The organism is Hallella mizrahii, assembly GCF_009695775.1.
Lineage (GTDB): Bacteria > Bacteroidota > Bacteroidia > Bacteroidales > Bacteroidaceae > Prevotella > Prevotella mizrahii.
In genome coordinates, this window is sequence record NZ_VUNG01000001.1 from 173,015 (window position 1) to 230,685 (window position 57,671).

47 protein-coding genes, 1 tRNA gene and 1 pseudogene (2 of these 49 running past the window's edge) are annotated in these 57,671 nt (G+C 48.4%); 16 read left to right on the plus strand and 33 right to left on the minus strand.

Annotated features, from left to right (window positions below; all coding sequences use genetic code 11):
- The 3 genes and pseudogenes from ppdK to FYJ73_RS16110 all read left to right on the plus strand — a co-directional run.
- Nucleotides 1-867, plus strand: the 3' portion of a protein-coding gene (ppdK, locus tag FYJ73_RS00655; RefSeq protein WP_154532578.1) for a pyruvate, phosphate dikinase. It extends 1,869 nt beyond the left edge of the window; only the last 867 of its 2,736 coding nucleotides appear in the window; its start codon lies beyond the left edge, outside the window; its stop codon occupies nucleotides 865-867.
- Nucleotides 868-1,469: 602 nt separating this feature from the next.
- Nucleotides 1,470-3,389 (plus strand): annotated as a pseudogene (locus FYJ73_RS16105) (UvrD-helicase domain-containing protein); the annotation flags it as partial.
- 204 nt (nucleotides 3,390-3,593) lie between these two features.
- The gene (locus FYJ73_RS16110; RefSeq protein WP_262885109.1) at nucleotides 3,594-4,814 is read left to right on the plus strand and encodes a 3'-5' exonuclease; all 1,221 of its coding nucleotides are present in this window, start codon (nucleotides 3,594-3,596) and stop codon (nucleotides 4,812-4,814) included.
- Nucleotides 4,815-4,938: 124 nt separating this feature from the next.
- On the opposite strand, the gene FYJ73_RS00665 is transcribed toward FYJ73_RS16110, so the two are convergent.
- On the minus strand, nucleotides 4,939-6,000 hold the full coding sequence (locus tag FYJ73_RS00665; protein WP_154532582.1) for a DUF4831 family protein: 1,062 nt from the start codon (nucleotides 5,998-6,000) through the stop codon (nucleotides 4,939-4,941).
- A 106-nt stretch (nucleotides 6,001-6,106) separates the two neighbouring features.
- On the minus strand, nucleotides 6,107-7,624 hold the full coding sequence (locus tag FYJ73_RS00670; protein WP_154532584.1) for an NAD(P)H-hydrate dehydratase: 1,518 nt from the start codon (nucleotides 7,622-7,624) through the stop codon (nucleotides 6,107-6,109).
- 167 nt (nucleotides 7,625-7,791) lie between these two features.
- Here FYJ73_RS00670 and hpt point away from each other — a divergent pair, with 167 nt between their 5' ends.
- The 5 genes from hpt (at nucleotide 7,792) to FYJ73_RS00695 (ending at nucleotide 12,286) form a co-directional block, all read left to right on the plus strand.
- Nucleotides 7,792-8,328 (plus strand): hypoxanthine phosphoribosyltransferase, encoded by a 537-nt coding sequence (gene hpt, locus FYJ73_RS00675; protein ID WP_154532586.1) that lies wholly within the window; start codon nucleotides 7,792-7,794, stop codon nucleotides 8,326-8,328.
- Between the two features lie 99 nt (nucleotides 8,329-8,427).
- Entirely contained in the window at nucleotides 8,428-9,000 is a 573-nt protein-coding gene (locus tag FYJ73_RS00680; protein ID WP_154532588.1) for an adenylate kinase, read from the plus strand.
- A 67-nt stretch (nucleotides 9,001-9,067) separates the two neighbouring features.
- Entirely contained in the window at nucleotides 9,068-10,252 is a 1,185-nt protein-coding gene (gene obgE / locus FYJ73_RS00685; protein WP_154532590.1) for a GTPase ObgE, read from the plus strand.
- A gap of 13 nt (nucleotides 10,253-10,265) precedes the next feature.
- On the plus strand, nucleotides 10,266-11,057 hold the full coding sequence (gene pgeF, locus FYJ73_RS00690; protein ID WP_154532592.1) for a peptidoglycan editing factor PgeF: 792 nt from the start codon (nucleotides 10,266-10,268) through the stop codon (nucleotides 11,055-11,057).
- A 62-nt stretch (nucleotides 11,058-11,119) separates the two neighbouring features.
- Nucleotides 11,120-12,286: a M23 family metallopeptidase gene (locus FYJ73_RS00695; RefSeq protein WP_206081652.1), complete on the plus strand. Its 1,167-nt coding sequence runs from the start codon at nucleotides 11,120-11,122 to the stop codon at nucleotides 12,284-12,286.
- A gap of 177 nt (nucleotides 12,287-12,463) precedes the next feature.
- Here the strand turns inward: FYJ73_RS00695 and FYJ73_RS00700 are convergent, their stop codons facing one another.
- Nucleotides 12,464-12,634 (minus strand): DUF362 domain-containing protein, encoded by a 171-nt coding sequence (locus FYJ73_RS00700; protein ID WP_154532596.1) that lies wholly within the window; start codon nucleotides 12,632-12,634, stop codon nucleotides 12,464-12,466.
- Nucleotides 12,635-12,937: 303 nt separating this feature from the next.
- Between FYJ73_RS00700 and porT the strand changes: the two genes are divergently transcribed.
- The gene (porT, locus tag FYJ73_RS00705; RefSeq protein WP_154532717.1) at nucleotides 12,938-13,681 is read left to right on the plus strand and encodes a type IX secretion/gliding motility protein PorT/SprT; all 744 of its coding nucleotides are present in this window, start codon (nucleotides 12,938-12,940) and stop codon (nucleotides 13,679-13,681) included.
- A gap of 336 nt (nucleotides 13,682-14,017) precedes the next feature.
- Here porT and FYJ73_RS00710 read toward each other — a convergent pair whose 3' ends face one another.
- The 5 genes from FYJ73_RS00710 to FYJ73_RS00730 all read right to left on the minus strand — a co-directional run bounded on the left by FYJ73_RS00710 (nucleotide 14,018) and on the right by FYJ73_RS00730 (nucleotide 19,354).
- Nucleotides 14,018-15,583: an alpha-N-arabinofuranosidase gene (locus FYJ73_RS00710; RefSeq protein ID WP_154532598.1), complete on the minus strand. Its 1,566-nt coding sequence runs from the start codon at nucleotides 15,581-15,583 to the stop codon at nucleotides 14,018-14,020.
- 37 nt (nucleotides 15,584-15,620) lie between these two features.
- Nucleotides 15,621-16,328, minus strand: a complete 708-nt coding sequence (locus FYJ73_RS00715) for a porin family protein (protein ID WP_206081653.1) — start codon at nucleotides 16,326-16,328, stop codon at nucleotides 15,621-15,623.
- A gap of 4 nt (nucleotides 16,329-16,332) precedes the next feature.
- Nucleotides 16,333-17,517, minus strand: a complete 1,185-nt coding sequence (locus FYJ73_RS00720) for a hypothetical protein (RefSeq protein ID WP_154532602.1) — start codon at nucleotides 17,515-17,517, stop codon at nucleotides 16,333-16,335.
- A gap of 181 nt (nucleotides 17,518-17,698) precedes the next feature.
- Nucleotides 17,699-17,902: a hypothetical protein gene (locus FYJ73_RS00725; protein WP_154532604.1), complete on the minus strand. Its 204-nt coding sequence runs from the start codon at nucleotides 17,900-17,902 to the stop codon at nucleotides 17,699-17,701.
- A 270-nt stretch (nucleotides 17,903-18,172) separates the two neighbouring features.
- Nucleotides 18,173-19,354 (minus strand): phosphoribosylaminoimidazolecarboxamide formyltransferase, encoded by a 1,182-nt coding sequence (locus tag FYJ73_RS00730; RefSeq protein ID WP_154532606.1) that lies wholly within the window; start codon nucleotides 19,352-19,354, stop codon nucleotides 18,173-18,175.
- Between the two features lie 350 nt (nucleotides 19,355-19,704).
- On the opposite strand from FYJ73_RS00730, the gene FYJ73_RS00735 reads away from it, so the two are divergent.
- Nucleotides 19,705-19,992, plus strand: a complete 288-nt coding sequence (locus FYJ73_RS00735) for a hypothetical protein (protein WP_154532608.1) — start codon at nucleotides 19,705-19,707, stop codon at nucleotides 19,990-19,992.
- Nucleotides 19,993-20,152: 160 nt separating this feature from the next.
- Here the strand turns inward: FYJ73_RS00735 and rplS are convergent, their stop codons facing one another.
- Nucleotides 20,153-20,521 carry a 50S ribosomal protein L19 gene (rplS, locus tag FYJ73_RS00740; RefSeq protein WP_154532610.1) on the minus strand — a complete coding sequence of 123 codons (369 nt, stop codon included), beginning with the start codon at nucleotides 20,519-20,521 and terminating at the stop codon, nucleotides 20,153-20,155.
- Nucleotides 20,522-20,769: 248 nt separating this feature from the next.
- On the opposite strand from rplS, the gene FYJ73_RS00745 reads away from it, so the two are divergent.
- Nucleotides 20,770-21,540 (plus strand): 5'-nucleotidase C-terminal domain-containing protein, encoded by a 771-nt coding sequence (locus tag FYJ73_RS00745; protein ID WP_154532612.1) that lies wholly within the window; start codon nucleotides 20,770-20,772, stop codon nucleotides 21,538-21,540.
- Between the two features lie 111 nt (nucleotides 21,541-21,651).
- On the plus strand, nucleotides 21,652-22,470 hold the full coding sequence (locus FYJ73_RS00750; RefSeq protein WP_235899166.1) for a bifunctional metallophosphatase/5'-nucleotidase: 819 nt from the start codon (nucleotides 21,652-21,654) through the stop codon (nucleotides 22,468-22,470).
- A 242-nt stretch (nucleotides 22,471-22,712) separates the two neighbouring features.
- Here the strand turns inward: FYJ73_RS00750 and FYJ73_RS00755 are convergent, their stop codons facing one another.
- From FYJ73_RS00755 to FYJ73_RS00820, 14 genes are all read right to left on the minus strand, one after another.
- Nucleotides 22,713-23,729, minus strand: coding sequence for a family 43 glycosylhydrolase (locus FYJ73_RS00755; protein WP_419471118.1), 1,017 nt, complete (start codon nucleotides 23,727-23,729; stop codon nucleotides 22,713-22,715).
- 312 nt (nucleotides 23,730-24,041) lie between these two features.
- On the minus strand, nucleotides 24,042-25,895 hold the full coding sequence (locus FYJ73_RS00760; RefSeq protein ID WP_154532616.1) for a glycoside hydrolase family 43 protein: 1,854 nt from the start codon (nucleotides 25,893-25,895) through the stop codon (nucleotides 24,042-24,044).
- An 82-nt stretch (nucleotides 25,896-25,977) separates the two neighbouring features.
- A complete protein-coding gene (locus FYJ73_RS00765) occupies nucleotides 25,978-27,795 on the minus strand; it encodes a bacterial Ig-like domain-containing protein (protein WP_154532618.1) in 1,818 nt (605 codons plus the stop codon).
- A 30-nt stretch (nucleotides 27,796-27,825) separates the two neighbouring features.
- Complete coding sequence (locus tag FYJ73_RS00770; protein WP_154532620.1) at nucleotides 27,826-29,583, minus strand: RagB/SusD family nutrient uptake outer membrane protein; 1,758 nt, start codon at nucleotides 29,581-29,583, stop codon at nucleotides 27,826-27,828.
- Between the two features lie 39 nt (nucleotides 29,584-29,622).
- Nucleotides 29,623-32,820 (minus strand): SusC/RagA family TonB-linked outer membrane protein, encoded by a 3,198-nt coding sequence (locus FYJ73_RS00775; protein ID WP_154532632.1) that lies wholly within the window; start codon nucleotides 32,818-32,820, stop codon nucleotides 29,623-29,625.
- 521 nt (nucleotides 32,821-33,341) lie between these two features.
- A complete protein-coding gene (locus FYJ73_RS00780; RefSeq protein ID WP_154532635.1) occupies nucleotides 33,342-34,796 on the minus strand; it encodes a tetratricopeptide repeat protein in 1,455 nt (484 codons plus the stop codon).
- A 79-nt stretch (nucleotides 34,797-34,875) separates the two neighbouring features.
- Nucleotides 34,876-35,838, minus strand: coding sequence for a PstS family phosphate ABC transporter substrate-binding protein (locus FYJ73_RS00785; protein ID WP_154532637.1), 963 nt, complete (start codon nucleotides 35,836-35,838; stop codon nucleotides 34,876-34,878).
- Between the two features lie 8 nt (nucleotides 35,839-35,846).
- Nucleotides 35,847-36,698 (minus strand): energy transducer TonB, encoded by an 852-nt coding sequence (locus FYJ73_RS00790; RefSeq protein ID WP_154532639.1) that lies wholly within the window; start codon nucleotides 36,696-36,698, stop codon nucleotides 35,847-35,849.
- 31 nt (nucleotides 36,699-36,729) lie between these two features.
- Nucleotides 36,730-37,389 carry an ExbD/TolR family protein gene (locus FYJ73_RS00795; protein WP_154532641.1) on the minus strand — a complete coding sequence of 220 codons (660 nt, stop codon included), beginning with the start codon at nucleotides 37,387-37,389 and terminating at the stop codon, nucleotides 36,730-36,732.
- A gap of 3 nt (nucleotides 37,390-37,392) precedes the next feature.
- The gene (locus FYJ73_RS00800; RefSeq protein ID WP_154532643.1) at nucleotides 37,393-38,019 is read right to left on the minus strand and encodes an ExbD/TolR family protein; all 627 of its coding nucleotides are present in this window, start codon (nucleotides 38,017-38,019) and stop codon (nucleotides 37,393-37,395) included.
- A gap of 29 nt (nucleotides 38,020-38,048) precedes the next feature.
- The gene (locus FYJ73_RS00805; RefSeq protein ID WP_154532645.1) at nucleotides 38,049-38,894 is read right to left on the minus strand and encodes a MotA/TolQ/ExbB proton channel family protein; all 846 of its coding nucleotides are present in this window, start codon (nucleotides 38,892-38,894) and stop codon (nucleotides 38,049-38,051) included.
- Nucleotides 38,895-39,064: 170 nt separating this feature from the next.
- A complete protein-coding gene (locus tag FYJ73_RS00810; RefSeq protein ID WP_154532647.1) occupies nucleotides 39,065-40,258 on the minus strand; it encodes a pyridoxal phosphate-dependent aminotransferase in 1,194 nt (397 codons plus the stop codon).
- Nucleotides 40,259-40,377: 119 nt separating this feature from the next.
- Entirely contained in the window at nucleotides 40,378-41,589 is a 1,212-nt protein-coding gene (locus FYJ73_RS00815) for a bifunctional 3,4-dihydroxy-2-butanone-4-phosphate synthase/GTP cyclohydrolase II (protein ID WP_154532649.1), read from the minus strand.
- A gap of 23 nt (nucleotides 41,590-41,612) precedes the next feature.
- Nucleotides 41,613-43,574: an LptF/LptG family permease gene (locus FYJ73_RS00820; RefSeq protein ID WP_154532651.1), complete on the minus strand. Its 1,962-nt coding sequence runs from the start codon at nucleotides 43,572-43,574 to the stop codon at nucleotides 41,613-41,615.
- A gap of 275 nt (nucleotides 43,575-43,849) precedes the next feature.
- Here FYJ73_RS00820 and FYJ73_RS00825 point away from each other — a divergent pair.
- A tRNA-Met gene (locus FYJ73_RS00825) sits at nucleotides 43,850-43,923 on the plus strand.
- A 330-nt stretch (nucleotides 43,924-44,253) separates the two neighbouring features.
- Here the strand turns inward: FYJ73_RS00825 and FYJ73_RS00830 are convergent.
- The 10 genes from FYJ73_RS00830 to FYJ73_RS00875 form a co-directional block, all read right to left on the minus strand.
- Complete coding sequence (locus tag FYJ73_RS00830; RefSeq protein WP_206081654.1) at nucleotides 44,254-44,691, minus strand: glycoside hydrolase family 25 protein; 438 nt, start codon at nucleotides 44,689-44,691, stop codon at nucleotides 44,254-44,256.
- An 88-nt stretch (nucleotides 44,692-44,779) separates the two neighbouring features.
- Nucleotides 44,780-47,035 (minus strand): hypothetical protein, encoded by a 2,256-nt coding sequence (locus FYJ73_RS00835; protein WP_154532655.1) that lies wholly within the window; start codon nucleotides 47,033-47,035, stop codon nucleotides 44,780-44,782.
- 91 nt (nucleotides 47,036-47,126) lie between these two features.
- On the minus strand, nucleotides 47,127-47,837 hold the full coding sequence (locus tag FYJ73_RS00840) for a hypothetical protein (RefSeq protein WP_206081655.1): 711 nt from the start codon (nucleotides 47,835-47,837) through the stop codon (nucleotides 47,127-47,129).
- Nucleotides 47,838-47,858: 21 nt separating this feature from the next.
- The gene (locus tag FYJ73_RS00845) at nucleotides 47,859-48,860 is read right to left on the minus strand and encodes a BACON domain-containing protein (protein ID WP_154532659.1); all 1,002 of its coding nucleotides are present in this window, start codon (nucleotides 48,858-48,860) and stop codon (nucleotides 47,859-47,861) included.
- On the minus strand, nucleotides 48,853-49,941 hold the full coding sequence (locus FYJ73_RS00850) for an MORN repeat-containing protein (protein WP_154532661.1): 1,089 nt from the start codon (nucleotides 49,939-49,941) through the stop codon (nucleotides 48,853-48,855). Before FYJ73_RS00850 ends, FYJ73_RS00845 begins: the two co-directional genes overlap by 8 nt.
- A 2-nt stretch (nucleotides 49,942-49,943) precedes the next feature.
- Complete coding sequence (locus FYJ73_RS00855) at nucleotides 49,944-50,528, minus strand: retropepsin-like aspartic protease (RefSeq protein ID WP_154532663.1); 585 nt, start codon at nucleotides 50,526-50,528, stop codon at nucleotides 49,944-49,946.
- Between the two features lies 1 nt (nucleotide 50,529).
- On the minus strand, nucleotides 50,530-51,957 hold the full coding sequence (locus FYJ73_RS00860) for an intermediate filament family protein (protein ID WP_154532665.1): 1,428 nt from the start codon (nucleotides 51,955-51,957) through the stop codon (nucleotides 50,530-50,532).
- A gap of 3 nt (nucleotides 51,958-51,960) precedes the next feature.
- Entirely contained in the window at nucleotides 51,961-52,911 is a 951-nt protein-coding gene (locus FYJ73_RS00865) for a hypothetical protein (RefSeq protein WP_154532667.1), read from the minus strand.
- Between the two features lie 22 nt (nucleotides 52,912-52,933).
- Nucleotides 52,934-53,989, minus strand: coding sequence for a hypothetical protein (locus FYJ73_RS00870; RefSeq protein ID WP_154532669.1), 1,056 nt, complete (start codon nucleotides 53,987-53,989; stop codon nucleotides 52,934-52,936).
- Nucleotides 53,990-54,004: 15 nt separating this feature from the next.
- A complete protein-coding gene (locus FYJ73_RS00875) occupies nucleotides 54,005-54,703 on the minus strand; it encodes a UpxY family transcription antiterminator (protein ID WP_154532671.1) in 699 nt (232 codons plus the stop codon).
- Nucleotides 54,704-55,462: 759 nt separating this feature from the next.
- On the opposite strand from FYJ73_RS00875, the gene FYJ73_RS00880 reads away from it, so the two are divergent.
- From FYJ73_RS00880 to FYJ73_RS00890, 3 genes are all read left to right on the plus strand, one after another.
- The gene (locus FYJ73_RS00880; RefSeq protein WP_154532673.1) at nucleotides 55,463-56,704 is read left to right on the plus strand and encodes a DUF6043 family protein; all 1,242 of its coding nucleotides are present in this window, start codon (nucleotides 55,463-55,465) and stop codon (nucleotides 56,702-56,704) included.
- Between the two features lie 200 nt (nucleotides 56,705-56,904).
- A complete protein-coding gene (locus FYJ73_RS00885; RefSeq protein WP_154532675.1) occupies nucleotides 56,905-57,246 on the plus strand; it encodes a DUF3853 family protein in 342 nt (113 codons plus the stop codon).
- Between the two features lie 113 nt (nucleotides 57,247-57,359).
- On the plus strand, nucleotides 57,360-57,671 hold the 5' end (the start) of the coding sequence (locus FYJ73_RS00890; RefSeq protein ID WP_419471119.1) for a primase-helicase family protein. Its footprint extends 915 nt past the window's final position; 312 of the gene's 1,227 nt are visible here — the first part of the coding sequence; the start codon lies at nucleotides 57,360-57,362; its stop codon lies off the right edge, out of view.

The window sequence follows — 57,671 nt, forward strand, 5'->3', positions numbered from 1 at the left end:
GGTCGCGAGAAAGCCCTCGCCAAACTGCTGCCCTATCAGAAACAGGACTTCTACGGTATTCTGAAATGCATGGACGGCATGCCGGTGAACATCCGTCTGCTCGACCCGCCTCTCCACGAGTTCGTGCCCCACGACCTGAAAGGCCAGGAAGCTATGGCCAAGGAGATGGGTGTCAGCGTGAAGGTGATCCAGGACCGCGTGCAGAGTCTGAGTGAGCACAACCCAATGCTTGGACTCCGTGGGTGCCGTCTGGGTAACACGTTCCCTGAGATCACGGCCATGCAGACACGTGCCATCCTCGGTGCTGCCATCCAGTTGAAGAAGGAAGGCCTCGATCCCCGTCCTGAGATCATGGTGCCGTTGGTAGGTATCGTCAATGAACTCGATGCCCAAGAAAAGGTCATCCGCGAGACGGCACAGAAGCTCTTCGCCGAGGAAGGCGTAGAGATACCGTTCAAGATCGGTACGATGATCGAGGTGCCGCGTGCAGCCCTGACCGCTGATCTCATCGCCCAGAAAGCCGAGTACTTCAGCTTCGGTACCAACGACCTGACACAGATGACGTTTGGCTACAGCCGCGACGACATCGCCAGCTTCCTGCCCTCTTACCTTGAGAAGAAGATCCTCGACGTTGATCCGTTCCAGGTTCTCGACCAGCGCGGCGTAGGACAGCTCATCCGCATGGCTGTGGAGAAGGGCCGCTCGACACGTCCTGACCTGAAGTGCGGCATCTGCGGTGAGCATGGTGGAGAGCCTTCATCGGTGAAGTTCTGCCATCGTGTGGGTCTCGACTACGTGAGCTGCTCACCGTTCCGTGTGCCTATCGCCCGTCTGGCTGCCGCTCAGGCTGCCGTGGAAGAGGCATAACTCTGAAACATTCTGTTTCCTCTTATACAAGGCAAATGCTTGGCTGTCCAGGCATTTGCCTTTTTTGTTTGTCATAGAAGGGGAAAAACTCACGAAAAGATTATTGACAAAAGCACACCAACAAGAGCAGGCAATCTAGAGAAAAGTAAAGTCTCATCTGAACATCTTTTCGAGATAAAAACATGAAAATACGCACGTGAAATCATCAAAAGGCCTTGTTGACCTTATCAAACAACTGAGATGACAAGATCAAACAACCGAGATGATGAGATCAAACAACCGAGATGATGAGGTCAAACAACCGAGATGACAGCGCCAGAAGAGACACCCCGGAGCCGCCAAGCGTATATCCAGAACATAAACATTTACTAGTCAGACAGTTACAAAACAAGCCCCATTTTTCAAGAAATCACGATAAAAGGGTCGTTGATTGAAAAGAATCGCAAAATAAAGCCTGTTTTTTGTCAGAATAATCAACAGATGGCAAACCATAGGTATCATGACTGTTGATTCCCGAAAATAAGAAAAAAAGCAGAACACGTTTTGTATTCTCGTGATTAATCTCTATTTTTGCAAAGAAATAGCGTAAACAAGAACAAAGCAAGACCATGAAAGATACCACGAGGCTGACCGTGTTCAAGGCCAGCGCAGGCAGCGGCAAGACCTACCGACTGGCACTGGAATACATCAAGCTGCTGATGGCGGATCCCAAAAACTTCCGCTACACCCTCGCCGTGACCTTCACCAACAAGGCCACCGAAGAGATGAAGACGCGTATCCTCAGCAAGCTCTTCGCCCTGGCTCACCGTCTGTCCAGCGGCGACGACTATGTCAAGGAGCTACACCACAGCATGCCGCAGCTCACAGACAACGACATCCAGCAGCGGGCGACACTCGCCCTCGACGGTATCCTCAACGCTTATCACTACTTCCGCGTGGAGACCATCGACAGTTTTTTCCAACGCATCCTCAGAAATCTTGCGCGAGAACTGGGACTGAAGGCCAACATCAACGTGGGACTCAACGACCGTGAGGTGGAGCAACAGGCCGTCGACGAACTCATCGGAAACATCAACAACGACAAAGACCCGCTGCTCGGATGGATGATGGACTTTGTCAGCGAGCGACTCGAGGAGGACAAGAACTGGAACGTCATCGGACAGATCAAAGACTTCGGTACCAATATCTACCGCGACTTCTATAAGGAACGACACGAGCAACTTGAGGCAGTTCTCTCCAACCCTCTGTTTTTCAAGAACTATACCGCTAAACTTCGGGCCTTGGCAGCACAGGCTGATAAGGACATGAGCATACAGGCTGACCGCTTCCAGACGCTGGTAGACCAATATGGCTTCACCGACAGTGACTTTACCCGCGGTACCGTGCCCAACTATTTCAACAAACTGCGCGAAGGCAACTACTGCGATGTCGCACACGCCACCATCGATAAGGCTGACACGGAAGAATGGACCAAACTCATCAAGAAAACCATCAAAGACACCGACAAAGGTCAGACTTTCCATCAGTTGATCGCCCCACTCATCACCCAGACGGAAAAGATGAGGCAGAAAGCGGAAAGTATCAAGTACTCCGTGGCTCTCACTCTCAGAAACCTCAATGAGCTCAGACTGCTCGGACGCATCGCACAGCAAGTCGACGCTATCAACGCTGACAACAACAATTTCCCGCTCAGTAGCACTCAACAGCTCATCAAAAGCATGATCGACGGCAGCGACACACCCTTTATCTACGAGAAAATCGGCGGCTCGCTGAAGTATATCATGATCGACGAGTTCCAGGACACCAGTGCGGTACAATGGGATAACTTCAAAGTGCTCATCGACGACTGTATCGCCCATCAGGCTGGCTCACTGATCGTCGGTGACGTGAAGCAGAGCATCTACCGATGGAGAGGCGGAGACTGGAGGTTGCTGCAAGGCCTCACCCATGACAGGCATCCCGAGATCAAAGAAGTGAAACTCGACACCAACTACCGTTCGCAACCGAGAATCATCATCTTCAACAATATGTTCTTCAAAATCGCTGCAAAGAAGACAACAGAGGCGGCGGTAGCTGAACTCAACGAGCATCACGCGCCGAAGGACATCATACAACAGGCCTTGGACATAGAAACAGCTTACCAGGACGTGGAGCAGGCTTATCCCAAAGGCAAGGAACTCGTCGGCATGGCCCAAATCAAACTGCTCGACGACGAGGACTATGACCAAGAGACCCTGGATCAGATCGAGAGCACCATCGCGGAACTGCTCAAGGCGGGCGTTGCCACAAAGGACATCGCCGTGCTCGTGAGAAAGAACAAACACATCCAGGCCATCGCAGAGTACTTCATGCAGCATCAGATCATGGTCGACGGCAAGCCGGCCGACGTGAGTCTTGTCAGCGACGAGGCTTTCCGCCTCGACGCTTCGCTTGCCGTGAGGATGATCATCGCGGCTCTGCGCTACCTCGTACATCCCGACGACAAGCTCACGACGGCATTCCTCGTCAAGACTTATTATCGTATCGGGGCGAACAAAAATGATGAGGAATGCAAGAAAGAGACAAATGATGATCAAAAGAAGACCATAGCATACAGGGAGATCACAGATTACAAGAACGACCAAGATCTCGACACGCGGCTCTTCGTTGGCAAGGACGACATCGCTACCCAGCTCCCCGAGGCCTTGCGCACGCAACGTGATGAGCTGCGGGGACTGCCGCTCATGATGCTCATAGAGCGTCTCTATGCCATTCTCGGCCTGGAGCGTCTCAACGACGAGAGTGCCTATGTATGTGCCTTTCTTGACAAGGTCGCGACGCTGATACACAGTAAGGCAGTCGGCATTGACGAGATTCTCGAAGCCTGGGACACCGATCTATGCTCAAAAGCTATCCACAGCGACGACATTAACGGCATCAGACTGATAACCATCCACAAGAGCAAAGGACTCGAATACGACAATGTCATCATCCCTTACTGTGACTGGGACATAGAACGAAACAACGACACACTGTGGTTCACCACCGACGGCAAGCCAGAACCGTACAATGAGTTGCCGCTCGTGCCTGTGGCACTGCAAAGCAAGAAACTCAGAAACTCCATCTACTCCGACGACTACGACCGTGAGCATCTGAAGAATCTCGTCGACAACCTCAACCTGCTCTATGTGGCGTTTACCCGAGCCAGACGCAACCTTTTTGTCTTCGGACGGAAGAATCCGAAAGCACCCTACCCTTCCAAAATCATCCAGGATGTGGAGGAAGACATGAAGCAGGAATGCACTATCGAGGAAGATAACAAAACAACGACGATTACCTACGGCACGTTCAGCCCTACTCCAAAGGAAAGCAGTAACAAAGACACTGACAATGTATTCCTCGAGGAGGACAAGCCATTGCGTGTCAACATCAAGGCCTTCACCGAAGATTATGAGTTCAAGGAGAGCAACGAATGCAAAGACTTCATCATGCCGCAGGACGACGAAGACGCACAGATGCGACGCGCATATATTGAGACTGGTAACATACTCCACGAACTGCTGGCCAATATCCGCGACGTCAATGACATCGACCGCGCCATCAACAACATGGAGTTCAGCGGCGTGCTCTATGAAAAGCCAATGACACGTGAAAACTTGTGCGCCATGGTGCACAAGCTGATCGAGAGCCCTGTGCCCAAGACATGGTTCCGACCGGGACTGAATGTGATGAATGAGTGTAATATCATCTGCTATGACGAGGAGCATAAAACGGTAGGACCTAAGCGCCCTGACCGAGTCATTAACGACGGAAATTCAGTAACGGTCATCGACTTCAAGACCGGATCACCAAGAGCCAAACACGTCGAGCAGGTACAATACTACATGCGCCTGCTCAACGAGATCGGATATAATAACGTCAAAGGCTATCTCTGGTATCTGAGAACCAATACGGTCAGAGCCGTATAAACAAAACAACCGAATATCGGAATCATATTCTCGATATTCGGTTATTTTAGGTCTATACAGATAAAGCGTTTTCAAGAGCAGATCCTAATCGCCACCTGATAATCACATAAGTCGCCTTGATGGGCTATTTCTCCAGTCCCTCTATCTTCTTGACGCTGCCGCTCAAGGGGTCGAGAACCAGACGGGTGGACTGCTTCTTGCCGAAGAGCTCACCACTCAGCGACTCCACTGTTCCAAACTGGGGAGCCGCTGCTTCGAAGGTTCCCACAGGCTGCTGCTCACAGACCACGGTGATCTTCATCTTGCTGGGCTGGTTGACGCGCAGGCCAATATCGTTCTTGTCTTCCTTCTTTTTCTTCTCATCCTCAGCAACAGATGCGGCAGGTGCCACAGTGTGCTCGTCAGCTACCCTTATATAATAAGGTGCGCCCGCATAGTCGTCAGCATCGACAAGCCCCAAGCGCTTGGAGAAGCGGAAGAGCACTTCTTCTCCCTCCTTGACGGGAAGATAGTCGATGGTGGTCCACGCCGTGTCCTTCACCACCGTACCGGTGAACAGCGTCGTCAGACTCTGCTCCTGCGTATCGAGGTTTCTCAGCATGGTCTTTAGCTGCTCACCATCCTTGGGCATATAGTCTGCCTCGCCTTTGGCCAGTTGGCTGCGACTGTCCCGGATGTCGTAGATCTCCTGTGCTGTCAATTCCGCCATCTTAGCCGTGTTGCTGGCATTGAGGATGTCCGCCGTCATGAAATCGGCAGGGTTGACGGCCTTCGGTCTGGCAGCGGGAGAGAAGCGGCGAACCACAGGGCGCAAAGGCTGTGCCTCGGTATTGACAGCCAGGAGTTGTCCGTTGGGTGCCCGCGTCACATCGGTGATACTGTGCTTTTTGTCAAGCTGCAACGTAAAGTGCTTTGTGGTATCGGGCACGGCAACGGGATCCATCTCAAGGCCTATGACACGATAGGAAGTAGAGGCTTCCTCCGAAACATTCTGACGGATATAGCGCATGGCATATTTTGCAAACTGTCCGGGCGTGTATTGCGTCTTCTCGACTTTCACCGTGAAGCGCAGCATTGTCTTCGGCAGGTAATAGTCAGTACCCTCCACCGACTGGGCACTTGCCTGCATGGCAAAAGCACCCACCAGCAGACTGCCTGCCAAAAGCATTCGTTTATAGTTCATCATTGATATTTCGTCATTTATGATTCTTCTTTGTTCTCTCAACCTTCAGCATTGAATCCTTTCTTCTTTGAATCCATTCAACGCCCAGCATTGAATCCCCCACATTCATTCAGTCTTCCAGCCGCAGAAAGGCCTTGGGCAGATAGTTGATGATGTCGCTGGCAATGAGACTTTCTTTGCCAAGGTCTCTCACTGCCAGATCACCTGCCAGTCCGTGAAGATACATTCCCAACTGGCATGCCGTCGCCTGGTCATAGCCACGGGCCAAGAGTCCGGCAATGATACCGGTCAGCACGTCGCCACTGCCTGCCGTCGCCATGCCACTGTTGCCGGTGGAGTTGAAGACGATATGCCCGTCGGGCTTGCAAAGTGCCGAATAGTGGCCTTTGAGCAGCACATAGCCTTGCAGATGCTCTGCCAACTGCCGCGCCTTGGTCAGTCGCTCGTAATCACTCGAACTCGTCACGCCCACCAACCGGTCAAACTCCTTGGGATGTGGCGTCATGATGATGCCCAGTGGCAACTGCTGCATCCATGCCTGATGGTTGGCCAGCATATTCAGTCCGTCAGCGTCCACCACAATGGGACACTGCGTACGACGTATCTGACCGATCAGCGCAATGGCGGAGTTCTCGCTCTGCCCCAGTCCCGGACCGATGGCAAGCGCGTCATAGTCCTGACTCTCCACGCTGTCGGAGAAATAGGTCTCCTCACGGTCCATCTGCAACACGGCTTCGGGAACAGCCACCTGCATGATGCCATAGTTGCGCTTCGGCGTATGCACCGTCACCTTACCGGCTCCCGAGCGAAGACAGGCACGTGTGGCGAGAATGGCAGCACCCGACATACCGTAGCTGCCGGCGATGATCAGCGCATGCCCCATCGTACCTTTATGCACAAAGTCACCGCGATGGCGCACACAAGGTATCAGGTCGGTCTCTTCCTGGATACGGCAGCTGACCTCCGTGTCGCGGATATAGTCGGGACTCAGGCGGATGTCCAACACACGCAGACGGCCGAGATACTGCTGGCAGTCGGTAAGCATCATACTGAGCTTCTTCTGTTGAAGGGTCAGCGTCAAGTCAGCGCGAATGATATTCTGTCGGACATTATAGGTGTTGTCCTCGCACATCAGCCCTGACGGCATGTCAATACTCACCACCTTGGCCGGACTTTGATTGATATATCTCACCAACGAGGCAAAGCCTCCACTGAGCGGCTTATTAATGCCCGAACCGAAAAGGCCGTCGACAACAAGCGTCTCGGGCGTGAGCTCGGGTGGATCAAAGTTCAATGTGATCTCCGTGAAATGACTGACTTTCTTGGCGTAGACAAGCCGCTCCTTGTTGGCGGCGCAATCTTCCGACAACTTATCGTGGATATTGAACAGGTACACGCTTACCTGATAATGGTTTTCGGCCAGCATACGAGCCACGGCCAATGCGTCACCACCGTTGTTTCCAGGACCGGCAAAGACCACCACGGGCGTACGGTCGGTCCACTCATCCATGATGGCACGGGTCAGAGCTTTGGCGGCTCGCTCCATTAAGTCGATAGACTTCACAGGCTCGTGCTCAATGGTATAATTGTCAAGCTCATGAATCTGAGCAGCTGTAAATATCTTCATACGTAAAAAACAATATGGTGCAAAGATAAAAAAAAGATTGCAGAACGACAACGTGACAATCCCTTATTTTTGCAAAATAGATTAAATAAAAGGCGCAGCGTTCTCATTATTCGTGTATTTTTCGTAATTTTGCATTATTAAATAGGTCATACAAAACACATTTCACCATGGACATTGTGAAGATAAAGGACAAAACATTCCGTACGTTTATACCAGAGTCAGAGATTCTAAGCAAAGTAAAAGCCGTTGCCGAAAAGCTCAATAAAGACATGGCGGGCAAGAACCCGCTGTTTCTCGCTGTGCTCAATGGGTCGTTTATCTTTGCAGCAGACCTGATGCGCTACCTCACCATCCCCAGCGAGATCTCGTTTGTCAAGCTTGCCTCCTATCAAGGCACCACTTCCGTAGGAAAGGTGAAAGAGCTCATCGGCATCAACCAGGAACTCAAGGGGCGCACCGTCGTCATCGTGGAGGACATCGTCGACACGGGAAACACCATGAAGCAGATGCTCGCCACGCTCGAGAGCTACGAGCCGGAGTCCCTGCATATCTGCACGCTGCTCGTCAAGCCCGGCAAACTGCAGGTACCCCTCAACATTGAGTATCCAGCCATGGAAATCCCCAACGACTTCATCGTTGGCTATGGACTGGACTATGACCAGCAAGGGCGCAATCTCCGAGACATCTACACCGTCGTGGAATAAAGACGCCTTTTACAAAGGGAAGATGCCTTTTGCAAAGGAAGAAACCGGACATTTATTTATACATTATAATTTTTACATTATACATTATCCATTAATCCGATGAAGAATATTGTGATTTTCGGTGCCCCTGGTTCAGGCAAGGGCACACAGAGCGACAAGATGATCGCCAAGTATGGTTTCAAACACATCTCCACTGGCGACGTCTTGCGCAACGAGATTAAGAATGGCACGGAGCTGGGCAAAACAGCTAAAGGATATATCGACAATGGCCAGCTGATCCCCGACGACCTGATGGTCAACATTCTGGCCAGTGTCTATGACAGCTTCGGGAAAGAGCACGAGGGCGTGATCTTCGACGGCTTCCCCCGCACCATCCCGCAGGCCGAGGCACTGAAGAAGATGCTCGCTGAGCGCGGACACAAGGTGGCTGCCATGATCGAGCTCGACGTTCCTGAGGATGAGCTGATGAAGCGACTCATCCTCCGCGGCAAGCAGAGCGGACGCAGCGACGACAACGAAGAGACCATCAAGAAGCGCCTCAACGTTTACCACAACCAGACGGCACCGCTGATCGACTGGTATGAGAAAGAGGGCATACACCACCACATCAATGGCCTCGGTGAACTCGACCGCATCTTTGCCGACATCTGCAAAGTGATCGACAGCCTCTAAACAAAGCAAACAATATGTTCGGTGTTGGGCGTCATATCGCCCAACGCTTAACATTCAACACTTAAATATGGATTCCAACTTCGTAGACTACGTTAAGATATACTGTCGTTCCGGAAAAGGTGGGCGCGGCTCCATGCACCTGCGACATGTCAAATACCAACCCAACGGCGGACCCGACGGCGGCGACGGCGGCAAAGGCGGCAGCGTCATCTTGCGCGGCAACCATAACTACTGGACTTTGCTGCACCTGAAATACCAACGCCACGTCTTCGCCGAGAACGGTGGCAACGGTGGCCGCGACAAATGCCACGGTACAGATGGCAAGGACATCTATATCGATGTGCCCTGCGGTACGGTGGTTTACAATGCCGAGACAGGTAAATATGTCTGCGATGTCACCTACGACGGGCAGGAAGTCATGCTCCTCAAAGGAGGACGAGGCGGACTCGGCAACTGGCAGTTCCGTACAGCCACACGACAAACGCCACGCTTCGCACAGCCCGGGGAGCCTATGCAGGAGATGACGGTCATCCTTGAGCTAAAGCTCTTGGCCGACGTGGGACTCGTGGGATTCCCAAATGCCGGTAAGTCCACACTGCTCTCGGCCTTGTCCAGTGCCCGCCCGAAGATCGCCAACTACCCTTTCACAACGTTGGAGCCTTCACTCGGCATCGTCTCCTACCGCGACAACAAGTCGTTTGTGATGGCCGACATCCCCGGCATCATCGAAGGTGCCAGCGAGGGCAAAGGACTCGGACTGCGCTTTCTCAGACATATCGAGCGCAACTCGCTACTGCTCTTTATGGTTCCCGGTGACACTGACGATATCAAGCACGACTACGAGGTACTGCTCAACGAACTGAAGAAATTCAATCCCGAGATGCTTGACAAGCACCGCGTGCTCGCCGTCACAAAAAGCGATCTGCTCGACGACGAACTCATAGAGATGCTACGGGAGACGCTACCCACAGATCTGCCTGTCGTCTTCATTTCGTCTGTCACAGGATACGGCTTGGACGAACTGAAAGACGTATTGTGGGAGGAACTCAACAGCGAAAGCAACAAACTGCAGGAAATCACGGCTGAGGACACGCTCGTGCACCGTGACAAAGACATGCAGAAACTCACAACGGAGCTTCACGACGAGGGAGAGGATGAAGTGCTCTTCGTCGATGAGGACGAGGTGGAAGATGCCGACGATGACGAACTCGATGACTACGAGACGTTTGACCCTGACGAGGAAAAGGCATAAAGATTAAGACGACATGGAACCAGAATTAGAGCAATACAATTTCGGTGACGACATCGTTGCCTTCTCTACCACACGACATGGTGGAGTGAGCAAAGGCAACTATGCCGAACTGAACATCAACCCCTACTGCGGTGATGATTCTCAGAATGTAAACGACAATCTGAAGATATTATGCGACGCACTGGAGATCACCACTGACCATCTCATCCTGCCCCACCAAACCCATCAGACTGTATGCCGGGCTATCACACCGGAATATTTCAATCTGTCAGATGAAAAGAGGAAAGAATACCTGGAAGGCGTCGACGCAGTGATGACAGACATGCCAAAAGTGTGCGTCGGCGTGTCTACTGCCGACTGCATTCCCCTACTCTACTACGACACTGAGCATCATGCTCTCGCTGCCGTACATGCAGGATGGCGCGGCACGCTGGCCGGCATAGCCACAAAAGCCCTGGAAGCAATGGCGAAACAATATGATACACAACCGGGCAAAGTGAAGATCATGATTGGTCCGGGGATATCGCTGAAGAACTTCGAAGTCGGTGATGAGGTATATGAACAGTTTGCCAATGCCTTTCCCTTCATCCGCTTTATGTCGAAGAGATACGACAAGTGGCATCTCGACCTGCAAGTCTGCAACCGTCTGCAACTGCTGCATGCCGGTGCAAGACTGGAGAACATCGTCATGTCTAACATCTGCACCTATGATCAAGCCAACCGCTTCTTCTCTGCACGCCGCTTAGGAGCTCAGTCTGGAAGAATATATAATGGTATCATGAAGAAAGGAGAATCATCAAAGTGAGTGATAGGAAAAGAAATATTTCGAAAGGAGCCTTACTCCTTATTATTATGTGCACGACTCTGATGGCATTTGCACCGAACATGAAGTTCGACCCTTTGGCCAACTACCAGAATATCTTTTCCAATCGCAACAAAGAACTCATTGAGAAGCACGAACTGTCTATTCGTCTCGACAGTATCAAGCCCGGCGAATATGCCTACCCGCTGAAAGGATCGCAGTCGGGTGTCAATGCTGAAAATCTGCTGCAGGTCGTCTCACAAAAGGATAAGCACGTCAAGGCCATCTTTGCAGGACGGGTGAGGGTCGCCGCCTCAAGCCCGCTCTCAGGTTCGTTTGTTGTCATCACTCACGACAATGGACTGGAGACTTTCTACCGCAACATCCATCGACTCAGAGTGCACGTGGGTGATCGCATCAAAGCCGGACAAGTCTTTGCCGATGCAGACAAATGTCAGTATGGCTACACCGTCGGCGTGATGTTTCTGCTCAACGGCACACCTATCCATCCCTATTTCGTCTTTGACACCTATGCCCAGCACCCGCTCAACGATGTGCTGCGTTGTAAGCTCACAGACAAGTATCTGATCACCACAACTTCTAAGCGAGTGGCCTTCACCTTGGCTCGCAAACGCTTTCAGGCCTCACTCATCGCCTCACTCGATCCCGTGAAGCCAAAGTACTTCGGGGCGGCAGGGCCAGCAAAGATCAATCTAGAATTTCTCAACGCCAAACACTGGTGCTACCCTCTTGTCGGCAGCTACGTCACCAGTCCATACGATAAGTTGCGCCAGAAACCTGACACCACAGCCACCTATCATCATACCGGCGTAGACATCAAAACCCACACGCCACACGACAGTATCCACGTAGCTTTTGACGGTATCGTTGAGGAATCGTGCCCAATCCCTGGCTATGGCAACTGCATCATGGTAAAGCATGCCTACGGCATTGAGACGCTCTATGGCCATCAGACGGTCAACTTCGTACACGCCGGTCAGCATGTCAAGGCAGGACAAGTGATTGGACTTACTGGTGCTACGGGCCACGCTACCGGTGACCACCTCCATTTCGAGATGCTCTATCGTGGCCACCGCATCGATCCTGCCCTTTTCTTTGATCATAAGAAACACACCTTGCGCCGCGCTACCGTGTTCCTGCGTGGCCCGAAGGTCATCAGCAAGCCCAACGACGAGCGCGACCGCTACCTCTTCGGGTGGAAGATCGCATAGTGCTCCGCCCCCGACTGGCAAGCGGAGCCCGCTCCTCTTTCAAGTGTGCGTGAGCCGTTCGGTTTGCCGTGGCGCAGCCATGGCCCCTTCTTTTCCCTCATAAACGCAGCAAGGCCTCTCCCGAGTCATCGGAAGAGGCCTTGCCATTTGTATGCAACGGCTGCGAGCCGGAACTAATTACTCACCGAGGTGAATAGCCTCGTTGGGGCATACAGAAGCGCAAGTACCGCACTCTGTGCACTCATCGGGGTTGATAGAATACTTGTCACCAGCAGAGATAGCACCTACCGGGCACTCGTCGATACATGTTCCGCATGCAACGCAGTCATCGTTAATAACGTAAGCCATAATGTTCTTGTATTTTAAATGAATAAATGTTTTTGTTTCGTTGTTGCAAAGATAATTATTTTCTTTGGAATACCTACAAATGACGACTGGTTTTTTATTATTTTAAACAATAGCTGTTCACCCCCTGTCTTGACTACTCATTAATAAGTAACTTAGCAGACACATATCACCCTGACTTCAGGCTGTCTGCAACAAATCAGCAACAGCTCAGCAGACCAACAGCTAAGAATCAGCAGGACGACAGCAAAGAATCAGCAGACCTGCCAGCAACAATAATTCATCAGCTACTGCGTTATGATGAATATGAAGAGGATTGTCTTTGTTATCTTCCTGACGCTCGCCGCTGCCAGTGTCGCTTGGGGACAGGAACAGACGGTGCAGAACCGCCCGTATATCGACTTGCGCCCCTTCCACTTCGGACTGCTTGTCGGTACGCATCTGCAGGACATCGAACTCAACAATATCGGGCCACAGACCATCATTGCCAACAACGGTTCACAACAGACTTATACCATCACCTGCGACCAAAGCCAATGGGACAACGGATTTCAGGTAGGTGTGCTCGGTGAAGCCCGCCTGACCGAGAACTTTCAGTTCCGTGTGGCACCTGCCATTCTCTTTGGCTCGCGCCATATCGAGTTTCACAACATGGACACTCAGGCTCCCGACTCGATGCTCCACCGCTCGCAAGACTTGAAGACCATCTACTTCACCTGTTCGTTTGACCTTATCGCGGCAGCACCCCGAATGGGCAACCATCGCCCCTACGCCATGCTGGGACTCACTCCGGCCATCAATCTCACGGGGTCTGACAACAGCTATCTCAAACTCAAACGTTACGACATGTACTTGGAAGCAGGCTTCGGTTGTGACTTCTACATGCCCTTCTTCAAGGTAAGACCGGAACTGAAATTCATGTACAGTCTCACCAACAGTCTCGACACAGGCCATGCTGACCGCCTGCAAGACGAGGCGATGCGCCCCTACGCTCTCAGCATAAATAAAGCCAGAACCAAAGTCATCGCCCTCACCTTCTATTTCGAATGAAGACAGAGAGACAGAATATCCAAGACAAAAAGACAGAAAAGACATATTATTATTAAAGACAGAAAGAACTGGGTCTTTAATAGACAGAAAGGCAAAAAAGACAGACTCTCTAATAGACAGAAAGGCTCTCTGACACTATCAGAAAGGTACTTTGAGGATATTAGAAAGCCTTTCTAACCCCATGACAAAGTTCCTTAGACCAAGTAAGTCACCATCAAAAAGAATATAACCGAATAGGAAGAACGTGATATTCTCGATATTCGGTTATATTCTTGATTCCGCCGTGGCGGAGCGTTCACTAACAAAGATATACGTTACTTTGTAGTTGGAAGTGGACTATTTCACATTCAGCACTACGATCGACATCGGGGGGAGCGTAGCCTTGAGCTTGTCGCCTTTGACTTTGGCACCGGTGAAGGCTGCGGACTTCACCACGTCGGGATGTTTGAAGTCGTTGTAGTCGGTGACCTTCTTGGCGGTGAGGATTGTGCCGGCGACCTGCTTGCCCTTGAAGCCGTCGAGGGCAATCTCCACCGGTTCAGCTTTGTCGAGGCGAGGGTTGACGAGCGAGACGACGAGACTGCCATCCTGCTTCTTGGCAGCGGAGACCGAGAGGGTAGGGACGCGGCCCGGCGTCATCTTGTACATCAGCGGCTTGGCGGTGAGCGTGTCGCAGGTGAAAGAGGCGGGCAGGTAGGTAGCCTCCTGGAAGTCGCGGTACATCTTGAAAACATAGTAAGTCGGCGTGAGCACCATGTGGCCTTGTCCGATGGTGTCGGTGAGGATCATGCTTTGCAGCACGTTAACCACCTGCGCGATGTTGGCCATGCGTATGCGGTCGGTGTGGCGCTGGAAGATGTTGAGCGTCAGGGCGGCGACCATGGCATCGCGCATCGTGTTTTGCTGATAGAGATGTCCGCGGATCGTTCCCGGCTCCTCGTCCCACCAGGTACCCCACTCGTCGACCATCAGCCCGATCTTCTTCTGTGGGTCTTTCTTGTCCATGATGTCGCTGTGACGCTTGATGACGTCTTCGATTTGCAGGCACTTGGCGAGTGTGGTGTAGTACTCGTCATTGGTGAACGCTGTTGCTGAGCCTTTATTGTTGCTCCAGTCCTTGACAGTATAGTAGTGGAGCGAGAGTCCGTTCATGCGGTTGCCCACGCGGTCCATGAGTGTCTTTGTCCAGTCATAGTCGTAGTCACTGGCACCGGATGCGATGCGGAAGAGATGGTTGTTGTGCTGGTCACGGCAGTAGGTGTTGTAGCGGCGGTAGAGGTCGGCATAGTATTCCGGCCGCATATTGCCGCCGCATCCCCAGCTCTCGTTGCCCACACCGAGATATTTCAGATGCCAGGGTTTCTCGCGGCCGTTCTTACGGCGCAGGTTCGCCATCGGCGTGTCGCCGTCGCCGGTCATATACTCCACCCATTTGGAGAGTTCTTCAACGGTTCCGGAGCCGACATTGCCGCTGATATACGGTTCGGCGCCGAGCTTCTCGCAGAGATTCATGAACTCGTTGGTACCGAAAGAGTTGTCCTCGATGGTACCGCCCCAGTTGTTGTTCTGCATCTTAGGGCGTTGGCTGCGAGGTCCGATGCCGTCCATCCAGTGATATTCGTCGGCAAAGCAGCCGCCGGGCCAGCGCAAGACGGGCACGCGTAGCTCCTTGAGCGCATTGAATACGTCGGTGCGGTAGCCGTCGGTGTTGGGGATGTGGGAGTTGGGACCTACCCACAGACCACCGTAGATGCATGTGCCGAGGTGCTCGGCAAACTGTCCATAGAGCTCCTTGTAGATCTTCTGCTGGCCTTGGTTGGCATGGATCGTCACCTGAGTCTGAGCCATCAGACCACTGGAAGCTGACACGAGAAGTGTCGATAGAATTAGTTTTTTAAGCATAGAAAAATTTGTTATTGGTGTTATGTAAAATGGTGATTTAAAGCTTGAAGCGGTAGCCAAGCGTGATGAGGATGGCGTGGTTGCGGGCTGTCAAGGCATCCTGCATGGGTACCCAGCTGGTGTCGTAGGCATAGTGATGGATAGCTTTGCGCACTTCGAAACGGTAGGTGGCGTTGAGAACAATGTTCTGCCATTCGTAGCTCAGACCGACGGGAATGTCATAGATGATTCTGCGGAATTGACCGCTGACATCCTCTGATTCCTTGGTCTGGTAATTCTCCCAAAGAAAGATCGACGACATGCCGTCGCCAATGTCCATGGTGCGTATGCTTGTCATCTTGGCATGCGCCTTGGCCGAAGTCAGGATGCCCATCTCCGCACCGATGTGTGCGGCGAGTCCTTTGACACCCCTGAAGTAAGCCTTGAACTGCAAAGGCACTGATACGTAGTCTGCGTTGATGTGGCTTTTTACGGTAGCGTATTGCTCATGCTCGTCTTTGAGTCCCGTGCCGATGGCACTATAGTCTACGCCAGTGGTGAGAGAATAGTAACGTGACAGGGGAATCTCCACTTCGGCACCAGCCGTCCATCCTGTTTTCCATGTCTTTTCTCTGTTGATGGCATTGCCGTCCATCTTTGAAATGGTCATGCCGGCATGTGGCGTAATGGAGACGCGCATATTGTCGTTTTGTGCTGATGCCACGACGGGAAGAAGTGCCATCAGTAAGAAGAATATCTTTTTCATGGGTCTATTGAATCTTATGGTAAGTGTAAATCGCTGTCTGTGCGCCTCCGTTGTCATGGGTGAGCGTCATCTCTGTGTCAGAGATGAACTCGATCTGTTCCTTCTTGGAGTAGTCGGAGCCTGGTGACACCAAGCCATTGAGGGAAGAGCTTGTTAGCAGATTATTTCCTTCGACCGTAAAGTAATATGAGTTGTGGTAGTCTGTATCATATGTTGAATATTGGTTGACGGTATGATTGCGGCTGAAGGAGAGCTTATTATATGTTGAATAGTAGGAGGAAGGAATAATGTCTTCGTCAATGATGGCTTTCCCGTCGGCGAGTATTTTGTAATGAGTCGTCTCCCAGGTGCCGATGAGTTGTTCGGGAACCTTGCTGCTGATAACCTCTTCTATGCGCGTTATCTCGTTGGGGATGTCCTTGCGTACGAACTTCTCCACTTTCTGCCCGTTGGCAGTGGCTAAGAGAATGTCTTTGCTGATGGCAAAGAGATAATAGTCTGTGCCACTATAGGGGAAGACGAGGTACCCGTCGGGGGTGCTTACCTTGCCGGAGTGATAGTCTATTTTGTTGTAATTGTATGCACCATATATCTGTATGACGTTTGACACATTGCCTTGTTCGTCGATGTAGATGCCGTTGCCGACACCATTGGGATTGTCGTTGCTTGTGAGTTCCCAGTAACCGGCGAGGTCGCTCATCTGTATGCCTGAGAATTTCATCTGTGCCATCATCTCCATCATGCTGTCGCCGTCGCCGGGGAGATGCTGGATACGGTAAAATGGAACAACCGAAGTCTTACCATTGTAGGCAAGGTACATCTTCTCGTTGTTGTTGCCCGCCACCGTGACGGTGTAGTGTTTGCCGTTGCCCTTGCTGAGCAGCATCATGTAGTGATTGTTGTCGACGGTCCACGTGCCGGTCTTGTAGCCTAAGTTAAAGGGATCTTCCGAAGTCTGGGTATACTGCCATTCCGAGACGGTGCCGTCGTCGTGCACGACGATGCCCTCAACAGCACCGTCGCCGTTGATGTCTGCACCGTTTTCAATGCTCGTACCGGCAATCTGCCAGTAGCCGGTGATGGGGATGTTGGTGTCAGCGCTGATGTCCTTGTCGTCGTCACTGCAGGAGGAAAATGTCAAGAGGTTCAGCAAGCCGATCAGCAATAATAGATAAGGAGTAGTTTTCATGGGAGTAATATGAGATGTAAGAAGTGATAGTGGTTGCAAAGGGATTATAGATCCTGCAACCACTTTTTGCCTTTCTTGGTGTTGGTCCAAAGGATGAGGCCGACACCGATGACGGAGCCGATGGCAAAGATAATAGTGAGCGTTTCCATATAATTATGATTTGGTCTCTTATTGCCAATGCTTATTTCTTTTTTCTTTGCGAAGCTCGGTTGGCCCGCTGTTGCCGGTATTTAGCCTTCTGCTTAGCCGAGCCGGAGCCGTGTGCACCGGTGATATACTTCTTTTTCTTGGCTTTGGTTTTCACCTTGTCGTCGTCTTTGGGTCCGCCTTTGGAAGCACCCTTGAAGACGATGCCGTGCTCAATGATTTCGTCGATGTCTGACATGGGGAAGTTGAGAGTTGAGAGTTGAGAGATGAGAGTTGAGAGTTGAAAGTTGAGAGATGAGAGATGAGGGGACTGTTGCCTTATTCTTTTTCAAGAATTTGAGAATTGTAGAATTTCCTGCCCTTTATATATATAAGTATATAAGAATGAATAAGAATCTGCGAGCTACCTTTGGCAGCCGGTCTTCTGATGCTCTATCATTCTGTTTTGGACATCATCCTCTAATTCTCTAATTCTTGAAAAATAAATATGATTCGTCTAAACTGCGGATTAGTGGTGGAACAGTCTCACGTGAGTGAAGGCCATGGCCATATCGTATTTGTCGCAGGTCTCGATGACATTGTCGTCACGGATGCTGCCGCCGGGCTGTGCGATGTACTTCACGCCACTCTTGTGGGCGCGCTCGATGTTGTCGCCGAAGGGGAAGAAAGCGTCGGAGCCCAGGCATACGTTGGTGTTCTTGGCAATCCATTCTTTCTCCTCAGCACGGGTGAAGACAGCCGGCTTCTCGGTGAAGAACTGCTGCCATGTGCCTTCGCGCAGTACATCGTCATGCTCTTCGCTGAGGTAGACGTTGATGGCGTTGTCGCGGTCAGCACGGCGGATGCCCGGTTTGAACGGAAGGTTGAGAACCTGCGGGCTCTGGCGCAGCCACCACTCATCGGCTTTGTTACCGGCAAGACGTGTGCAGTGGATACGGCTCTGCTGACCGGCGCCGATGCCGATGGCTTGTCCGTCCTTGACATAGCAGACGCTGTTGCTCTGTGTATATTTCAGTGTGATGAGGGCAATCTTCAAGTCGCGGATCGCCTCAGGAGTGAAGTTCTTGTTCTTCGTAGGAATCTCTTCGAAGAGTTTCGGGTCGTTGAGATCGCAGTTATTGCGGCCTTGCTCAAAGGTGATGCCGAAGACCTGCTTGTGCTCGATAGGTTCGGGAACATAGTTCGGGTCGATCTTGATGACGCAGTAAGTACCCTTGCGCTTGGCCTTGAGGATCTCCAGGGCTTCGGGTGTGTAGTCGGGTGCGATGACGCCGTCGCTGACCTCACGCTTGATGAGTCTGGCAGTAGCCTCGTCGCAGGTGTCGCTCAGCGCGCAGAAGTCGCCATAGGAGCACATACGGTCAGCACCACGGGCGCGGGCATAGGCACTGGCCAGGGGCGTAAGCTCAAAGTCAATGTCATCCACGAAATAGATCTTCTTCAGCGTGTCGCTCAGTGGCAGACCCACGGCAGCTCCTGCCGGGGAGACGTGCTTGAAGCTGGCGGCGGCGGGCAGGCCGGTAGCGGCCTTGAGCTCTTTGACCAGCTGCCAGCTGTTGAGCGCGTCGAGGAAGTTGATGTAGCCTGCGCGGCCATTGATGACCTCTACGGGCAGTTCGCCGTGCTCCATATAGATACGGGCCGGCTTTTGGTTCGGATTGCATCCGTACTTTAATGCGTATTCTTTCATGTCGGTGTGAAATTGAAACCTACGGCAAAGGTAGCGAAAAGTTAGCAGAAACGGAAATAAACACGGCAAAAAAAGTAGTGGTAGGGGGATGGTATCTTCTGTTGTTTTATGTAATGTCGGAATCTTACCTATGTCCTCGTACGACTGAACCTATGTTCATGTGCCATTGAAGGTATCTTCATGTGGGCTTGAAGGTATCTTCATGAGGACTTGAAGGTATCTTCATGTGGAAATCACTTCAAAAGCATATTTTTTTGAAATATTTCGTTGAACGTATTGATATTCTTCTTAACTTTGCACCGAGAAATTGAGAAAGTATATAGAAAGTCTGGAGGAAAGACAAGATTGTTATGAAAAGGGATTTAAGAATGCTCTTTGCTGAAGCAGGCAAAAAGCTGAGAGAAGAGCCACATGAGGTGGTGATGGATTTTGAGAAGGCGTCACATCGGTTGGCTAAGCACAATGTTGACTTGAGCAGTCATTCCTTGAAAAAGCTGTGGGAACTGGTGACGGGAAAGCGTCGGCTGTCGATGGAAGCGCGTAACCGTCTGGCGCTCTTTGCCGGTTTCCAAACGTGGGATGATCTGATGAACACCGTGCACGGCGACACAGACGCGTCGATCAACTACGAGGAATAAATGCTATGGTTGTTGCTGTCCATGACTATGGGTGGTAGAAACAAAAAATGTTGGACTGCTTTTGATGATAGCTTTCGCTATGTCAAATGCAGTCCAACATTTGTACTCTGAGGATAGAGTCATCTCTCCTCTTAACGAGGAGAGAGCGAGAAATCTCTTTTTACTTGTTCTCAGTAGCAACCACCTGGCGCTTCTCCTGAATGCGGGCAGCCTTACCGGTGAGGTTACGGAGATAGTAAAGTTTAGCGCGACGTACCTTACCACGCTTGTTCACCTCGATGCTGTCGATGTTGGGAGACTCGATAGGGAAGATACGCTCTACGCCTACAGTACCAGACATCTTACGAACGGTGAAACGCTTCTTGTCGCCATGGCCGCTGATCTTGATGACCACGCCACGATACAGCTGAATACGCTGCTTGTTACCCTCGACAATTTTGTAAGCGACAGTGATGGTGTCACCTGACTTGAACTCAGGGAACTTCTTGCCGGTTGCAAATGCTTCCTCGGCAACTTTAATCAAATCCATTGTGTGTATAATTAAATGTTGTTTGTCGTTCCAACCCAACGTAGCATGGAGACTCTTCCTCCAACCAGCGGTTAGGCCGAAAAGCTTTGCAAAGTTACTGCTTTTCAACGAAATAAGAGCAAGAGAGGTATAAAATCTGTTCTTTTTAACATTTCTGTCTCGCTTTTTCTGCTTTCATGATGTCTTTTCTCTGGGGAATTGCGTACCTTTGCGGAAGTTACTTGAGTATACACATTATTATATATAGCATGATGAAAAGAAATACTACGCTGTCTGCACTGTGCCTGACGTGGGTACTGCTGTTGCCTTCGTGCGGCAGCCAATACCATTTGACTGACATTCAGCGCACACAGGTGATGGTTGACAGCCGCTATGACCGCCAGCCGGATCAGGCAGCCGCAACACTGCTGGCTCCATACAAACATGTCGTGGACTCGGTGATGAACCCAGTAGTGGGTACGACGACACACTATATGACGAAGCAACGTCCGGAGAGCGATATGAGCAACTTGCTGTCTGATATCCTCGTGTGGTATGGCAAGCAGACGGGCGAGCATATCGACTTCGGTATGTATAACATTGGCGGCATTCGTGCATCTCTGCCTGCTGGTAAGGTGACCTACGGCGATATTCTCAACGTGGCCCCCTTTGAGAACCATATCACATATCTTACCCTTTCCGGCAGTAAGGTGCAGGAACTCTTCCAGCAGGTGGCGTCTGTCGGTGGAGAAGGGGTGAGCCATAGCGTGCGGCTTGTCATCACAAAAGACGGACAGCTGAAGTCCGCAACCATCAACGGCAAGGAGATCGACCCGAACGGCAGCTACCGCATCGCTACAATCGACTACTTGGCTCACGGCAATGATAAGATGACGGCCTATAAGGCAGCAACGGATGTGGTGTCGCCACAAGAAGAGAAATACGACACACGCTATATCATCCGCCATTACTTCCAGGAGATGACCAAGGCAGGGAAGGCTGTAGACGGTCACGTGGAGGGAAGAATTGTGGTTGAATGATGAGTGTTGAATGGAGAACACCCTGTTCAAGTATTAAGGGATTACGGAACAAATAAGATAAACAGATAGATAATATAGATAACGATGAGATATTTTAGTAGACTCTATATCATGCTGCTCCTTTTAGCAGTTAGCCTTGGCGTCGACGCCGGTGGCCGACAGAAGAAACTGACGATACTGCATACCAATGACACGCACAGCTGCATCCTGCCGTTAAGCAAGAACCTTGCTGACACGGCTCTGGCAGATCGTGGAGGCTTTCAGCGGCGTGTCGCCATGTTGGAAGAACAGCGTAAGGCTGACCCTCAGCTGCTGCTCTTCGACAGTGGCGACTTCTCGCAGGGCTCTCCTTATTATACGTTGTTCAAAGGAGATGTAGAGGGCGGACTGATGAACCTGATGCACTATGATGCCGGTACCATCGGCAATCATGAGTTCGACTTCGGACTGGAGAACATGGCGAGGGTGTTTCGCGAGCTTAACTTTCCGATTGTCTGTGCCAACTATCGCTTCCATCAGTATGGGCTTGACAAGATTGTGAAGCCTTATGTCATCATTAAGCGCAAAGGACTGAAGATTGGTGTTTTTGGTCTCTCTCCTCAGTTGGAAGGACTCGTCGACAAGAAGAACTATCTCGATACGGAGTATCTCGACCCTATCACAACGGCTCAGCAGATGGCTGATGAGTTGCACAGACAGAAATGTGACTTGGTGATCCTTATCTCTCATCTTGGTTGGGAAGAGCAGGGTATGGGCGACCAGATGGTCATCAGCCATACGCGTGGCATCGACCTCGTGCTTGGTGGACACAGCCATACGCTTTTCAAGACACTGCGCTATGTGCCGAACCTTGATGGCAAACAGATCCCTGTGGACCAGAATGGTAAGAATGCGATCTATGTAGGACGCATGGTCCTCACGATGAAGTAAGTCAGAAAGACAAGTTCCTTTAGACAGAAAGACAGAAAGGATATATTTTATAGAGCTCTTCCCCCACTCCTCTTTCCGTCTCAAAGTCCTAAATAGTTTCTCCTGATTGCAAGCTGAGAATGAAGTACTTTTGAAAAGCAAGTTCACGCTTTGAAAAAAAAAAATCATCTCGCCATATAACATACAACAAGAAAGGCTCCAACCCACAGCGGGTTGGAGCCTCTTGTTATCCTATGCTCTTTCTACTTTAGTTCAGGCCATCCATGATTCCACCGAACCTTACGGATGACCAGTTTTGGCGTACCTTCACTTTTGATACTATATCCATGACAAATGAAGAGGTCACCTCTCTTTTGCTTCTTCGGCAACGGGAGATGATAGACGGCACAATGGCCGGCTGCCTCATATCGTTTCTTATCGCCTTCGATGACGAGCGTGCCGCCTCCATCGAGCATAGACTTACCCTCGCGGTCGAGATAGGGACCGGCAATCGAGCGGCTTCGTCCGACGACCACACGGTAATTGCTTTTCATGCCCCGACAACAGTAGTCGTGACTGACGAAGAGATAGTACCAGCCTTGGTGCTTGAAGATGAATGGAGCCTCGATGGCATTAGGTCCGGCAAAGTCAGAAGTGGGATTGGCCGGAAGGGTCTTGGAGCCTTTGGCATAGCGGCGCGCAATAGTAAAGGGACGCGCGCCGGCAGCAGCATGTAACGTCGTGTCGAGGCGAAGGAGCTGAATGCCGTCCCAAAACGAGCCGTAGGCCAGCCACGGCTGACCGTTGTCGTCGATGACAAAGTTGGGATCGATGGCATTCCAGTTGTCGCGTCCCTCGCGTGAGGCTATAATACAGCCCTCGTCACGCCAGCCGCTGTTGTCGGAGAGGCGGTCGGCGGAGAGAAGTCCGATGGCCGACGTGTTCTTTCCAAACGTCGAACAGGAATAAGCCATATACCAGCGGCCGTGGTAACGGACGATGTCTGGTGCCCAGAGATCGCCCCGCAATCCGGGTACGCTGTCATGCGCCCAAGCAGGAATATGGTCTTGCAGGACACCATGCTTTGCGATGTCCCACGAATGTAAGTCGCAGGAGGTCATGCTGAGGATGCCGGGACCAGTACAATAGAGATGATAGGTGCCGTCCTCGTAAGCCATGACCGGATCGTGAACCCAAGGGTCTGTGACGTCATGACGCTCAGGTCCTCCTGCCAAGGCCGTGGCAACGCTGAGCGCAGCCACAGCCAAGGATAAGATGATTTTCAATGATGAATGATTTAATGATAAAGGAGAAAGGGGACGAGGAGAGAGGAAGGAGCAGAGGGACGGCGCACAACGCCGTCACACCGAACCGAGAGACCTCGGTCCAACACAAACCCGACTCTCAACCATTGAGTACTGCAAGGCTTCTCGCCGCTTTCGCCCCTAAACGCTCAAGCCTCCCACCGCTTTCGACCCCTGAGTGTTTCAAGTCTCTGCGCAGCTTTCGACTCTTGAAGCATTTCACGCCCCTCCCCCTCGGGGAGGGGATAGGGGGTGAGGCTGATAGGGGGTGAGGCAGGAGGTCTACTCTTACTTTCTCACGACCTTCTTTCCACCCACGATCACGATGCCCTTGTAGCTGTCGCTGACCGGCATACCCGCGAGATTGTAGGCCTGCTGAACCTTAGTGCTGTTCTGATCAGCCTGGATCTCATGGATGCCCGTCGCCGTCACGCCCTCTTTGTAGAGCCAGACGGGGATACCGTCGAAGCTGGTGGCAGTAATGCAGGTGGCGGGACAGTCCTTATACCCGTCGACGTTCTGCTTGATCGCCACGCCACTGTAGTCCCAGCCGTTGAGTGTCAGCGTGATAAACGACTTGCCGTCCTGCGTAAACATCCATGTACCATCGTAATCGGCATTGCTCGGGCACGATACCGTGCCGTCGGCACTGAGCGTCACCGTCACCGGTTTTTGCTCGTTGGCCTTGCTGAACGAGGCATCTGTCTTATCGTTGTAGGCACAGGGTTGCTGATAAGGATGTTTGAGCAGATGATAGGTGCCGGCGATCTGCTCAGCAGAGAAGAGTCGTTCGCTCTCGATTTGTTTCTGTGTAGTCTGTTTTCCGGTGAATCGGAAAGGAGCGGTGACGAGCCAACCGTCTTCGTTGACAAAGAGCGGATGCACGCGCACCTCGTGGAAGTAAGTTCCATCGTCGAATTTAGTATGATAGACCAGGAAGGCATCTCCATCGTTGTCGACCAGTACAGAGTTATGGCCTTGAGCACGCTCGCCGCGAGTCATGCTGCCCCATCCGGCGTAGGCCCCCATGAGTTTCATGCCACGGTTGGTCACGGAGTTGTTGCCGTAGTTGAGTTCGTATCGGCTGTAGATCGCGCTGGTACCCTGCCCGTCCACGAAAGGACCGTCGGGATTCTCGCTGCGGAAGACACGCATCACGTAGCCCGCATTAGGGTTCAGACCTCCGTAAGAGAGAAAGAGATAGTAGTAATTGCCGATATGACGGATAAACGAGCCCTCGCCCGAGACATAGTATCCGCCCGCGATCTTCTTGCCGAAGTAAGGATCGCTGGTGGTGTTGGCATCGGCACCGCCCTCAGCAGCGTTATTACCGTTGATCTCATAGGGATAGGTGTGGGTATAGTCACGCAGACCTGTTGTTTCGTCAAGCTTCAACTCCCAGATGCCACCCGACCAAGAGCCGTAGGACATCAGCAGATTGCCGTCCTTGTCATAGAACACACAAGGGTCGATGCAGTTGGGCCAGTAGCTCCCCCACTTATCCGTATTATAGCGGGCGGGCAGCGAAGTAGCACCGGTAGCAATGGTCAAGTCGGTATACGTCCAGTCGTTGGTCTTTGTAAAGCCGTTGTGGTCATAGCGTCCTTGAAAGCCGGAGAAGACAACAGGTCCCTGATAGACATACGGTCCCTCGATGTTGTCGGCAGCAAGACAGACGATAGACGATGCCCAATTGTCACCGTTGACCGACATATACATGAGCCACTTGCCCGTCTTGCGGCTGCGAACGACATCAGGAGCCCACTGCATGCCCTGAACATTATTGCCTTTGCACTGCCAGCTGTGGGCATTGAAGTTGCCAAAGGAGACAGTCGCGCCCTTATAGTTCTGCACAGAAGTGATCTTCTGTGTGTTGTAGGCGTTGGCATAACCGATCTTTTTGGCAAAGAGCGTGCAGGCGTCAGTCTCGCCACCACCAAAGTAAGTCCAATTGAGCATATCGCTGGACTTCGCCGTGGCAAGATGCGAGCCGAAAAGATAGTAGTTGCTACCGTCGGCAACTATAGAGGGATCATGAACCGCCACTTCCTTGTAGCTGACCCTGGTCTTATCGTTGGCGTATGTAGCGACAGTGCTGAGGGCGAGCAGGCCGACGGCTGTAAAGAGTTGAAGATGCTTCATAATTATCAAAAAAAAGTGGTAAAGCCCTTCCCCATCCCTCCTACTGAGGGAATGGGGAGCGAGCCTTACCGTTACTTATCACTTATCGTCTGTGAACATGTCGCTTGGCACCGGACGTACCAGCCACCAAATGGCAGTGGTCAGCGGTGAAGGCGACATAGAGGTCGGCGGGATCGACGGTGTTGATGCCTAAGTAATATAAGGTGTAGGTCTTTCCGTCAGTACCCTTCATGACGGCCTGAACGTCAGCCGTACCATTGTTGCAGTTGGTGACATAGACCGTGACCTTTGCACCGTTCATGGCAGCAAGCCAGCCTGCCCAGTCGGCAGCTCCTGTAGCGTCGTGCTGGCAAGCGTCGTAGCCGTTGCCCCAACCATAGTTGTCGGCACGCACCACACCATATTCTTTCTTATCAGCATTGCGCAGGATGGTGACGAAGTTGTCCCAGTTGTTTTTGCCGTCGGTGTAGTTGGTGAAGGAGAACGAGCGGGTCTCACCAGCCGGAACCTTCACGTCATCAGAGAAGGCAGTCCACCAGCCTGTGGTGTTGTCTTCAAGACCGATGAGGTTAGGCGTGAATGCGGCAGCACTGCTTGCCGACTCTTTCACGGTGACCATGAGCTTAGCCTCTTTGCCGTTGGCGGTAGTGATGGTCACAGCCTTCTTGCCAGCCGAAGCGGCGACGGCAGAGAACTTCAGTTTACTGTTGTCGAGGACATCCGTCTCACCATTCTTGTAGGTGGCGGTCACCTCCATGCCTGTCGGGTCGAAGGCCATCGTGCGGTCGCCCATAGCCTCTGTGGCAGCAGGCTTATAGAAATAGTAGGTGGTGCGTGTAGGCTGCTTGGTGATCTTGATGGAAGCAATCTGCTGTACGACCTTGAAGGTAGCATAAGCCACGATAGGTTTGGCAGAGGCTTCACCCTTGAAGGTCTTGTTGTAGATGACGGTGAGTGTCTTCTCGCCAGCCACGTTCATGTCGTTGATGGCAGAGAAGTAGAGCTCAGAAGCCGGGATAGTCTTCTTCACGCCCTCCTCATAGGTCACCTCGGCAGAGACGTTCTGCATGGCATCGTCGAGCGAAGTACCGAGGTCCACCTCGTCGGGCACATTGTTCAGCGTCATCGACAGCGGCTGCTTGTCCTCAGCAGAGGTCAGACCGCCGATAGGCACAATGTTGGTCGAGAGGAAGTCGATATAAGAGCCTTCGGGCACGAGGAAGCAACGGATGTTGGTATCGGAAGCGTCGGGATTCATATTTTTCAGTGCGTAAGGCTGTGTATAAGTCTTCGTCACCGCGCCGTTAGTCATCTTCACAACGAAGGAGTCTTTGCGTGAGCGGTCAACAGTCAGTGTTACTTTGCCACCGAGCTTCTGCATGTTGGCATCCTTGTTGTCTTCCGGACTCAACAGCTGCGTACTGGTGGTAAACTTAAACGGCAACTTATAGTAGTCGCTACCCCACTGCGAGTTGTAGGTAGCCGAGTCACCCGTTGCATCGAAGCGGATGGCACCATACTCCTTATAGTCAGTAGCGCCACGGTCACAATCATTGGTGATGACAACCGCGAAGTTCTTGAAGTAGGTATTGTCATCCGGATTGAGGTTCAGGTTGAACTGTGCATTCCATTTCTGGTTCTCACCAATGACATAATACTTGGAGAAGACTGACCAAAAGCCGGAAGAGAAGTCGGTCTTGCCGATCGTGTACACATCCTCCTGCATGCCCTCGAGGACTTCCTCATGAGGCTGCTTAGCGTTGTTGATGGAGTCGATCTTGTCTTTGATCCAATCGGGAGAGTCGATGCCGTACTGATCGGCACCCTCGCACCCGGTCAAAGCCATCACACCCAGTGCTGTCATGCACAGTGCTTTGGCTATATGCTTGAAATATCTCATTGTTTTTTCTTTTTATAGTTATCGTTTGGCTTATTTGCTCAAGCTGACAACAGGATGTACCGTCCATCCGTTGGTCTTGAAATACTCACTGTTGTCGGTGCTGTTGTTGGCTGAGTTACCCTTGAGGTTCGGGTTCTTGTTGGTCAGCGTCTCCACGATGGGCAGGAACTCGTGACCGGGCACATAGGTGTCGTAAGAGCACTTCACCTCAGGATCCTTGCCGACGAGATCATAGCTAACCGGATCCTTGGCATGATGGATCGAGCAACGGTAGGTTCCATGCTCCTTGAGCTGCTGCAGACGGTCGGCACTGTAGAAGAATCCCCAGCGAAGAAGATCGAAGCCACGACCAAACTCACAGCCGAACTCCTTCGGGCGCTCTACATTTGCAATCTGCTCAAAGAGCTTGTCCTTCGTCGGGAAGTCAGCTAATTTCAGATCAGCCAGTCCGGCACGGCGACGCACCTCATTGATCCAGTCGATAGCCTGCTGGGTCGGACCATTGACCTCGTTTTCGCACTCTGCGGCACGCAACAGCACATCGGAGTAGCGCATCAGACGCAGGTTGATGCCGTCGTGAAGACCAGTGACCACCTTGTCATAGAGACCGGTACGCATATTGGTATACTTACAGATAGGCAAACCGCCATTGTTGTTGTTGGTGACGACGGTATCGGTCGGTGCCATCTTAGACTTGTAGCATACGTTGCCAAGCGTCTGATCATCATTGTCCCAGTCTGTCTCGTAGGTGCCAATGGTCCAATAAAGACGCGGATCGAGTTTGCCACTCTTGGTACGCTCCTGCTTGAAAAGCTGATAGAGCCAAGGCGAAGCACTCAGGTCAGCCCAGCCACCATAGGCACCAGGACCACAGTTGCTTTCGATAGCTGAGCCTTGCGTAGCGTTCTTGCTGGTGTTGACAGGAGTCCACTCATCGTCGGTGCCCTGTGTGCCATAGTCGAGGAACTGTACCTCAAAGAGGCTCTCATCATTGTTCTCGTACTGTGCACCCTCACGGAAGTTGTCGCCATAGTTGGCCATGAGCTTATAAGAGCCGTACTTCTTGTTGATGATGTCCTTCAAGACGGTCAGTGCCTCACTGTATTTATGACGCTGCATCAGCGCGCGGGCATAGTATCCGGCAGCGGCTCCACAGGTAGCACGGCCTTTGGCCCACTCTCCGCCTTTGTCGCGGGATGGCAACAGGTCTACAGCCTCTTTGAAGTCTTTCTCCACCTGGTCCATGACCTCGTCGAAGGTGTTGTTGGTGGCATAGAGACCGTCAAGAGAAGAATAAGTGTTGTAGTCAGTGATCAATGGCACGTCCTGATAATATCCGGCCAAGTTGTAATAGGCCAGGGCACGCAGGAACAGCAACTGTCCCTTGATGTCCTTCATGCGATCGCTCAACTTGCTGTCGTCATCACCGGTACGGGAGAGGCCGAAGTTGCAGACGTTGATGGTATAGTACCACTCACGCCATACCCACCAGCCAATGTCACCGGAGACAGGAAGGTTGAGGTTGTCGAACGGAAGATACCACACTTGTGAGGAGTTCCACACCTCATCGCCACGGCACATGTCGATGGTGTAGCCCACACGGGCATAAGAGCCCTCCATGCGGATGTGGTTATAGGCAGCCACCACACTTTCCTCCAAATCATCGGCGTTGAATCCGAAGGTGGCTGAGGTCTGCTGATTGGGATTGTCCAAATCGAGCTTATCGTTACAGGATGTAAGGGTTCCGAGGCCCAACAAGAGGGCGAGGGAGATATGATAGAGTTTCATATTGACGTAATGTTTATCAGTTGTGTTTTGTTGTCAACATTAGAATGAGAAGTGAAGACCGCACATGAATGTACGCGGTGTCGGGAATGAACAGAAGTTGTAACCCGGTGTCCACACACCTCCGGCATAGTCGACATTGTAACCATGATAACCTGTGAAGGTATAGAGGTTCTGTGCAGAGACATAAACGCGTACGCTGTTTACATATCCGCCAAACCACTTGTCTGGCATGTTGTAACCAAGTTCTACGTTGGCGATCTTCCAATAAGCGGCATTCTGAATCTTACGGCTGCTGAAGAGATCGTTCCAAGCCTGCTGGGCGTTGTTGGTAGCGTAAGTACGTGGCACATTGCTCAGATAGGTTTTCCCATCCTCACGGTTGGCATCGCCCATGGCTACATCTTTGTTGCCCCAGCCATAGCAGGAGTTCAGACTGTTGTAGATATCATCGGTAACGTGATAACCCAGAGCACCAAAGGTGGAGACACTCAGATCGAAGCCCTTGTACTCCAGATGGGCACTGATACCAAAGTTGACCTTTGGCATACCGCTGCCAAGGACGACACGGTCGTTTTCGTCGATCTTGCCATCGGGCTTACCGTCAGGACCACTGACATCCTTGTAGAGGCAGTCACCGACATTGGCTCCCTGCTGGGTGGCATGGTTGTCGAGGTCGGCCTGCGTGCGTGCAATACCCTCATAGACATAACCGTAGAACTTACCAATCTCTTTTCCAAGCTCTGTGATATAGTTGCCGGAGATATAGGCATCCTTGCTGAAACCAAGCTGCACTACCTTATTCTTAAGCGTGCTGAGGTTGGCACTGATCTGATATTTCAGAGGATGATCGTTGTTGCGATAAGTACCGCTGAACTCCCAACCACTGTTGTCCAACGTAGCGGCGTTCATCGTCACACTGGTATTGCTCACACCGGCATTCTCCGGAACAGGTACTCCGTAGAGCAAATTCTTAGAACGGTTTTTGAACCATTCAGCAGTGAACTCAAGACGGTTGCCAAACATGGCGATGTCAAGACCAATGTTCTTGGTGATACGGCGCTCCCACTCAAGATTCTGATTGACGAAAGTGGAGATAGCAGAACCGTAAACGATGTTGTTGCCGAAGCTGTAGCTCATGTTGTTGCGATCCATCGTGGTCTGGATAGCGTAGTCACCAACATTGTCAATACCAATCTCACCATAGCTTGCGCGGAGCTTCAACAGATTGATGATGTCCTTGCTGACAGGGAAGAACTTCTCCTTGTCGATACGCCAACCCAAAGACACAGAGGGGAAAGTGGACCAGCGCTTATCCTTGGACAGACGGCTACTGCCATCACGACGGACAATAGCTGAGAGAAGATATTTCTCGTCGTAGTTGTAGTTCAGACGACCGAAGTATGACATGATAGCGTGCTTGTACTCAAAAGAGTTGGCATCGCGTGTCTTGGCATTCTGGATCTGAAGGAAGTAAGGCTCGCTGAACTCATTGCCCCAAGCCGTCAGCGTGTTGGTGTTCTCCTCCTGATAAGCGGTACCAGCAACGAAATTGATATTGTGCTTGCCGATATGTCCGTCATAAGTAAGGGTGTTCTCCATCAATGCGTCAGCATAGGTACGAGTACCCTTGGTGAGTTTCTCATTGGTCTTGGCCAAGTAGACACGGTTGCTCTGAATCCAGGAAGGAATCCAAGTGAAGTCCTGAGCGTGGGTCTTGCTATAGGAGAGATTGATCTTATAATTAAGGTGTTGGGTCTTGGTATCTACACCCAACATCTTCAACAGGTCAACGTCTGCAGAGCCTGTACCTACGAAGCGGTCAACAAGTGTGTTGCGCTTGAGCAGGTTGTTGACGAGCAACGGATTGGAAGCGGAGATATCACCATGAACCAAATCGTTGTACACACCATAGCCATAGGCATCATAGTTGTAGCCACTGGCAGAACCGACTTTGTCGTCGAGAACCCAAGTAGAAGGATCGTAAGCCTTGATGGTCGGTTGCATAAGCAGTGTACCACGAAGCACATTGGTTACATCACCATAAAGTCCCTGCACATACTCAGAGGCATTGGAAATGGCCATATTGTTCTGCTTGGAATGAGAATAAACGACGCTGGTCTGGAACTTGATGAACTTGGTGTCCATAGAGTTGTTCACACGTGCCGTGTAGCGCTGATAGTCAGGACCGGCACCCTCGATGGTTCCCTTCTGATTGAAGTAATCGAGTGCTATATTATAAGTATTGTTGGCACCACCACCACTGAGGTTGACATTATGGTTCTGACGGATACCGGTCTTGAAGACTTCATCGAACCAATCGGTATTGGTAGCATCCTGGAAATGGTACTTGCCATCCTCGCCGAGCTTATAGCCGCTGGGAAGTGTGGTACCACTGTTGGCACATGCCTGACCAATATAGTTGCTATACTGATCTGCGTCCATCAGATCATAAACACCCTTGGAAATCTTGTCTACGCCAAAGTAGCCACTATAGTCGACTTTCAAAGGCTGATCCTTACGACCATGCTTGGTGGTGATGATGACCACACCATTACCAGCACGAGAACCGTAGATGGCACCGGCGGCAGCATCCTTCAAGATCTGGATAGACTCTATATCATTAGCGGAGAAATCACGGATCGTTGTACCCATTGGCACACCATCGACAACATACAGAGGAGCGGAGCTACCAAAAGTACTGATACCACGGATACGTACAGAAGGATCTGCACCTGGCTGACCATCGGTCGTAATCTGTACGCCCGGAACCTTACCCTCAAGCATCGTGGAGATGTTGGAGTTGGACACCTTCTTTAATTGATCGGCATTGACCACGGCAACAGAACCGGTCAAGTCGGCTTTCTTCTGTGTGCCATAACCGACGACGACGACCTGATCCAAAACACGGTCATCAGTTGTCATCTGAATCTTATCAATGAGAGCGCGTCCGCGCACGGCAATCTCACGGTCCTTATAACCAACATAACTAACAACGAGAGTAGCATTGGCAGGAGCGTCAAGATTGAAATTACCGTCGAGATCGGTCACGGTACCACCCTGTCCACCTTTAATCTTAATGGTGGCTCCAGTAAGCGGTTCACCCTGATCGTCTACGATCTGGCCTTTCACCTTAATCGTCTGTGATTGTGACACGGCAGCCTGTAACGGCATCGGGAAGGTGGACAAGCCACCCATCGCACCCAAGCATAGCATCACTGAGAAGAGTTGTTTCTTCATTGTAGTAATAATTAGGTTTATTATTGATGTTTACGTTTCTGTGCCCAAAATTAGAAAAAGTGTATTAAAACACGGTGGACAAAACGCAAAACAAGTTGGACAAACGTCTTTTTGGGGTAAAAAATAAGGTTTAGAGGGTAGTATTTGGCAAATATCCACTTCTACCATCGATTGATTTGTCCACCTAATAAAAGAATAAATATAGCCCTGCAAAGGGAAATCAATGGTGACATCGTAGGGGCGGCCCACCGTGACCGCCCTAACACACTTGGCGGTAATACTAATATATGCCTGATGCTACAAATTGCAAATTTAATATTTGTTCTGCGGGGTTAGGGCGGTCACGGCGGGCCGCCCCTACGCATCAACGTAATGGTATGGTCATCCCCTCCCCTTGGGGAGGGTTAGGAAAGGGCTCTTCCCTCCCCTTGGTGAGGGTTAGGGTTGGGCTCTACAAAAAAAAGGCTCCACGAAACCGTGGAGCCTATATAGAATAAATAGAATTTACTAACCAATAGCTATTATTTGAGTGCAGCTACCTGCTTGGCTGTCTCGTTCTCTGGATCGACAACGAGGAGCTTCTTAGCCCACACTTTAGCACCTGCCGTGTTCTTCTTGACATTGTAGTCATAGACCAACATATAGAGATAAGCTTGCTTAAGCATTGCTTTCTCGCTGCTGCTCAGCTCAGCCTTCTCCTCAAGACTGGAGGAAAGTGCCTCGTAGTAAGGCTTGGCAAGACCAGCCTTGCTGTCAGGATCGAGGTTGGCGTTAATCTGACCACGCATGTAGTTGCAGTAGTTCTTGTAGTTGGGGAACAATTCCATGATTTTGGCATAAACCTCATCAGCCTTCTTGAAAGCAGAAGCAGCAGCAGCTTTGTCACCGGCAGCAGCCTTCTTGGAAGCATAATCGGTATAGAGACCTGCCATGGTATCATAGTCGTCCATCGTCGGCTTGTCCTTGGCGTCGATAGACTTCTCGAGGTAAGCTACAGAATTGTTGAAATCACCCTTCTCCTTATAGACATCAGAGAGGTTCTTCAAAAGCACAGACTTGGAAGCGATGGCATTGCTGTCAACAGCTAAATCCTCAACAGCCTTGTTGTAAGCGGTAATTGCCTCGTCATAGCGCTTTGCGAGAGAGAGAGCCTTGCCGTAGTAGCCGTAGTCGTCAGCAGTGATATGAGCACTGTCACTCTTGTTGAACAAACGGTCGGCATAGTCCAATGCATTCTGGGAATCACTCAGGTTGGTATAGTTCCAGAAGACAAGACGATTCCAACCGGCACGGCGTGGGTCCTTGGTCAGACCAGCCTTCGCAACATCGATACTCTTCTGAGAGTTGCCAAGCAAAAACTCTGTCATTGCATAACGAGTGATGTCTTCATCCTCCATGGAAGCAATGTTCTGTACTTTGTTGAAGTAAGACTCAGCCTTCTGGAAGTGATTAGGCACGGAAGAGAAATAATAGATACGGCCAGCCAAAGCGTCAACAGGATAATCAGGACGCTGCTTACGAAGATCCTCAAGGTTGCTCACGGCATCCTCTGGGCTACGGCCACGGAGAATCATAGCATACTTGTAGTAGCCCTCAGGATCCTTCGGGTCGAAATACTTGGCCTGCTGATAATTCTCAGCGGCAGCACCGGCATCGTCCTTGGTGACTGCAATATCACCTTGCAACAGGAAAGCCTTGGCATACTTAGGATTGCGGGCCAATGCATACTTGGCAAAAGCGGCAGCATTAGCGGTATCCTTCTGAGCCAAGAACACCTTACCAAGAGCAACAAGCACCTCAGGATTCTTCTTGTTGGCCTTGTAGAGTTGCTTGACCTGATCGTTGTAATCAGCACCTTTGGCCAAGATGACCTTTGTGCCTTGCTCAATAATCGATTTGTTGTCGTTCTGAGCGAAAGTAGGCACTGACGAACCAAGCATCAGCGCACCAATCAATAAATATTTATAAGCCTTCATAATTCTACTGTTTAAAAGAGTTCTATTATGTTTATGAATACTTTAATGCAAAGACGAGCCAAAAAGTGAAATGTTTCTGTTATTGATTAACATTAACATCTCTTACATTGATATTGCCAAGAACCGGAAGCAAACCGGCACGCATGACAATGCGCTGACCCTTCGGACCCTCGATGAAATGTGCGAATCCCCATGGCAAGCCCTGACGGGGATCATTAAGCAAAGCATAGATAGTCCGCACCAATGGATACTCACCACTATAGATATAGTATTGATAGGGTTTGCGACCACTCGTGGGAGTAGCGGGATGGATCAGACTCACGCTCATCACACGGATGTTGCGGTTGAACGTAAGATTAGTACTGTCGCCTTTGTCGTTGAGCCAGTTGTTACCAATAATGCCAATAGCGTCACGATGTTGCTCAACATATTTGATCACATCGGCGGTCTTCTTCACTGCTGCCACGTTCTTGTTGAGAATGGCATGACCGCCAAGTATGGAATCTTCTACATAATGAACGGTACTTGACTTGGGATTGTCAAATACGACAGTGATAGGCTCGTGGGAGCCATCCTTGAAGATGTCACTCCACTTCGTTGCCTTGCCGTTCATGATATCACGGATGTTCTGAACTGAAAGCAAGGTATCACGGCAATCCTTGTGGCAGATGAAGGCCAAAGCATCATATGCCAACTTGATAGCTACAGGACGATAGTTCTGAGCCTGCAAGCTCTTTAACTCGGAGGGAGTGAAATTGCGCGCCGTGAATGCCAGCCAAGACTTGCCACTGAGTACGCGATTGATGGCATCGCTCTCGTTGGTGTAGATGGGCTTTACCTTGGCTTGAGGATAATCATGCTCAAAGACGAAGCGCTCGTCTTCGATAATGGGACTAAAACTCTCATCAGAGACGAAACTGATCGTCCCTGATGAGTAAGTATCTGTCCGCCCGTCTTTTCCCTTCTTGCTGTTGCCGCAAGCAGAGAGAAGACAGACAGAAAGTGCTAATCCTACAAAAAAGTAAGATGTTATTTTCTTCATATAAACTTTTACTGCAATCTGAAAGATACAGGTACGTTATACTTCACACGAACAGCAGAACCGTTCTGCTTACCAGGAATCCAGTGCGGCATAGAACGAACCACGCGCATGGCCTCGCGGTCAAGAGAGGGGTCTACGGAACGCGCTACCTTCACGTCAGTGATAGAACCGTCGCGCTCAACAACGAAAGAAACGACGACACGACCCTGAACACCATTCTCCTGAGCTACGACAGGATACTTGATGTTTTCGCTGAGGTACTTCATCAAAGCAGAAGGACCACCAGGGAAGGAAGGCATCTGCTCCACAACCTCGAAGACCTTGTTCTCTACTTCAGGCTTTTCCTCAGCAGGCTTGACAGGCTCATCGGCCACACGCTGTGTGACTTTCAGAATCTCACCATTGTCGCTGTTACCTTTCACGTCAAGAGCACCGATAGCAGTGTTGGTCTGCATCAACTCGGCCTGTGTCTTCATCTCCTCCTCGGGCTTCACCTCGTTATCTTTCTTGATGACAGGTGCCGTGAACTTGATAGAAGACTTAACCTCCTTGACAACCTCTTTCTTCTCAGGCTCTACTATTTCCTTACGCTTCACTTCAGCCTTCTTCTGCTTGGGCTGATTGAGAGCGGAAAGCTCGGTGACGGCCTCATTCTTGGCATGGGCAGCCTGATACTTGTCGTAAGCAGACTTGGCCACATAAACACCAACCAAAAGGGCGGCCAGCACCGCAATCACAATGATTGAGTAGACGTTTCTCTTGGGAGTACCCTTACGAAGCTTGTAGGCTCCGTATTCATGGTTTCTTCCCTCAAAGATAAGATCGACCCAACCATTGGTTGTTAAATCAATATTTGCCATTTTTTCACTTTTTAATCGTTACTGAATGTGCTTAAAACTTCACATTGTTCTTCTTCAGAAGTTCAATGTCCTGAGGATTAAGCTTATCGATCACATACTTACCAATGCTGCAGATCTGCATCTCATCGAGAGCGTCTACCAGATTCTTGTAATTAGAGTCATCGGTAGCCTTGATAATCACGGTCATGGTACTGATCCGCTTATCAGGAAGGATACCGGCTTTGATCTGGGCAAGCTTCTGGTCGTAGATGCTGTCAGGCATCTTCTTTCCTTTGCTTTCCATATCTTGGCGCTGCTTGTCAAGAGCCACCTTTGCCTTCATCACGTCCTGAACAGGATAGGTTCCATCCTCCGTAACGTGATTGTACAGCACTGAGCGGATACCTTTGGTGCCCCATGTTGTCTTCTTCAGGCAAGTGGGATCCTCAGGCTTTACCTGACCAGCCACATAATAGATCTGATTGTCAGCGGCACAATAGATCGTAATGGTATACGATGCCTTTGTGACACTCTTGTCCTGATCTTGAATGTTCTTATCGTTACTCGGCATACTCAATTCCATCGTCTGGGGTTTAGCCAGAGAGGTACAAAGCATGAAGAACGTAATAAGAAGCATCATCATGTCAACCATAGGAGTGAAGTCCACACGGACATTCATCTTCTTTTGCTTGCTTTTTCCTTGCTTTGCCATTTATTAGTCCTCCTGTTTCTTATATTGAGTAATCAGGTAGTAACGGTTCTCGTTCATGTCCTGAAGCTCGCTCATGATCTTCTTCACGATGCGGTAAGGAGTCTTCTCGTCAGCCTTGATAGCGATCTTGGCATCAGGGTTGGTGTTCTTGGCTGCCTTTACCCAAATCTGGAATTCGCTCATAGCGGCATCACCTGTCTTGCCGGGAACAGAGTCTGTAGGAATACCATACTTTTTGATGGCAACAGGCATTTCTGTCTTCGGCAGGGCCAAGTAGCCCTTCAGGTCATTCATTGGAACGCCCCACATAGGATCGTTGAGGAACTTCTTCTCCTCAGCGGGTGAGAGCGACAAGCCAAACTGACCGGCCACATCCTCAAGAGTGGTCTGGACATCGGTCGTCTTGTCCATGCTCATGAATATCTTACCGTCATTGCTGACCAAGATATTCAGGACGTTCTTCTCTGGAACTTTGATTTCAGACACTGAGCCAGGCGTGTTGACCTTCACGGGCTCCTGCTTCACGAACGTAGACGTCAACATGAAGAAGGTAAGCAGAAGGACCATCACGTCAGACATAGGTGTCATGTCTATCCAGACGTCTTTCTTAGCTATTTTTACTTTACCCATAATGATAAAATTTTAAAGGGTTAGTAAAATTAAGCCTCGTCTGTGTGGTTAGCTTCGTATGTCTGAGCGATTGTGTAACCTACTTCGTCGAGTGCGTATGTCAGCTTATCGATCTTGTTGGTGAAGAAGTTATAAGAAATAACAGCGCACCAAGAAGTTGCGATACCGAAGGCCGTGTTCACAAGGGCCTCAGAAATACCAGTTGACAGGGCGAGAGAGTCACCACCACCACCGGCAGCCAGAGCCTGGAATGAACGGATCATACCGGTCACAGTACCAAGCAGTCCGGTAAGGGTACCCAGTGTAACGATCGTTGCGATGATCGGGAGGTTCATCTGCAGAGTAGGCATTTCAAGCTGAGTAGCCTCCTCGTGAGCCTGCTGGATCTTAGCAACCTTCTGGCTCTTCTTCAGTGTTGCGTTAGCACCGCTCTCCATATCCTTGTAAGCGTGAAGAGAAGCAAGAACAACGTTTGCAACAGAACCGCGCATCTCGTTGCAGAGCTTTTCAGCCTTGTCGAAGTCGTTTGCCTTCAGGGCTGCCTTGATGTTAGCCACGAACTTGGTAAGGTTCTTCTTACCGAAAGCGGTCTTCAAAGCCAACCAGCGCTCTACTGTGAGGCAGAGAACGGTGAGCAACAGTGTGTGGATCACAGGCACCACATAACCACCCTTGAAGATAGTACCGAGGATGTTGACAGGAGCATTTGCGTTGTCGCCACCCTGGAAGTTGTCGCCGTTACCAAGAACGAGATTGAAGATGCAAAGAGCTGCGATGAAGCACAATACAATGATCCAGAACGCACCTCTGATACCAGTGAAGCCCTGAGACTTCTTTGCAGCTGCTGGAGCTGCCACCTTTTGTGATGTTGCCATAATTTTGAATAATTTTTTGGTTTATAGTAAATTTAAGTTGTTATTTGTCTATTTCTCGCCGCACAAAAGCCACGCATTTGCGCTTTGTTCCGCCTTTACAGCAGAATCCACACGCAAAGATAGCAATTTATGCTTGACTACGTGAGTTTTTCTTGTTGTTTAACAAATTTTTATTTCAAGCGGGCGGTTACTTCTTTTATCCTGCGCATGGCTTCCTTGATATTGTCGTCGCTTGTGGCATAGCTCATGCGGAAGCAGTCGGGATCGCCAAACGCATCACCTCCGACTGTGGCGACATGACCTTCTTGAAGGAGATACATGGCAAAATCTGTGGAGTTGCTGATAACGGTCTTGCCATCGCTCTTACCAAAGAAGCTGGAGCACTTGGGGAAGAGGTAGAACGCGCCCTCGGGAACGTTGACTTCCAGTCCCGGTATCTCACGAGCCAGAGCGACGATAAGATCGCGACGCTTCTCAAATGCCTTACGCATTTCCTCGACACACTCCTGACTGCTCTGGTAAGCTGCGAGCGCTGCCATCTGACTGACATCGCAAGTGCCGCTGGTGTACTGACCCTGCAACTTGTTGATGCCCTTGACAATCCACTCGGGAGCTGCGACCCAGCCCAGACGCCAGCCGGTCATAGCATATGCCTTGCTAACACCGTTGCAGATGATGGTGCGCTCCTTCATGCCGGGATAAGAGGCAATGCTGGCACTCTTGCCTATATAATTAATGTGTTCATAGATCTCGTCGGAGAGAACAAACAGATCTTCATGAGACAAGACGACCTTTGCCAGTTCGTTGAGCTCTTCCTGAGAGTAAACACTACCGGTCGGGTTGCTGGGGGAACAGAGTATGAGCATCTTGGTCTTAGGAGTGATCGCCTCCTCCAACTGCTTGGCCGTAATACGGAAGTTCTGCTCGAAGCTGGCACGAATGATTACCGGTGTACCTCCTGCCAACTTCACCATTTGGGGATAGCTGACCCAGTATGGTGCTGGGATGATGACTTCGTCGCCTGGATTGACCAAAGCCAAGATCGAATTGCAGACACCTTGCTTGCCACCCGTACCAACAATGATCTCCTTATTATTGTACTGGAGATGATTCTCCTTGTCGAGCTTGTCAGAGATAGCGTTTCTCAGAGCCAGATAACCCGGCACCGGAGAATATTTGGAGTAGTTGTCATCGATAGCCTTCTTACCGGCATCCTTGATATGCTCCGGAGTATTGAAGTCCGGTTCACCCACGCTCATGTTGATAACGTCGATGCCCTGAGCCTTCATCTCATTGCTTTTCTGAGACATAGCCAACGTGGCAGAAGGTGCCAATCGATTCAGACGGTCTGATAATTGTGCCATAGTGATTTCTTTAATATGATTTCATTTGCAAAAGTAAGCATTTTATTCGTTATAACGAAAGAAACACGCTTTTTATTTTCAAATTGAAATAATAATGTTACAATAGTATTATCTACACATTATTTAATGTGCAACTGATGTCCCATACGATCACGCTTGGTTCTCAGATACTTAATGTCGTAACGGTTGGGTGTCACTTCGATGGGTACATTCTCTACGATCTCCAAGCCGTATGCTTCCAAACCGACGCGCTTGGTGGGATTATTGGTCATCAGCCGCATCTTGTGGACGTGGAGATGACGGAGCATCTGAGCTCCACAGCCATAATCGCGCTCGTCGGGTTTGAAGCCAAGATGGACATTGGCATCAACAGTGTCCATACCCTGCTCCTGAAGTTTATAAGCTGCAATCTTGTTCATCAGGCCGATACCCCTACCCTCTTGCTGCATATAGATGACCACGCCTTTGCCTTCTTTCTCTATCATCTGCATGGACTTGTGGAGCTGTTCGCCACAATCACAACGCATACTGCCAAGAATGTCACCGGTGGCACACGATGAGTGGACACGGACAAGGATGGGCTCATCGTCCTCCCATTCTCCCTTGATGAGTGCCATATGCTCAAGGCCGTTGCTGGTCTGACGAAATGGAATCAGACGAAAATGACCGTAGATGGTCGGCAAATCCACCTCCTCACCGACTTCTATACTCGATTCCTTGCGAAGACGGTAGGCAATGAGGTCCTTGATCGTAATGATGCGAAGTCCCCACTCCTTGGCTTTCTCCTGCAACTGAGGCATACGGGCCATGGTGCCGTCGTCATTCATAATCTCCATCAACGCGCCAGCAGGATACAATCCGGCCAACTTGCAAAGATCCACTGCGGCTTCGGTATGACCGGAACGACGTAGCACGCCGTTGTCTTGGGCATAAAGAGGATTGATATGACCAGGACGGCCAAAAGTCTGAGGGGTGGAAGCGGGATCTGCTAAAGCAAGTATTGTGGCAGCTCGATCATGAGCAGATACGCCCGTAGTGCAACCCTCCAACTTATCCACCGTGATCGTGAAAGGCGTGCCCAACATTGAAGTATTCTCTTCCACCTGATGGGGCAAGTCTAACTCATCGGCACGCGACAAGGTGATCGGCGCACAAAGTACGCCTCGCGCATTCTTGAGCATAAAATTCACCTTCTCAGGAGTGATCTTTTCTGCTGCTATAATCAGGTCGCCCTCATTCTCACGGTCTTCGTCATCTACGACAATGACGAATTTACCTTCCTTAAAGTCATTCACTGCATCTTCGATGCTGCTAAGTTTGAAGTCTGCCATGTTATGATTCCTTTATTTGTTACTTATTCATCCACAGAAACTTGGGGCTCGGACTCTGACCGATGAGCCAGCTCGGCTGCCAGTCTCTGCTTTCTCTCTATATGATTGATAATGTTTGTGTCGGTATAACGTATCTGCTTCAAATCCCGTAAGAGGCGCAGACGGAAACGCCACATGCGGAAATAGAAGAACATGCCCAGGGGAATGATAAGTGCCGAGAGGATGTTCAACCACTTACGCTCAAACGGGCGCGTATGCGCCTTCAACGTCAATATTGGGTATTGATTGATCTGCTGCAAGACATAAGGGTCACGGGTGTTGGCCAAGTCATTGATAACTGCTTCGAGTTCTTCATTCACTCGTTCTATCTCATGATCAGGACGATACTTAAAGAACACCTTGATGACATTTGGTGGAGCCACGAGTTTATGGGCCTTGGAGTAAGCAACCACATCCTTATTAATAATAAGGAGTTTGTCATGGTCCTCTGCATAGTTCGGCTCATTGATGATCACTTCCTTTCCCTGGATACTCCGCTTTGCCCTCAAGCCTAACAAACGACGGAACATGTCCCGCCAAGCATCGGCATTGAATACCATAGAATCGTTGCAAGCCTTATAAGTAATGAACACCGCTAATGGTGTCATCACAACCGGTGCCAACGTACGGCCCATCCATACGGCCCACATACCTTTTCGAGCCATCTGATAACTCGAGTTGTCGATGATATAGAACACGATAAAGACCAATACAGACACGATGACCGGTACGCCCAAACCACCCTTGCGGATGATAGCACCCAGAGGAGCACCGATGAAGAAGAACAGCAAGCACTGCAAAGCCAACATGAACTTATTCTGCGCCTCGATCTGATGTTCTCGCACCATTCGCTCATTATTATTCGTCATCATGCTCCTGAAATCCAAGTCATTGACCGCCGATTGCACTTTGCTCAACGCCGACGATACTGCTGTTCGCTTTTGCTCAGCCGGCGTCTTATCGAAGACCTTGTCGATATCAAACGATTTAGACATTCCACGCTTCACTGCCATCAAAGAATCCTTCTTGGAAAGACGAACGTTGGCAAAATAGAAGGTACGTGCTTGATTATAAGACACGCGTCCTATGCTGTCATAGGTCTCATTAAGAGAGTCGATGGAGTTGACAATCTCTTTCAGACTCTTTCCACGGGCATTGCCGGATAGCGACGAGGCATCGGTCAGACTGAAATCTGCATCAAAATCCAAATAGATACGCTTGGAGATAAAACTCTCACGGCGGTAAGGCACAGAGGCACTTCCCGCCAACTCCTGTGATTGCATATTTTCAAACCACTCACCACTCCACAAACTGAGCAGCAAGTGCTTTTTCTCTGCCGTGGACTGGATCATACCGGAGTCAGCCAGGATAATGGCTGCGTCCTCATAGCTCGCCGTCATACGATAGACCATGATGCCATAGAGCTTTCCCGTCTTCAAATTCTTCTTCTGTACATAGATGTTGCAATTGGGTATTCCATCATAGAAGACCCCTTCGGGTATTTCAAGTTCAGGGCTTTTCTGCTTCATTGACAGGAAAAGCTGGGCCAACTTCATATTCGCTGTAGGACCGATATTGTTCTGAAACACAAAAGAGGTGACACAGATCAAAGAAGTGATGACTATCAGCGACCGAAAGCTCTGCATCAAAGAGATACCAGCTGCCTTGATAGCTGTCAGCTCAGAACTTTCACCCAAATTACCAAAAGTGATCAATGAACTCAGCAAAATAGCCAAAGGAAGAGCTTGTGGAACCATCATCAGAGCCATGTACCAAAAAAATTGGGCCATGATGTCCAACGAGATACCCTTGCCTATCAAGTCATCGATATAGCGCCACAGGAACTGCATCATCAGCACAAACTGGCAGATGAAAAACGTTCCGGCGAAGAGCAGCCCAAACTGACGGGCTATGAATATGTCGAGTTTCTTTATCCGAAAATTCATTTTTCCTTTTTCTCACCAGGGATATACTCCTATTATTATATAAGCATCCCCGAGGTCTTTCGCTAATTAGGGACACACTCTGGGGATATACTCCTATTATTATATAAGCGCCCCTGGCTATCGACTGCAAAGTTAATGCAAAAAAGTCAGAAAAGCGAATGTTGAAACAAAAAGTAGCCAAAATATTTGGAGGTTCAAAAACAAATGTGTACCTTTGCACTCGCAATTCAGAAATCACCCTTTAATAAGTGTTTTCTCTTTTTGCTGAAAATGATGGCGGGATAGCTCAGCTGGTTAGAGCGTCGGATTCATAATCCGGAGGTCGTGGGATCGTGGCCCACCCCCGCTACACTGAAAATCAAGGAGTTACGACAAAGTAACTCCTTTTTTCATGCTCAAAAACGAACACTTTGCGAACACGCATACCCTCAGAAACGTTCTTGATACACAGCTTAATATCACAGTTACTTCACCATTTCTCTTTCAGATTGTGAAATATCAGAGACGCTCAAGGATTACATTATAGTGTAGTAAGGACCGCATAGATGGATAGGCACACGTTTTCCACTCCGACCGTGCAGATGTGTTCGCATGGTGCTCGCCACATCTACTTCTTTCTGAACACGAGCAGATTGCTCTTGCTCTTCAGCGTTTCTACCCTTTCCGTGAAGGGTTCCAGCTATTTCACGGTAGACGGGTTCTGTACCATCTGCGCCCGTAAGACAAATCGCATCGATGAAACCATAATCGGCAACGGCCTCAATAAAATCGCAAAGCGACTCTTTGTTGGCGATTTCAACATAAAACGTCGTATCAGGTCCTGCTCATCGGGTTTGGCTTTCGAGAGGAAATCACGAAATTGTTCGGTAACACTGGATTTGGATGTCTGGAAGTGATAGGAGCCCACCTTCAGCCCCGCCTGTCTTGCCAATTTCACATTACGGCGATAAAAGTCATCAGGATGCGACTTACCCATAGTAGCACGTATGTAGACGAACTTTATCTTCTTGTCCTTAGCCACCTCCCTCCATTTGATAGCACCCTGATGTCTCGACACGTCAATGCCATCATAGTTGCCCTTGCTGTATGCCTTTCCCGCCAAACGGTCTACAAACATATAATGTCTTACTCCGGCATCATGCATAAACAACTTCCGGCGAATAGACACATCGAGCGCATTGTGGAAGATGTCAACGAGAACTTACTTATTGATTCTTTTCCTTCATGGATAGCCAACTGAGCTCACGTTTTGCATAGTCCTTGCACAACGGGTCATCCAACAAAGTCGACAAAAATTCTTTAGCCTCAGCAACCTGTCCCCAGTCAATAAGTATATATGCCTTCCGTCGCTTCAGGAATGCACGCCATGCGCTCTTTATTTGATCTGGCGCATCGATCTGCATTATGAGTTGTTTATCAACAATAGACATGGCCCTCGCATCCTTTGTTTCGACAAGACAATTGATGTATTCCATCATGTTGTTCAAATTACAAGACTCATAACCAACATCAAGGAAGTAATTGGCGACCTCCGGCAAATTAAGCTCCATATAACAAGAGCCTATCTTTGCCGCGGCATCCAGACACATGAATTTCCTGTCTTCAGAGAGAGTGTCAAAATCAACGAGTAACGAAAGGTAAACATGATACAAGCCCAACATTGACTCCACAGCATGAGTCATTTCCTTATTATAAAGGCTACCCACCTCAGTCATTATCTCTTCAGCTGACTTGGAGAAATCATACTCATGCGGCTTAGAGGAAATAACGAAAGATTTATAGTCTGAGAACTTTCCATAACTGTCCGATATTATGTTAGGGTCATTCTGAAAGCCCGGAACAGCAACATCTATGCGGAACAAATCGGAATCTTCTATCGCATTTACTTGAATGATGATTGAATTATCGTGGCAGTGATCTGATTTATCGTCATCCATATCACCACATTGGTAGCAAGCCCTTGAATATCTAAGTACCACGGTATTGCCGTCATGCAGCAAGTTCTGAAATTTATATCTCCATAGTTTATCACGATCATATACGACATCGTAAGTGTATCCGTCATTGCCATTACAACATACACACATAGATACAATATTGTAAGAGTTTACCCGCAATAAATGATGGAGAATGAATCCAAGAGTTAGAAACGAGGCGTCTTCCGTTAAAACCTTTCGAAGCTTAGTCAAAGAAGCCTGATAAGTACACTCTATGATTTTAGCTTCGCACTCTTCCAACTCATCTCTGTGTTGCTCCAGTAAAGGCATGGTCCGATAATCTGCGAGATCGGCAGATACCACTATGTAATCGAATAGGATTGTAGAATTGAAAAAATAAGCGATATCCATAAAATGGAAGGCTCGTGGTTTGTCGTGAGTAGATACAAGGCAAGGTACCATTCTAAAATTAATGGCACCGTAGGAGTCTCCATGCTTAAAGTTCTCTGAAGGGTTATCCAAGGCATGTATTGCCCGTTCGTATTGTCTCTGTGCGTCATAATATTTTGACTGTCTACACAGCGCATTGCCGCAATCAATATAGTCACTCGTTGTTACTCGACCAAACATACCTTCACAAACAGCATACTGCAAGCCTTTCAATGGCTTACCATGCTGTATATTGTCAATAGTTCTATTCTCCATGGCTTGATAGAATCGCCACCAATCTTCTAAATTATTTGAACTGGCGCGACAACACAACAATGTTGAATCCAGTGCGGCAAGATTTCTGCTCTGCCAAGTATGCTTATCATCATTAGCATTGGTCCTGCCCACCATGCTATAGACACGCAAATAAAGTACATCCGGTGTCATCTGATGATTGCGGACAAAAAGAACAATCGGCAAGCCATCGTTGCGAGTTAGGCTAAGGGTCACATTCTCACCTGTCAATGGCAATAGTTCCCCCTCATTATTTAAATATGTAACAGACGACAAAAGGTCATAGTTGCATATCTCATTATTGCCTTTGACAAAACGAGTTTCGTCAATACTCCCAATGATGTTAGTACGGCATATTGACAATCCTGTGAGGTTTTTAGACAAATCAGATCCCACGAGGAAATTAACGACATCTCCTAACCTGATTTTTTCTCCAAAAGCGAACCTCTCCATCCGTCTTGGCTGATGACGGTATTCCGCCTCCCCTCGCAAGAATGACATTAGAAAATTCCTATCAACAGAACGAGCGAATTCTTCAGCCTCCCCTTCTACTTCTGATGATTTCTCTTCTTGTTCTTTTTCGTTCAGCTCATTGGCTTCAACGCATGTCGTATCTATAGCCTTCTTTGAGGCCTCTAAATCTTTCAAAAGAGCAGACGAACGTTGTCCATTGTTAGGTTCAGATGATACCGCATCGTTATTACGGGAATTAGCCCGGGGACTGTCATCGCCACTATGATTCAGTCGTGAAAGGAACCAAAACATCAAAATGGCCCCTAATATAGGTAATAAGGCTTCCATATATATATGAATGAATTGAAAAAATTCAATGTTATGACTTTCCTAAATACTAAAGGCACTAAAGGCAAAAAGTCAATAGTATAAATTAGCATTAATAACTAGGCAGGATAGAGTAATAGCCATGCTTATAGCCTTCTACTAATCCTTTGGCATGAGCATTAATGATACGCTGGTCAGTTTCATCACCATAGCTTCCTTTGCAATTCGAACCATATGAAAGATTGTTCATTGCGTCATATTTGCCAAACATCACACCCTTGCTATAGCCAACTTTGTAAGCATTATCCAGTTCTTCTCTATAATACCAATCATCTGCCTCTCTCTGCTTTTGCTGCTGTATTTCAAGTTGATATTGATCCTCTTCTTGTTGTTGCTGTTGTAACCTTATATTATTAGATTCTTGCTGGTTAAGCTCTTCAAGTCCAGCTTTATAACCTTCATCATAGCCGTTTTCGTAACTTCTCTTGTATGTATCGTATGCGGGACCTGAGAACTTGTCACAACCTTCATACCTGTAGTATTTACTTGCGCGATTGAGCGCGTCTTCTTTTCCGTTTTGATATCCAGCTTCATATCCTTCGCTATTAGCCTCCTCAATAAGTTGCCGAGCTTTTTCAGCCTCTTGATTAATAGAGTCTTGGGATGGTTTTCGATTTAGCGGTTGCTCCTGACTTTGTTCTTCATCATTATTATTAGATGTACACATCGTACACGAATAAAATAGGAACATACTAACAATAACCAAGGAATGATATATTGCCTTATTCAAAAAAGACATCATGACATAGATATGATAATTCAAAATAAATATACTTTATGAATACTATAAGTTAAATGTCTCAACATTATTTCTTTTCTTCCTAGCCATAAATCCAGTCAAATAAGAATCCGAAATAAATTCTTTTGTCCCAAAAGAGAATACTTTTAATTCTAGATAAAACGTAGTCTTTCTCTTTTTGTGTATTTGAATTGCATTATTTGGAATATAAACAGACATCCTATAATAGGACTCTGAGTTCGAAGACGGAATTACAGACTGCGGTGATATTATCATCAATTTATCATATTTATTGAATTCATTGGGAGTATTTAAATAATAGCCATTCTCATTTTTTACTAAAGCCACCACAACGCATTTTTGTCCTTTAGCTCCTTTTATAGAAAAACTAACATCAGCTTTGAGGCTTCTCTGAGACTCATAATATGAATCATGCGTAAGTGTAACATTCTGTATATTAGCGGATGCTGTCATCGGTAAGCCTTCTTGAACAATGCGAACACGCACTGTTACGTTGCCACTATAAACATCGAACCAATCTTCCCTTGTATCATGAGACGAATTACTATCATAAAAAATGCTTATTGTATTTTTCTCCCAATCTCTATAAACTCTATACCAGGAGCCAACGTTACGAACAAACCATTGAGAGCCATCTGTATTAACACTCAGCTCAATATTGCCAGAATTGCATGTCACCGACCGAACAGGCGAGTCAGAATAGTCAACCGTTAAATAAGTGGCATTTCTTATATTCTTCCTATAACGCTTTCTCCCTACATTAGATTTTCTTATCTTTGAATGATGTGCCTTCTTTCTTGAAGAAACTTCCTTTCTTGTTTTTGTATTCCGTGTAGACGATGATGGTTTAGCTTGTGCCTCTGTTTGCGTAATTGATATTCTCTTGGGTAGATTCTGTGGCACAACAGCAACCCTGTCTTTAGATTTGTCTCGCTTTGGTTTTGGCTGTGCATGCAACGACAGAGTAGCAATAAGTAACAGTGCCAACCAGCCAATACGCAACAACATAAAATGTGTTCTATTCATCACCTGTCAGACTTTGAGCAAAAACATGTTTATACCATTTACCTTCAAATGGAATGTTATTCTTAAATATTCCTTCAAAATAGTCACCTCCTACATCATAGAATGTTCCCTTGTTCCAATGATCATCATCCATTGAACCTCGGAAATAAGAGCCATCTCGATAAAACATTATTGCGTTACTATCCACCCTTTTCCCAGACGTAAAATTGCCATAATAATAAAGGCGCTTATCCTTATCATTTTTAGGATAAATGGCAACTCCAGTCCCATTTGGCTTTCCATCTTCCATCGGACCATAATACAAGAACTCTCCTGCATCATACTTTGTAACTTCATCTGGATACAAGACCTTATTCCAGATAATAAAGCCGAACACTACTGCTATAATTGAAAGGATACTCACCCATTTTGTATTCTTCTGCTTGCGTTTCTGCTTGTTCAAATTGATAGAGAGACTTTTCTTTTCTGCCTCCAAACTTTTTATTTGCTCATTTAGCTTGTTGACAACGCCCTTATAGCTAAGAATAGAGTAGGTTTCGTAGCCTGATGATTTATACAGAAGCGTATAACCCTCCGAAAAACTTGAGCGAACGACATCTTCCAAAGTATCTTGTATGCTAAAACTCTTGAAAGAATTTGATGACTTTTCATAGCTGACAGCTGGCAAGATCTTATTGCCTAGATTTTCAAATTGACTGGATAATGATTGCTTTATCTCATCAAGAGCCTCTTTATCCTCAACAAGACTTGTTGCAGAAGCCACTATTTCTCCCTGATCATTGAAATGAATGAGATAACCTTCACGCACCATCATCTCAATGACATTTTGGAAGACGTCGAACAATTTACTTAAGTCTGTGATATAGTAACCATTAATGACAACACAAAGACCAATATAGTTGTTACCGTCAAGCAATCGAATATAGCCATAATACATCAGATCGCCATTTCGATGCATGGCTATCTGAGTTCTTGCTTTACCGTTATCTTTAAAAGTCTGGAAAATAGATTTTGTATAATCGTCAGGGAATTGACGATACCCCCTCTCGAATTTTCCAAAGACATACGTAGAAATATTCATTGTCAATTCAGTTTAAACACGACCTGCTTGTTCACATTGTCCACAGAATAGGATGGTGCACGGTCTAGGACTTCGTTGCCCAATAGCAAGGGAGCCTGAGCGTTATTTGAGACAGTTGCCTTAACATTGTAACAGACTATCTTATTTCCAATGACAAGTTGACGAAGATTGATGACCATATTCTCAACGATTCTTCCATCAGCTATTTGTGATTGCGCAACACCCAAAAAGTCTTCTTGTGAGAAGCACCCTTTCTCATAAAGATAACGGGCCTCCGCAATGGAAATAAGTGTCGTAGAGCACCCACTGTCCAAAATCATGGGTACAGTAAACTCATCGTTAACGGTAACATCAACTAACTTCACACCCCCTTGCTCTGTAAATGGCACTGCTATTGTATTTTCGTCTTTTGCATATTCCACTTCTATGCTGTCATAGACATCTTGAACAGAAGGAGGCTCTACTTTCGTGGCTGTAGTATCAGAAATATCTGTGTCGTAGAAAACAATATTCTTTTTTTTCTTGCTTTCGCAAGAAAATAAGATGAGAACACAACAGCATAGTACCAATAGTAAAATTCTGTTCATGCTAATTATTTACTGTCACTGGACACGATTTGAACTTACCATTAACTACATACGCAATCGTCAACTTTTTCTTTGTAAAGTTTCTTGGAATAGATAACTTAGCTTTCCCATTGACGGTTTTTGAAAACTTAACATCTTGATCAGAGCACCAATCGCCTTCCGGGATATCACTTGTAGAGTTGTTTGTCGATTCAGGCTTTATTGTAATATCATATTCCTTGCCTTTCTTCAAGCTGCCACTTATTCCTTTTCCTTTTATGTCTATTCTCCAATGATTAGGATCGAACTCTGAATCAGCTTGCGATTGCTCTGCAGCTTGCCCACCCTGAAAAGAAGCATCCAAAGAATCCAGCCGTGTGTTCACAGCAGTCAGATCTTTACCTAACTGTGCACTTTGTCTCCACATCAGAGCGTTAGTTACAATCAATAATAAGATTATCACCAATAAAAGCAAAACTCTACCTAAGGCAAATTTGTGATTAGAATGGTTCTTCGCTTCTGTTAATTTAGTTTTATCCTTATCAGAAATCGACATAGTGTAATCACTGCTATTGAGCATGTCTTTCAAAGACTTCAAGATACGCTGTTTTTCTGCCTTTTCTTGACTCAGTTTCACATTTACTGATTCAATTTCCTTTTGCATTCTATCTTTGTCCTTTTGTAAACGGCCAAGCTCTTCCTTGAGGCTCTTAGTACCTACATGCAGTTCTCTTTCTTTCTGTTCCGATTGCCGTCTCAATTCGACAACCCGCTCATTATACTGACATTCAGCCTTTTGTAATTCTTGCGAATACTGCTGTTGTGCTTGTTTTAGTTTGTTTTCATATTTACTTTGCAAGAGCATCTCTGCATCAGATGCATAGTAGGTTGAAACCTTTAATGAGTCAGAATTAACAAGGATTCTCTTAGCAACGGACTCCGTGCATTCCATAAGATTGACACATTTAAAGCCTTTCCCGCCGCTGACTTGATCAATAGCCTGCAAATCACTGCCTGATGTGAACGTGCCAATTGTATCAATAATTCTCTTGTTGTAATCTTCTAACTTATCGCCAACATCCTTGAAGTCCGACACAAGATACTTAATCAGCTTACCATTGTCAGAGACAAGAGTCCCTACACATAACTTTTTATATACGCCTTTCAGTATCGAGTAAATGTTCTGAATGTCCCCATAGTAGTAATTCATCCGCAGCGTGATGCCAAGATAAGAACCATCACGCCCGTCATGGGCACTTACATTGTTACATTTGACGAAAGTGTAGAACATTTTATTTGCTACACGCTCTACTTTCATGAATTCCGGCACGTCCCACTCTCCTTGATTGTAGAATGTTTGCAAATAAGCCTTATCCTGCTCGTCCACATTTCCACACAACTTAAGGCCAGCAGGAACTCCGTGAAAAATGACTATTACTTGAAAACTCATAATCTATCCTCTAATCATTTTCATTAGTTTCTTCCACAAGGCTTCCGGGTATGCATCATCACTCGGTGTGTAGGTAGTACCTCCATCGACTTTCTGATTATAGCCGCCCGTACAGAAGCGCACCAAGTCACAGTTGTAAGTCTTCCAAAATCTTGTAATTGGATTCAAATTCTTAAATGGCTCAAAGATACCCGGGAAGAGATCTGCGACTTCCTTTATGGTGTCTGAAGTTGTTTCTGCATTTGCCAAGTCCACCTTGTTATATACAAACAGGACTTTCCCTTTGCTTCCAAGACTCTTGCTGAGTTTTTTGATATTATCCACATAATTGCGTCTAATCTCATCATTCTCCCAGTTGGGTTCCAGCATCACCGCCCACACCTTTCGGTTATTGCTGCGCATGATTCTTTGGACATAAGGAGGGTAAGGCACCCCGATATTACCAGGGGCGAAATAGTGCTCCCCAGGAGCCTCCAAAATTTGACAAAGCGGATGGCCATTTGCAGTCAACACCTTGACCAACATGAAACTAATAATAGACGTACTTTTAGCTGCATCATTAGAAGAGATAATGTAGTCAAACCCATCACAGAGATTTTTATACCCACCATCCTGTGAATCGCGAAAACTTTTGTCTGGCACTATCTGATAACCTTTATCCTTGAGATAACGTGCAAGTCTGACAAGAGTCATGGTCTTTCCACACGCAGGAGGACCGTAGAGAATGACAATAGGAGTATCGTGGTCAGCTATTGTAACGGTGATAGCATTGGGGTCGGTCGAAGAATTGGATGAAGAAGAAGTATTCTCCATAGGAGAATGGGTGGATGTAGATGGAGCGAGATTATCTACTCCACCCGTCGCAGGAATTCTCTGTCCATTTTCCAATCGATCTCCATTAGGAGAAGAGGACTGAGCATTGCTCGGTGTCGAGCTGTTTATTTCTACTGGCATAGTATATGTTTTTATGAAGTGATTATTCTGTTTTCTTGAAAGCCATGTCAAAGAAGATGAAAGCAGCGAGGTCAACAAGTATTGAGATGAGAATCCAGAACACAAACGACAAACCGCCTTGTCTTCCTTTCAAGAAATCGACCCAAACATCATAGACACTAAGCAATCGCGACACTTTTGTCTGGGGATTGCTCGCTGTATACGACTCTTTGTCTTCGTTATTTTTGAAATTAACAAATTGGCTGTACATCTTGATAGTACTATAGCCTTGATTAATTTTATCGCACACCATCTTAATATCTTCTGCATCATTCACATCGATATTATCATTGCTGATGTTTTCCTTGACTATGTCAAGATTCTTATAGTCCCGTTCTGCCATCTTTTTATAATTGTCGTTGGCAGGTGTCATCTCATTAATGATATTTTTTTCTTTGGCATCGCGAAGCGTATAAATCATCTTGCGATACTCACGACAAAGTATTTCCCGCTCTTGCTGAGAAGTGCCCTTAAAAGACAATGGCTTAATCTCTGGGACATCCAACAAGGAAGCAAACTCATTAAGAATGGCTTTGGCACGGGGTCCGTTTCCAGGATTAGCTTCATTGCGAATTTCTGCTTCAAGTTGTCCTAACTTTACGTTCACTTGGTTTCTAAAGTCCGTGACTTTTGCGTTGATCTTATCTTCTGTTACAGTTCCATCTTTTATTTGAGCGAGATAGCCTTGTGTTGTTGTTATCTCATTGCTTACTCGATCATTGATGAGGTTACGATAGAAGAAAGTGTGGGTATTTGTTGGCATACTGCAAAAGAGCCAAAACACAATAACCAATACTGTACCAAGCACAAGATGCGTGCCCCGATTCTCCATGTACACATCTTGGTTGAAGCTATCGAGCATCATCTTGAAGCCTATAGATGCTATGATGAAGAAACCTATGGCTATGGCATAGCAGAAAAATATGGGCCATGTTGCCAACAAAAGGTGAAGCGACTCGGCTGTAGCCCAACAGCTAACAGCACCAAATAGTAAGAAGCCAATGAGCGAGAGAATCTTCTTATAGTTTGTACTATCCATAATTATTTAAATGTATTAAAACTCAATTGTTTTCATTCTGATAAACGCTTTGGGTATATACGCGGTGGTGATGCAGCCTATTCCGTCAAGTTCGACGACGACACGTTGCTGGCGGGAGACGCGGGCTACACGGCCCTCAATGCCTCGAAAGTCGCCATCGGTGACAACGACATGGTCGCCACTTTTGAAATGGCACTGGGAGCGGTCGACGAAGAGAATGTGGTCGTTGTCGATGCTCGTCAAATGGATGAAATTATCCATCTGCTTATCGGGGACGATGAGCGGTGGGTTCTTGCCGTCGGCATTGGTGCGGAAGTGGTCGTAGTAGTAGCTGAGGTAGGCGTTGCCAGGTGCAGCGAGCGCAAAGCCCATCTCTCCCTTGGTTGCATGGGCAAAGAGCAGATTGGGGATAAGCGGTTCACGCACTCGCTTTTTCTTGCCGTTCATCTCCTTCTCAGCATCATGCATGGCAAGGTAAGTGTCAAAGCCCAAATCTTCCAGCCAGTCCTTAGCTGCCTGTTCGTGATGGTAAGCCACACGCAGGACGAACCATTGCTTTATCTGCTCCTGTTGTCGTGTGTCACCAAGTTCATGTGGGGCGTTCTCCACCGACACCCCATTCTTGTACTGACTGGGGAACGTGCGAGGGGTAAGCCGCGCACCGGAAAGGAGATTGCCGCCTTCTCGGATGTACACATTAGACAACGTGTCCATAGGTTATCTTTTAGGCACATGAAAAAAGCGTGGAACCCTTGTCACTCGTTCCACACTTCGAGGCTCTGGTATTGCCCATTACTGTCAGAACGAGCAACGCAGAAGCCCACGCCTGTATGTATATCGCACCTTTGGCATACCTTATATATAACATAATATAATAAGGTATACCTCCGGCTGGTGATTACACACCCATGGACATCTACCGCTGCCATGTTCTTTGACTGATTTGAAACTTGCTAGATTTCGAAGTGTCAAGAACAAAGCGTCAAGTAAACGCCTTAATCATATATATGTTACCCACAGTCAAGCCGCTCCTCATGAGCAACTCTTCCCCACCCTCTACGGCCTTCTGCTTTGGCAGACGACCACAAGGGACGCACTCTGCGTTCGACGGACTGCCACACCCTGCATCAGCCGATAAGGTTTCGGACGTGGTTAACATTGGCAAATTTATGAAGAAATATTGAAAATGCAAAATAATAAGAAAGGTTTTTTTGAAGCCAATGAGAAAAAAGATGTTTTGCTTTGCTGCGTGTCTCAATGCTCTCTCAAATCGATGAATTTCCCTCAGACCACTTACAGATCACATAGAGGTCTTAACAGACCACATAGGAATTCTAAAATATCCTAATAGACAATAAGTTATTATTGCGTTATATTGTAAAATTGAAACTAAATTCCTATTTTTGTAAACGATAAGAATAGAGCCGACCCTAAAAAGAGCCGACTTTTTTAGTATGAAGCAATTGATTGGACATGGATAAAAATGAAAGAGAAGTCATCAGACAAAGGAGAGATGAAGCCATTGCGTTTGTGAATGCTGAGATGACAGGGAAAAAGAAAAGGTATACCGCTTTCGTAAAGGAGATTGAGGGCACTTCTTTGGAAGGGGGCGCACCGGGAATGGAGAAGCTGTGTGCTTTGATGTCGAGATGCCTTCCACAAGATTGCAAAACGATGCTTGAAACTGCCTTCCGCGTCTTCTTCGGTGATGGCATCGGAAATGAACTTGAAGACACATTCGATGCCAAGAAGTATGACAACCTTATCCAGGAGTGTGTTGTCAACCGTAGAACCATTGCGGTCAACTTTAACGGGGACATATCGCTTACCGACAAGAAAGAGGAACCGTTCGATGGGCTGTATCTGGATATAGAGGAATACGAGAAGCTGAAAAACAGCATTCCGCCGATGATGCGGCAATCATTTATCGATACATTGTCCTTTATGTTTGAGACAGAGGCGGAACTAAAGGAATACATGACGGCCATGAACAATTGCATCATGTTCCTTTACGTAGTCTTGGGCGTAAACGTCCCGACCATGTTCGAGAATCTGCGGACGATCGTCCGTGAAGAAAAAGACGAGACAGCCATCTTCGCCTACTACTATATATTCAAAGACAGGGGACTGCAGAAAGTGGCAAAGCTGCTGCCGTCCATTCTGCTGACCGGCGAGGCAGGATACCCGGGACTCGGGATATTCAGTGGGATCATCGGCCATTTTGTCTCTGCCTCTACTGCCATGGGCATTCATGACAAAAGCTCATGGAGGGAAGTGATGGATGAAACAGACAGTGATGATTTGTGGAAAGAGGTGGCTAACGCTCTGCGCTATGCCGAGGATAACCACGGACAGAAGAAAGCGTTGGTGTCATTGGAAGACACGCTGAAAGACAACACACACGGAGAAATCATGCTGGCGATAGGACAGTTCACAAAAGAGTATGACGAGTCCATTGCCATGGCCTATCTGCTCATAGCACTTGAAAGGACCAGCAGCATGAAGAGACATTACCCCTTCTCCACCTTTGTTGAAGCTGTCAACAAGCGGTTCGGAAAAGAATACACCTATCAGAAAGCACAGAGACGCTACAGTGAAATCAGCAGTATGCCCGGCATGCTGAAGGAGAAAAAGAACAGCATGAAGAAAGCTAAGAAGATCATTGAGGAATGGAAGGAGGTATTCCTCAACTGCAATATCGACGATTCCTTATAGCTGCAATATACCATAATACATAAAGGGAAAAGCAATGGACTCACAGAGACTCCATTGCTTTTTTTGTTGCTGTATAAACTGTACAGAGGCTCAATGACATTCTATTTTTTGGTACAAAAAATTAAAGTGCTTTTCATTGTACCAAAAAGCCCGGAAAAGCCTGTTACCTTTGCAGCGAAATTTAATCTTATTACTACCACATGAAACATGTATTTACTTTCGAGACTTTATTGCAGACACCCGTCTGCATGATGACCGGAGAGCAGCTCGCTTTCCTTGTTACTAACCTGCCACTGCTCAACAAGCAAGCTAACAAGGCTTCCTCGGATGAGGGGGCAGCGAAACCACGCCGACTGGTGTACGGCATCAAGGGTATCGCCGACACCTTCGGCTGCAGCATCCCCACCGCCAACCGCATCAAGAAGAGTGGCGTCATCGATGATGCCATCACGCAGGTGGGGCGTAAGATCGTCGTGGATGCTGACCTGGCACTCGAACTGGCGGCAAACGCCAAAAAACAAGGAAAGGAGGTGGCGTCATGAGTGAGAAACTTCAAAACAGTCAGAACTTCACGGGTGGAGGAAACACGGAAGGCGGCAGCACCGACCGCTATATCCGTGTGCGCACCGACTACTACAAGATTGTGGAAAAGCCGATGACCGACGGCTCCATCGCCCAGTTGCTCATCAAGTGGAAGTACGGCACCATCAAGGCGGACCACGGAAGGGAATTTGCCGAGGAGACACCCTGCTACGACGACTTCATCATCTTTCCCGACAATGTCAATCCCCAGCAGGTGGTGGACGGCAGATTCTGGAACCTCTATCATCCGGTGCGGTTCAAGCCGGAGCCGGGCGAGTTTCCAAACATCGACAGGCTCATGGAGCACATCTTCGGGGAACAGAAGGTGTTGGGCTACGACTACCTGCAGCAGCTCTACCTCCAGCCACAGCAGAAACTGCCCATC

Coding starts and splice junctions, on each gene's coding strand:
- FYJ73_RS16110 (WP_262885109.1), top strand. CDS start 3,594: ATGCTCATAGAGCGTCTCTATGCCATTCTCGGCCTGGAGCGTCTCAAC.
- FYJ73_RS00665 (WP_154532582.1), bottom strand. CDS start 6,000: ATGATGAACTATAAACGAATGCTTTTGGCAGGCAGTCTGCTGGTGGGT.
- FYJ73_RS00670 (WP_154532584.1), bottom strand. CDS start 7,624: ATGAAGATATTTACAGCTGCTCAGATTCATGAGCTTGACAATTATACC.
- hpt (WP_154532586.1), top strand. CDS start 7,792: ATGGACATTGTGAAGATAAAGGACAAAACATTCCGTACGTTTATACCA.
- FYJ73_RS00680 (WP_154532588.1), top strand. CDS start 8,428: ATGAAGAATATTGTGATTTTCGGTGCCCCTGGTTCAGGCAAGGGCACA.
- obgE (WP_154532590.1), top strand. CDS start 9,068: ATGGATTCCAACTTCGTAGACTACGTTAAGATATACTGTCGTTCCGGA.
- pgeF (WP_154532592.1), top strand. CDS start 10,266: ATGGAACCAGAATTAGAGCAATACAATTTCGGTGACGACATCGTTGCC.
- FYJ73_RS00695 (WP_206081652.1), top strand. CDS start 11,120: ATGGCATTTGCACCGAACATGAAGTTCGACCCTTTGGCCAACTACCAG.
- FYJ73_RS00700 (WP_154532596.1), bottom strand. CDS start 12,634: ATGGCTTACGTTATTAACGATGACTGCGTTGCATGCGGAACATGTATC.
- porT (WP_154532717.1), top strand. CDS start 12,938: ATGAAGAGGATTGTCTTTGTTATCTTCCTGACGCTCGCCGCTGCCAGT.
- FYJ73_RS00710 (WP_154532598.1), bottom strand. CDS start 15,583: ATGCTTAAAAAACTAATTCTATCGACACTTCTCGTGTCAGCTTCCAGT.
- FYJ73_RS00715 (WP_206081653.1), bottom strand. CDS start 16,328: ATGAAAAAGATATTCTTCTTACTGATGGCACTTCTTCCCGTCGTGGCA.
- FYJ73_RS00720 (WP_154532602.1), bottom strand. CDS start 17,517: ATGAAAACTACTCCTTATCTATTATTGCTGATCGGCTTGCTGAACCTC.
- FYJ73_RS00725 (WP_154532604.1), bottom strand. CDS start 17,902: ATGTCAGACATCGACGAAATCATTGAGCACGGCATCGTCTTCAAGGGT.
- FYJ73_RS00730 (WP_154532606.1), bottom strand. CDS start 19,354: ATGAAAGAATACGCATTAAAGTACGGATGCAATCCGAACCAAAAGCCG.
- FYJ73_RS00735 (WP_154532608.1), top strand. CDS start 19,705: ATGAAAAGGGATTTAAGAATGCTCTTTGCTGAAGCAGGCAAAAAGCTG.
- rplS (WP_154532610.1), bottom strand. CDS start 20,521: ATGGATTTGATTAAAGTTGCCGAGGAAGCATTTGCAACCGGCAAGAAG.
- FYJ73_RS00745 (WP_154532612.1), top strand. CDS start 20,770: ATGATGAAAAGAAATACTACGCTGTCTGCACTGTGCCTGACGTGGGTA.
- FYJ73_RS00750 (WP_235899166.1), top strand. CDS start 21,652: ATGCTGCTCCTTTTAGCAGTTAGCCTTGGCGTCGACGCCGGTGGCCGA.
- FYJ73_RS00760 (WP_154532616.1), bottom strand. CDS start 25,895: ATGAAGCATCTTCAACTCTTTACAGCCGTCGGCCTGCTCGCCCTCAGC.
- FYJ73_RS00765 (WP_154532618.1), bottom strand. CDS start 27,795: ATGAGATATTTCAAGCATATAGCCAAAGCACTGTGCATGACAGCACTG.
- FYJ73_RS00770 (WP_154532620.1), bottom strand. CDS start 29,583: ATGAAACTCTATCATATCTCCCTCGCCCTCTTGTTGGGCCTCGGAACC.
- FYJ73_RS00775 (WP_154532632.1), bottom strand. CDS start 32,820: ATGAAGAAACAACTCTTCTCAGTGATGCTATGCTTGGGTGCGATGGGT.
- FYJ73_RS00780 (WP_154532635.1), bottom strand. CDS start 34,796: ATGAAGGCTTATAAATATTTATTGATTGGTGCGCTGATGCTTGGTTCG.
- FYJ73_RS00785 (WP_154532637.1), bottom strand. CDS start 35,838: ATGAAGAAAATAACATCTTACTTTTTTGTAGGATTAGCACTTTCTGTC.
- FYJ73_RS00790 (WP_154532639.1), bottom strand. CDS start 36,698: ATGGCAAATATTGATTTAACAACCAATGGTTGGGTCGATCTTATCTTT.
- FYJ73_RS00795 (WP_154532641.1), bottom strand. CDS start 37,389: ATGGCAAAGCAAGGAAAAAGCAAGCAAAAGAAGATGAATGTCCGTGTG.
- FYJ73_RS00800 (WP_154532643.1), bottom strand. CDS start 38,019: ATGGGTAAAGTAAAAATAGCTAAGAAAGACGTCTGGATAGACATGACA.
- FYJ73_RS00805 (WP_154532645.1), bottom strand. CDS start 38,894: ATGGCAACATCACAAAAGGTGGCAGCTCCAGCAGCTGCAAAGAAGTCT.
- FYJ73_RS00810 (WP_154532647.1), bottom strand. CDS start 40,258: ATGGCACAATTATCAGACCGTCTGAATCGATTGGCACCTTCTGCCACG.
- FYJ73_RS00815 (WP_154532649.1), bottom strand. CDS start 41,589: ATGGCAGACTTCAAACTTAGCAGCATCGAAGATGCAGTGAATGACTTT.
- FYJ73_RS00820 (WP_154532651.1), bottom strand. CDS start 43,574: ATGAATTTTCGGATAAAGAAACTCGACATATTCATAGCCCGTCAGTTT.
- FYJ73_RS00830 (WP_206081654.1), bottom strand. CDS start 44,691: ATGTTTGTAGACCGTTTGGCGGGAAAGGCATACAGCAAGGGCAACTAT.
- FYJ73_RS00835 (WP_154532655.1), bottom strand. CDS start 47,035: ATGGAAGCCTTATTACCTATATTAGGGGCCATTTTGATGTTTTGGTTC.
- FYJ73_RS00845 (WP_154532659.1), bottom strand. CDS start 48,860: ATGAATAGAACACATTTTATGTTGTTGCGTATTGGCTGGTTGGCACTG.
- FYJ73_RS00850 (WP_154532661.1), bottom strand. CDS start 49,941: ATGAATATTTCTACGTATGTCTTTGGAAAATTCGAGAGGGGGTATCGT.
- FYJ73_RS00855 (WP_154532663.1), bottom strand. CDS start 50,528: ATGAACAGAATTTTACTATTGGTACTATGCTGTTGTGTTCTCATCTTA.
- FYJ73_RS00860 (WP_154532665.1), bottom strand. CDS start 51,957: ATGAGTTTTCAAGTAATAGTCATTTTTCACGGAGTTCCTGCTGGCCTT.
- FYJ73_RS00865 (WP_154532667.1), bottom strand. CDS start 52,911: ATGCCAGTAGAAATAAACAGCTCGACACCGAGCAATGCTCAGTCCTCT.
- FYJ73_RS00870 (WP_154532669.1), bottom strand. CDS start 53,989: ATGGATAGTACAAACTATAAGAAGATTCTCTCGCTCATTGGCTTCTTA.
- FYJ73_RS00875 (WP_154532671.1), bottom strand. CDS start 54,703: ATGGACACGTTGTCTAATGTGTACATCCGAGAAGGCGGCAATCTCCTT.
- FYJ73_RS00880 (WP_154532673.1), top strand. CDS start 55,463: ATGGATAAAAATGAAAGAGAAGTCATCAGACAAAGGAGAGATGAAGCC.
- FYJ73_RS00885 (WP_154532675.1), top strand. CDS start 56,905: ATGAAACATGTATTTACTTTCGAGACTTTATTGCAGACACCCGTCTGC.